The sequence below is a fragment of the Halomonas sp. SpR1 genome (assembly GCF_031010175.1).
Taxonomy (GTDB): domain Bacteria; phylum Pseudomonadota; class Gammaproteobacteria; order Pseudomonadales; family Halomonadaceae; genus Vreelandella.
The window spans coordinates 55,836-112,956 of sequence record NZ_JAUAMB010000016.1 but is presented as its reverse complement, the minus strand read 5'-3'; the positions used below and the strand labels follow the sequence as shown (position 1 = coordinate 112,956).

Here is a 57,121-nt window from a genome sequence, read left to right as displayed (position 1 = left end):
GAAGAAAGACCGAAGAAGAGCCTTGGAGGGCTGACACCGTCAGCCTATGCCGAGCAACTGGTGGTAAAACACGATAAAGTTACTTCTGACTCTAAACCCAGGTGCTACTGAAGATGGGGTGACGTCGCCTGCATCATCACGATGGCGTTGCTCACCAGCGAGGGAATGATGACCAGCGGCATGGCGGATTTGAGGCCCAGCCCAAGCGCGAGGATGGGTAGCGCGGATGTTGAGAAGCCCAGACCGGTCGCCCCTTTGACGAAGGCAGCCACAAGATAGGCACAGGCGATGATCAGAATCATCTCGAAATTCACGGTGCATTCATGCTGGAGGTGGGCTCGCGTGGTAATTCGATAGTATGCTTCGCTCACACTAGGCTAGCAAGGTGACGATTGGCTATCCAGCCGGCACATGTCACGTTCTGGTTCAGCATCGAAAGCATCGGCATGTAGGCTTGGTATCCTCGTCAGCCATGCTCGCCCAAAGGAAGCCCCATGGAATTGAAATTGGCGGGGCTCGCTGACGTGGAAGTTCAGGTTCCTCACTTCGGCTACGCCGACCGTATCCAGGAGATCCACTCGATCGTTTTGATGGTCGAGAGACTGGTGGTGTGAACTTTGAAAATCGATGGGAAATTCAGGAGTGATCCTCATGAATCGAAAGGCAGGCAAGATCAGTGATGATGCGCGGTTCGATGAGGCGAGATGATTCGAGGTAAATCGAAATGGCGCCCAAGGCAAGACCCTAAAAACGACATTAGCAAATGATTTATATGTGGAACAGCAAGACAAGCATGGAATGCTATGCTGCAATGCTTTGTTATGTAAATTTTTCACTGCAGCCCGTTATTTTTATTAAACCGTCTAATTTTAATTCGTATATTTTTCATAGGTGAAGATGTATTGAACTGGATCATACGTCCCAACGTCCATTTCTCGTACCACGTTCGTTCATACAATTCATCGTTGCTTAAACTTGAAACTAACGCGATTAGCTCACTTATCGTTGAGTCCAGTTCATTGAGTAAGTCTTTGTATTTCCAGTTGCTGTACTGTTCTTGAAAACTGACAGCCAGCAGACCAAGTTGATTCCATTTATAACCCGTTTCAGGGAAGTCCACTGGTGAGCCTCGGGATTTCAAACCATACCACTTTAATACTAATTTCCCCCAACCAATAAGATAAGCGACGGTGTCACAGATGCTAATTTGTGTTCCTTTTACGTTTCCTGCAACTTCACATTTGCGTGACAGTGATTCAGGAACAACTCGATAGTCAGCCATCAGCTTAGGAAATATCGAGTTTATAGCTGAAAGCAGCTCATCTTTTGATTGTGGGACTGATGACATCGTTGTTTCCGTTTCCATAACGAGACTGTAGAAAAACCCGGTTTAGAGCTCACTTCACCGCCAGTCGTCCTAATTCATTTACCCAGCCAGTCACCTGGTTGGGTAATACTAATATCAGCATTCAGCCACTTGAGCTCCCAACCAAAGCTTGTTGAAGACGGTCTTTTGCTCTTAAAAAGCAACTTATCCCGCTCTAAGCCCTTCATGTCGCGGCTAAGTGACCGTAATTCGCTAACTTCTCAATATTGTGCACCAAGCAGTAGAGTTGCCACTGACCTTGCACCTTTTGCTTACCCCGAAGGCTGAAGCGGTTCAGTCTTTTCGTCGTGCCAATATTGCCGAATACCGGCTCTACGATTGACATGCAATGGCTGTAGATTTCTTTGCCTTCGGGCTATCCAGTCGGTGTAATTGGGTAAGCGTTTATTCTCGATAATAAAAGACACTTGTCAGCCAGCTCCCTTGCAATGGACAGACAAGTCGAGTTTGTTCTCGATCAGGTAGTGCACAGCGTGTTCAAAGGTGCCTGGTTGGGACTGATCTAGGTAGCTGATCACCACCATAGCGTTCTAATCGTGGTTATAGGGTTTGAAGCGCGGCATGCTGATCACTCCGAGTATGTTTTCTCGAACCTACCAAACTTAGCAGTCAGTGAGGTTATTCTACAGCCTCAGCATCAAGCACACAGGAGCCGAAAATGGCGCACGGAGTGCGCTGCTTTTGGCTTCCAGTGATGCGCCTGGTTAGATCTGCTCACGACAACTTTCCTCGGTCAGGTGCAAAAAGCGGGTGAAAGTATCTTTAGGGCGCTCGATTCCGCAAGAAGACAGAATCATGCCCACGTTGCCGCGATGGTATGCGCCATGAGCGAGTATATGAAACAGCATTTCTTCGCGCGTCATGGTGCCTCTATCTCCATCGGTGAACGTGAAGGAAATCGACTCTCTGAACTTCTCCTCACCTAGCTCTGACACATATTGCTGGTACCAACTATCAGACTCAAAGATATTTTTACGAAGCTGATCAATAGTTGGTGTCTCCGGCGTGTTCGTACCTTGAAATTGATGTTCTTTAGCACATAAGTGGGCAGCAAAAATGCGATCTACAACGTAGGTATGATTCATCAAGCGAACCGCATGTTCCCTTTCCTCCGGATATTGTTCCTCATCTATCTGTGCTACGGTATCTAGCATCTCTGCGTTGGCCCAAGCTTTATAATGGAACTTGCTTTTCATTGGAACCCCCTATTGAGTTTCATAGCAATCCTAACGCCGCGAATCACCGGCAGGAAAAAGCAGAGCGAGCAATGAGCGGCGACTTTGCCTTTCCAGGTGCATTTTCCTTGTTAGAATTTTTATCACCACTAAAACTTACCTTTTATTTTTCTTACGAAAGATTCAACACGTTTTTTTGATGCTCTTTCGCTCTTATACAGTGACAACATATCGAACTTGCAGCGTTTTGTACATGCACCTAGCAGAGCGGTTTTTAGCACACGTTTTACTGGCTGCCGAAGCACTAACTTGTCAACCCACCAAGGTGAACCAAGAGTGGTAATAACTTTTACTTCTTTCAAGTTATCTAAAAGTGGAGTAATAGCCCCTAAATCAGATGCATGATTATATGCATGCCCCGGCGCCCATACTCGATCAAACCACCCTTTTAGAATTGCTGGAAAACCAAACCACCATGTAGGGAACACCAACACCAATGATTGGGCCTGCTTTAATTGCTCAATTTCATTTGCAAGTAGATCGTCATTAAAATTATCTCGATAATAACTTTTCCTTTCCTGCTGAGTTAGCGCAGGCTCAAAGTTCTTTTTATACAGATCAAGAAGAGTAATTTGATAACCATTTAAGGCTAAATGCTCAACTGTCTGGGCCGCTAAGTAATGGCACAAACTATCCTCTAAAGGGTGTGATACCACAACCAAACACCTCACGAAAACCTCCTTAAATTCTAGCGAGGCTGTAGAAAAACCCGATTTCGAGCCGTCTCTACCACCTCTCGTCCTAATTTGCTTGCACAGCCAGTCATCTGGGTGAGTAATCTTAATATCGGCATTTAGCCACTTGAGCACCCAGCCAAAGCTTGTTGAAGACGGTCTGTTGCTCTTAAAAAGCAACTTATCCCGCTCTAAGCCCTTCATGACGCGACCAAATGACCATAATTCGCTAACTTCTCAATATTGTGCACCAAGCAGTAGAGCTGCCACTGACCTTGCACCTTTTGCTTACCCCGAAGGCTGAAGCGGTTCAGTCTTTTCGTCGTACCAATGTTGCCGAATACCGGCTCTACGATTGACATGCAATGGCTGTAGATTCCCTTGCCCTTCGGGCTATCCACTCGGTGTTTCATCTAATCGGTGTAATTGGGTAAGCATTTGTTCTCGATAACAAAAGACACTTGTCGCCCTGCGCCGTTGCGATGATCGGCCGAGCTCAGGTTCCGCATGTATCGGTATTTCTTTGGGCAGAGCCGACATTGCAGCAAGCGCCCTTCAAAGTGTACCCGGATCTTGCCATTGTCAGTTTCTCGTTGCCCGCGATAGGACAGTTTTTTCGCCAGTTGGGCAAATACACGTTAGCTCTACCGGATCAAACTGGAACGCGCTGGCGGGCGTCGTCTCTCGCCAGCCTTTATCTGGTAAGTTCTGGTGACGCTTGCCGTATTTGTTTTTCTGCTCGGCGAATTTCGGATCTCGGCTGCGGAACTGATTATCAGGGATATAGCCATTGATCTGCTGTTCGTGCAGGTACTTCATATTGGGTTTACTCGTCTCATCCATGAGACTCGCTCTTCGGGCCAGCCTGCGGCTGTTCAAATTTATTCCCGATAAATTTGTCATTTGCGAAGCCGGTATCCGCGGTAACGACGGTGCCTTTCTGGTAGATGTTTTCCGCAATTCCTAGCTTCTTAAAACGGGCTTCGACCGTTTCCAGTACGTGCTGCAAAGTGTGGTGTTCCTGGCCTTCGACAAAGGCCTGCGCAGCAATGATGATTTGGTGTTTTTTATCCACCGTGGCTACGCCGTTATAGCCCTGGATCGTGCCCTTGCTGGTGGTCATTTTGGCACTTTCGCTATCGGTCAGATTGCTCTTCACTTCCTTGATTCGCTTCCCCCGGCCCATCCTTGGGCTGTGCATCTTTAGGAAACGATCCACTTTGTTCATGGCGGCATCTAGCGAGAGAATCGTCTTGGCCCGTCGGATATCTCGATCCAGATCGGCTTCCGTTTCGGCTTCATCACGCGCGTAGTGCTCCAGTAGGTGATGCCGAATCAGACCTCTCAACTTGTCCCGTTTCTCGCCCAATTCTTTGAACGTGCCAGACCACTCTTTGGAGGCGTCGGAGGACATCTTGCAGCCATCAATCGCAAAGAGCTCGTTACCCAACAAGCCTTGTTCGTGGCACACCAGCAGCACTTGTTCGAATAGTGCTTCAATCTCATCGGAATGGCGACTGACGAAGCTTGCCAGGGTGGTGAAGTGGGGAACGGTATCGCAGGAAAGGGCTTTGAAAATGATATTGGTCTCGCAGCTCCACTGCATCTCGCGACTGGAGGTGATGCCTTTTGAGTAAGCAAACAGGATAATCTTAAGCAGGATGGACGGATCATAGGACAGCCGACCGGTCGCATCGTTGCGGTACTTGGGATGGAAAACGGATAAGTCGAGCTTGTGCTCGATCAGGTAGTGCACGGCGTGTTCAAAGGTACCTGGTTGGAGCTGATCCTGGTAGTTGATCACCACCATGGCGTTCTGATCGTAGTTATAAGTCTTGAAGCGGGGCATGCTGACCACTCCTCGTCTGTTTTTTTCGATCCTACCAAAACTTAGCCGTCAGCGGGGTTTTTCTACAGGCTCAACGCTTGAATAAGCTGCCAATTTGGAGCGGCAGCGTAAATTTGGTCGGTTTCATTCATTTGTTATGATCATATCCTTTATACTTCTATAAAGCCCGTCGGTATAAAAAATCCCGCTGGTCCAAGAATGGAACCGTCACGAAGCAAGCTGATAGCGCTGTAGAATGGCGGGATATCCTTGATAGGCTGTGCGATTGATCTCTTCTCAGCTTCATTGGTTCTAACAGAGCGACACACAGATTCAAATACTTTTCGCTCTAATCCGATAAATACACCTCGACCATGATCCAATCTAAATGGATCAGGTGGATAAGTACTTATAGAACCATCTTGTTTTAAACTGAAAGGTAAATCTCCTGGAGAGGTCTTCCAGTAGCCACCTACAAACTCCATCTGCCCAACAGAATCCAAGGCTAGCCTCCACGTAACTGCTTGAATTCTCAGTTGATCAGAAATTACAGAGTTCATGATCAACGCAGCAGCAACCAGAGGCTGATTCAGCTTTTCAAAAATATCGGCAAAGTGAATCTTTTGGATTTTTCTATAAACTTGACTCGCAGTAAAATCATCAAGTTTGAGATCGCCTGGGCTTTGTGGGTCTTCTGCAAAAACACCCGACTTAACTGAACTGGAGTTTTCTTCTTTTGCAAATCTTGTTCCAACAATATAACCTTTAACACTGCGAAGTATATTATCTTTATCTCTGACTTCAACTCTTGAAAATTGCTTACGCCACGTTTCAAAATCTTTATTTTTAAAATTTATAGATTTGTAGCGACCCTTTGCTTCAGCAAGATATACAGAGTACATATTTTCTGCACACAGGTAATCAGGTGCATCTCCATTTTCAACTCGTAGTACTTTGAAGCCTTCAAACTCATCAACTGGATCTTTATCAAGCACTTTATCCATATGTGCAAAGTACGTGATGTTTAGATGTTCGCAAAGGAACCACCTGCAAAAAGCTTGGCCTAGCTCAGTGGATGCATGTCTTTTTTTTGCAGTAGAATCACCTATTCCGCCACATAGTATACGAAAGTCCCCTGTTTCAGCTAGGAACCGCAAATACTCAAATTGTGATGGATCAGGATATGGAGGTCTTCTTCCATAAGAGTCTAAGTAGTAGTGATGGTAAAGCCGGGCTAAATCAACTAGGCACTTCTCGGCTGCAATATCTTGGTTTGGATCTAAACGCAACGAAACCGGCACGGATTCAAACTTATTCAGCGCAATATTAATATAACGATTCATCCAAAACCCTTATTTTTTGTGGCATAACGCCTAACTAACCGGTGAGGCTTGCTGGCATGTTGTTTTGCGTGTTTTTGCAAAACGCGTGACCGCAAACCGAATCCGCGTTTAGTTTATTGTTATACTTCATCACGAGTAAGCATCGAAATGACATCATTTACAGCTTCTTCAGCCAACAAAGCTTTAGATGCATTATGTGAATTTAATAAAACCTCTTCAGAACTTCCGATTATCCATCTTTCTGCGCAGTATGAAATACACTCATTCACGTCTAAAATTTCCTCATCTGCTACAATTCGTTTAGAAAGCCTAGAGTTATCACCGCTTAATCGCAGGCAAATAGATGAAGACAATGGTATTAAAAAGTAGCGCTTGTATATCGTTCTACCTTGGTCGACGAAGAATAATTCATCTTCGGCTTTCGCAAATGCTTTATCCGATGAGATAAATGGTATCGACCGAGAAATCATGACATCCCAATCGCAACAATCTATTAATTCGGCAAACTCAGGAGATGATCTTAAGAATGTATTGAGAATATGATCCTTGTCAGTGCCTATATGATTAATAGCCTGCTCTACAAAGGCTTCTTCGCTAGACATATCAAATAGAGCTTCATTTTGATAAAGCTTTAGCTTCTCATCATCCAGGACAACTTCCTGATAGATATCCTTTAACGAGACTTCTTGCGACACCTGCTCAATAAGCTTGAAATAAGAAGGAGTTCTGTTCCTAAGGTAACCTAAGTAACGTGCAAGGTTACGCTTATCCAATGCAGAGAAGTCCTCTCCCTCTAGCTTTTTTACTAATTCAGGATAATTCCCATCGACACCTGATAAAGTGGGATTTTCAATGTATGTAGGTTGTTTTCCCTCAGGTGGTTTTTCTAGAGTATATAAATCTTTCTCTTTACCAAAAGATTTAGGTATCGTTTTTTGTACACGACCGGAAATTTTATCTAGAAAGTGAATTCGATTATCAGAATCAACAAACTGATATTGATAAGATTCGGGCAAATAATGATGTTGCTTTGGTCTAGTCATTCCGGCTTCCTTACTCCAGACTAAATCTGATGTATAACGCTTGGCACACGTGCCGATTTGGAGCCGCAGCGCGGCGGAAAAGCGGTCACCGTGCTGCCACTTGTTATGCCTAAATATTTGGCAAGGCTCTTAGTCATTGATTTTTGTCGGTGAGTTAATACTTGAAAACCGGCTATGGAATTCATTCCACCTTTGAATGTCAACGTCCTTAACGAATGCTACCAAACCAGCTAGGTGGTTGTAGAACCCGAGAGGGGTGTCAAACTTTTCATAATTAGAAACAGCCGTAATTCCATACTTTTTAATTGCATATAAATGCCTATCTATGCGTTTGTATGTTTCTTTCGATAACCTTGGCAAATCACCATCAACCAGAAGTCCAAGAACTGTTTTCTTCGAACCAGGACCGGCGACTCTTGTTTTTTTCCTATTTTCTATAAACTTGTTTTTTCGAATAATTCCAATTACTGAGCGATGAATATCACCAATAGATAACTCTTTAGGAAAATTTTCAATAGAAGAAAATGTCAAATCATCAGCATATCGTGTGTAAATCAAGCCATGATTATCCGCAAATTCTGTCAATTCTATATCAAGTTTATACGCTGCTAAGTTGCTGAGCATTGGACTCGTAGGTGCACCCTGCGGTAACACTCCCATAGGGGATGGGCTTGGAAGTGCACCAAAACCTCGAACATCTACAACCTTCTGATATAAGGTGTAATTTTTCCCAAAGCTTGAGCGGTTGGGCATGTTCAGCAAATGCATTAAGTGCTTTGGAAGTCGAAGGGTGGTACAAACCCTAGCCATCTCAAAAGCTAGTAAAGGTCGATACCCCATACCTGAAAATATACTATAAACATCTGATTCGTCGATTGAATGAAAAAAGTCAGCCAAGTCGTATTGAAACATCCATCGGGCACCACAATGCTTTGAAGCACAATTCCGAACACCTCCTTTAGGGTGAAAGGCAAATGACGCAGAGTGAGGATCAAATTTCTGTAAAATCTCAGAATTAATGAATTGTTGTGTCCGTAGCAACTCTCCAGTAACTGAGTGTATGTGACGCCTCCCGCCTGAGCGCTTTTTAATAGCAAACATGCGGTAGTTAGCACTTTCTCTGCGGCGCTCCACCGTCATGCGTAGGACTGAATAATCTACACCTACAATCTTTGATAGGTGGCCAAGAGTAAAAATTACAGGAATACCAGATCGTTGAAGGCTCTGAGCATAAGCTTTCAAGTGAGTAACAGATGGCTCATCGAGAGATGATTGTGCTGCTTTAGATAGATGGTGTACTGACCAAGCTTCCATTCACCTCTCCTTTGAGCCCAGGGGGCCATCAGTGTCATGGCTTTCCCGAGACACCGAAGGTGATTGAGGCATGACACTGAAGGGCGGCGCAGCCGCCTTAGCGTCAGATCTTTCCAGAGATGCCTCTCCGACATCCCCATCCGCAAAAGCCAAAGCTTTTGCAGAATCTGTCGATGATAAAGATGAGAGCACCTTACCAGTCGACGGCTGAATGTTTGCTTGGCCAGCACACCACGAGCTTGGAATATACAGGCTATAGTCCCATTTTGGTAGATCTAGAGGTTCATTCGTTTGTTTGAGTATATCTATACCCGCTTTTGTTAATCGAAGGTTAGGTGTTAAGTAGCCTAATCTTCCTGCATGCTCAATAAGCTTATCAGCATAATGATGATCGACATTAAGCCTGATTGCTATACTCGAAACTCTTCTCACTCCTCTCTTCACAAGAGATAGAAGGCTTAACAATTCATTTGATATAGGCGCGCTTGTTGAAGTGGTATATTTTTCTACAGCATTACCATTCAGTAAATCTATCAGCCAACTGGGTAAGACACGGCCAGTCAACAATCCTTGCCATTTGTTATTACTAAACCATAGAATGCCGGGAGTGTTATTAGGAACACTGTGATAAAAAATCAAATTAGATAAAACTTCACCGTAACCTAAGCGAGCCCATTTACCTACTTTTGTTTGATTCCTACAAAGTTCTACTATCTGTTTGTAATTCTTTCCCCAGCGCTCTTCTAACCATCTCTCGTTGTAGACAAATTCACTAATAAATTCGATTTTTGATGATTTTCGAAATTTTCTTTTTCCATGATCCGAACCACGAATGCAGTCGACAATTCGTTTCTCTGAAGCGTTCGGCCTAGCGAAGCAAATAATGGTTATTTTAATCCAGCCAAAGCTCCACCAACTTAAAAATGTTGGATTCTCTAGTATCGCATTTATAAAACTCGATACTCGATCACCACTACCTATAGAATCATCAATAAGAACGAGGTTTCTTATTTTGTTTGATTTTAAATCCGAAATGGCTGGATGATCTAGAAGGTATTTCTTGTTAGACCGAACTAGATTCGAGATCAGTGAATAAACTAAATCCTCACTGCCCTGAGAGGTTGCAGGCCTTAACGTAGGTGCGCCAGAAGAATCCCAATAGCTTTCTTCATCTGAATCTAATTTTCTAATTGAATATAGAGCATATTTTTTATTGGGTGGCAGCTGTTCTATAGACCTACGAAGCCAGTGCGAATACTCGTCACGTGAAACAAAATTCAATCGACTCAAAAGTGTTTTAGCAATTACTTTCTGTCCATCACTAAATTGAGCTAGCCATTCTTTAATTTCTAAAGATTGTTCAATAGAAGTGATTGAGAGCTGTTGGTATTTAGGTTTCAACATATTCATGACTAATAATAAAAATAGAGTATCTGTAACATGCCTGAATCGGCATAACGCTTTGCTTTGGGGCAGCCGAAACAGAGCGAAGCGGCGTGTAGGCTGTCCCAGCCGCGTAGCGGCGACAACAGCAACTTGTTAAATTGCACGGAAATTATTTTACGCGCCATGACTCAAGCTCCTTTTCGTTTCGTACTATTTTTTTGTGATGACTACAAAGCGATTCAATTTGAGATTGCGTGTAACCAGTTTTTGATGACAAGTAAGCTGTGGGTAAATAGCTCTTTTTCTTTTCGGACAGTCCACTTTGCAGAATATTGTAGACTCGGTTGGAGCGATAATTAGTAACGGCTAAATTAATGAGCCAGCCTACTAGAAGAATTAGCAAACCAGACACTAATGCGCCAAGAAAGCTATTTTTACTCAGTAAATCCCACAAATTTCCAGCCCTCTCCATGACTAGTGCAATTTAACGCCCAAAGCAGCGGTGCGAAGCATCCGCTGGCTTTGTTTGTTAAATTTCATTCTATTTCTTGATGTATGAACTTAATGTCGTAAAAATTACCGGAATTTCTATACTTTTCAACTGCCTCATCACTTGAGTAGAGCATTAAACAACAAGGAGGATTAGACCTCGCTTCGGTTTGAGGCCACTTTTTGAACTTTGTGTTTCTTGATTCGCTGATAAAACTCAATTCTCTTCTGACGCCTAGTATTTCTTTTAATATACCCTTCCTCATTCCGGTATTTTTACACTCAACACCTAGCCAGATTTTTTCTGGTAGTGGGTAAGAATCTAAGTTCGGTTCGACCATAAGGATATCCAGCTCATGATAGTCACCATACTGAGGTGTTGTTGACCGAAAATACTTCGAGGTCCTTAAGTAACTCTGAGATATAAAGCACACGTCAGTCCAAATTTCAGCCACCAACTCATCATCGCGATACGCCTCTATGCAGGGGTAAGCCCTATTTATTGGCCCTGTACCACGCTTCAGGTAGATTTTCTCGCCAACGCTTAACTCTAGTCGCAAACCTTCCTTATTCTTCAAAGAGCTACAAACTGACGCTAATACATATGCTTCGTAAAGCTTTCCAGCTTTCTCATCGTCTTTTATGACTTGATAATCCAATTCTTCAGATGCTCCAACATTTTCTTGAAGCATGTTAACTATCTCATTTTTAAGGGAAGCTAGGTCCATTGCTTGGCCCTCTTGGTGTGTTTTCTGGAGTTTGAGAGAGTTTGTAATTAAAGCTCTCTATTCTGGATATTAAGGCTGAATAGTCTTTGCCTTTGCGAATGTTTTCAGACTGTTTGCTGTAACGCTTAGATTCTTCTTGGGAAAATAACACTTCAATGTCTTTGATTGGTTTTCCCGACTTGGTATTGATAGAGTAATTGAGGAGGTCGAGTATAGAGTCACCAATTTTAGTATTTCGCTCTTTCAGCATCCTCAATAAGCACTCAGTATATCTTTCAACAGACTCTTTGCCGTCTAGGTTGCGGGTAAATTCCATGTCAATAACTTGATCTACTTGACTTAGCCCGGCGGCAGAAACCTCCTGACGAAGAAATAGATATAGTTCATCAAATTCATCTTTAGTCAAAATCTACTCCTGTAAATTTAACAGGTATTAGACGGCGCGTCCTATGATTGGATGGACGCGCCAGCATGTTTACTTAGTAAATGTAGCCTACCTTTTTGTGCATAACCACATGATTTTAAATTAAATTAATATTAATTAGGCTGGATTTGCAGAATTCGCATGCTCACACGTTTTACCAAGCTCAATAATACTGTATGCATATCCACCATCAGGGGATAGAAACCAAATGGATATGCAAAGCGGGCCTCCGAAACTAATGAATCGTGTCAAAGCTGTTATGCGGGTAAAGCGCTATAGCCCACGTACTGAAAAAACATACGATTACTGGATACGTTACTTCATTCGTTATCATGGGTTGCGTCACCCTGCCAGTATGGGCCCTTCTGAAGTCCAGGCTTTTCTGGAGCACCTTGCCGTAGAGCGATATGTGGCTGCGGCTACACAAAACCAGGCGCTAAATGCTTTAGTATTTCTGTATCGCCATATCCTTGATATGCCATTGGGTGATATTGGCGCCTTTCGCGAGCTAAACGCCCGCGTCGATTGCCTGTCGTGCTGTCTTACGAAGAGGTTGTGCGCGTGTTAAATCGAGTGTGTGGGCCTATGAATTTGATGGCCACCCTGGCCTGAGGGAGGAATTTGCCGGTGTGCGCAGCCCTTTAGGCTAATGAGCTAAAACGAAACCACGCTACCGCCATGGCACACCTGGGTTACGTTAGAACGTTCCAGTTGCAACCGTGTTTGACGCATTAATCATACCTTATTCATAAATTTTGATTAGGTCACGTATCGATGAAAAAAAGTGTTTCCTCTCTGAGGGCAACGGCTCGTTAGTTGCATGGATCTGGCATCGCTTCGCGATGCTCCCGCGGGTGCCTCATTTGCTCGTTCCTCGCAGATTCGTTACCACGCGCTACAAAATGTGGCTATGCATGGATTAGCGCCAACCAAAGGCACTGCCTCGCTCGTTACCGCGCGCTACGAAAAGCAGCTACTCCTCACTCTCTGCTTACTGCTGGCCTTCCTTCGCAAATCCGATTAGCCTGCTAATTCACTATTAAGGGTTTGGCATGCAAGAGACGACTTTTCGGCAGCGCTTGGCAGGCGTGCTGATTTTGCTTGGTTTGATCGCGCAAATTATTGGTTTTACCGGCTGGTTGAGCACTGCCCCTGCGGTGAGCTATTTGCTGTGGGCGGCAGTTGTGTTGCTGTGGCGGGATATTCCTCGTCGTTCGCGCATTCAGGCGGCCGTACTGATTGCGTTGGGGGCGGGCATGCTTCTGGTGGCGCGGTTTGTGTATGGTGCGGATGTCGATTGGTCTGCCATGTTGCAGGGCAATTCGTTTGTGGCGGCGATGCTGGTGAGCGTTAGCTTTATCTCGCTGATCGGTAAGCAAGGCAATAAGGGCGCAACCGGAAGCCGAGTGACTGGGGCGGGCGGTATTTTGCGCACCTGGCTGGGCGTTCACTTTCTGGGCACGATTTTAAATCTCTCTACCGTGTTTATGGTCGGCGATAAGCTGGCCCGGCGTGGGCCACTCACCACTCCGCAGTTGCTGGCTCTTAACCGGGGGCTGAGTAGCGCGGCGCTATGGTCTCCGTTTTTTGCCTCCATGGGTGTAGTGATAGCGCTAGTGCCCGACGTTGAGTATGCGCAGATTGCCGTGGTGGGCTTTCCCATGGCGATGCTGTCAGGGCTGTTAACCACCCTGGAGCTTAGGCGTCGGTTTGATCTCAGCGAGGTCGATGGCTACTCACTGGCACCGCGTAGTCTGTTTATGCCGGTGGGTATGGCGGCGTTGGTGATGCTGTTTCACTTTGTGCTTACCCCTACCCTGACCATTGTCAGTATTATTACCTTTCTGCTGCCTAGCGTTGCGCTGCTAAGTAACCTCCCCCATGGGCCCAAATTTACTCTACGGCGCATTCGTCAGCACACCACCACGCGGCTACCCGCCATGCCCGGGGAGATTTCGCTGTTTTTGGCGGCGGGGTTATTAACCATTGGCCTTTCGACGCTGGTCACGGCTGCGGCTGGCAGCGACTGGACGCTGTTCACACGCTTTGGGGCGCCGCAGGCGATGCTTAGCTTTGCGGCGATCACGCTTAGTGCACTGGCAGGCCTGCACCCGATTATTGGCGTCTCGGTGCTGGCGTCGATCCTCAATTTGCAGGGCGGCGAACAGACCGTGTTTGCGTTTGTGGCGTTAACCTCGTGGGCGGTGGGCACCAGCGTGGGCCCGCTTTCGGGGATTAATCTTTCACTGCAGGGGCGCTACGGGGTGAGCGGTTACCGGATGATGAAAAATAACCTGCTCTACGCGGCGGTGATGAGCCTGCTTTCGCTGGGGGCGATCGCAGGCGTCAGCTTACTGGTTACCTAATCGATCAGGTCTCAATGATTTTACTGGGGAAGCGGTAGAAGTAACGGTGGCCACACTGGTGGCAGGGTTCCAGCCTGGCAACGGTGGGCAGCATTACCTGGGCATCGCAGTGGGTGCAGGCCATTAGGCCGGGTGCGGCCATTTCGCCTTCGCAGTAGTCGGCACGGGCGGCTTCTAGATCTTCCTCGAAGCGTTCGCGCTCGACTACGCTGCGGTCAGCAATCGACAGCAGCGACTCCGCCACGCGGCGGGAAAGGCCGTCGATATCGATGCCCAACCAGCTGGCCACCTGCTTGCCGGTGTCGGCCATGTAGTAGCGCATATCTTTCAGGTCACGCTCGACCCAGGCGCGCAGCAAGGCCAGCTCGTCCTTGGTGTACTCTTCCAGCTCCGCTTCAAACTCCACCGCGTCGTCCAGATCCTTCTGCAAGTTTTCCCAGGTTAGCTCGTTAGCGCCCCCCTGCATCCGCTCTAGCAAGCGTTCGTAGCCTTCGCGTAGGCGATTGTCATTCTGTTGATCACTCATGGTGCCTCTCCTTTTGTCGACGCGTGCAGTTACCTATCATCGGCTTACCGTTCAAGGATACACCTGCATAGGATACAATCGACCTCACTTATCTGACAGTGGTCATCTAACATTCACTTTGCGCCCCTTTTGGGCGAATACGCCAAGGCATTAATAAACCGATGGACGCACACTACAGCCCTCGTGAAATCGAACGCGACGCCCAGCAATACTGGGACAAACATCAGTGCTTCAAAGCCGTAGAGGATGCCAACAAGGAGAAGTTCTACTGCCTCTCCATGTTCCCCTACCCCAGCGGCAAGCTGCACATGGGCCACGTGCGTAACTACACTATCGGCGACGTTGTGTCCCGGTTCCAGCGCATGCAGGGTAAAAATGTCATGCAGCCCATGGGCTGGGATGCGTTTGGTATGCCCGCAGAAAACGCCGCCATCCAGAACCAGGTGCCGCCCGCCAAGTGGACCTACCAAAACATCGACTACATGCGCAATCAGTTGAAGGCGCTGGGCTTTGCCTACGACTGGAACCGTGAGTTCGCCACCTGCGATACCAGCTACTACCGCTGGGAGCAGTGGTTCTTCACCAAGCTAGTGGAAAAAGGCTTGGTGTATAAGAAGATGTCGACGGTCAATTGGGATCCGGTCGATCAGACGGTACTCGCCAATGAGCAGGTTATCGAGGGCCGTGGCTGGCGTTCCGGCGCCTTGGTTGAGCGTAAAGAGATCCCGCTGTGGTTCTTGAAGATTACCGACTATGCCGATGAGCTGCTGGCCGACCTGGATAAAGTCGAGTGGCCCGAGCAGGTCAAAACCATGCAGCGCAACTGGATTGGTAAATCCCGCGGCGTCGAGATGACCTTTGATGTTAAAGACGCTGATGGCCAAGCCAATGAGCCGCTAGCGGTCTATACCACCCGCCCGGATACGCTGTTAGGCGTGACCTATGTAGCCGTTGCCGCTGGCCACCCATTGGCCAAGCAGGCAGCCGAGCAGAATAGCGAGCTGGCAGCCTTCTGCGATGAGTGTGCCAAAGGTGGTACCACTGAAGCCGAAATGGCCACCAAAGAGAAGAAAGGCATGCTCACCGGGCATAGGGCAGTTCACCCGCTGACCGGCGATGAAGTGCCCGTTTACGTGGCTAACTTCGTGTTAATGGAGTTTGGTACCGGTGCGGTGATGGCGGTGCCCGGCCACGACCAGCGCGATTGGGAGTTTGCCACCAAGTACGGTATCCCCATTAAAGCGGTAATTGCCGACGAGAGCGGCCAGCCCGCGGATATTTCCGAAGCGGCTTACGCCGAGTACGGCACGGTGGTGAATTCCGGTGAGTTCGACGGGCTCGGCTTTGAGCAAGCGTTCGATGCCATTGCCGCGAAGCTGGCCGAACTTGGCCGCGGCGAAGTTAAAACCAACTTCCGCCTACGCGACTGGGGCGTCGCCCGCCAGCGCTACTGGGGCGCGCCGATTCCGGTGAAATACGGCCCGGAAGGTCAAACCGTGCCACTCACCGACGACGAGCTGCCGGTATCGCTGCCCATGGAAGTGACTGTGGATGCGTCTGGCTCGCCGCTGAAAAAGATGCCGGCATTCTCTGATCTGGGCGATGGCTGGACTCGGGAAACCGACACCTTCGACACCTTTATGGAGTCCTCCTGGTACTACGCACGCTTCTGCTGTGCCGATAACACTGAGGCGATGCTGGATGAGCGCGCCAACTACTGGCTGCCGGTGGATCTCTACATTGGTGGCATCGAACACGCCATTTTGCACCTGTTGTATGCGCGTTTCTTCCACAAGCTAATGCGTGACTTTGGCTTGGTGGATTCCGACGAACCGTTCCAGCAGCTGTTGACCCAAGGCATGGTGATCGCCGAAACCTTCTACCGCCCTACCGATAACGGCGGCAAGCAGTGGTTTAACCCTGCTGACGTGGAAGTGAAGCGCGACGAGAAAGGCCGCCCCCTTAGCGCCGTTCTGATGAGCGATGGCGAGCCGGTGGAGATGGGCGGCATCGAGAAGATGTCCAAGTCGAAAAACAACGGCGTTGACCCGCAGTCGATGATCGACAAGTTCGGTGCTGATACCGTGCGCCTGTTTATGATGTTTGCCGCACCGCCTGAGCAGTCCCTGGAGTGGTCGGATTCCGGCGTTGAAGGCGCCCACCGCTTCCTCAAGCGTCTATGGCGTCAGGTCAATGAGCACTTGGCCGCGGGCACTCCCGGCACGTTGGATACCAGCGCACTTAACGACGACCAAAAAGCGCTGCGTCGCAAAACCCACGAGACGATCAAGAAAGCCAGCGACGACATTGGCCGCCGCACCACCTTCAATACCGCCATTGCCGCGGTGATGGAGCTATCCAACGCCATTGGCAAGTTCGAAGACACTTCCGAGCTTGGCCTGGCGGTGAGTCGTGAAGCACTGGAAGCCTGCGTGCTGCTGCTCTCGCCGATCACCCCGCACCTGTGCCATAGTCTCTGGGAAGCGCTGGGGCACTCCGACCCCGCTATCGAAGCGACCTGGCCGAAGGTGGATGAATCCGCCCTTACCCGCGACACTATTGAGCTGGTGGTACAGGTCAACGGCAAGCTGCGCGCGCGCCTTGAAGTACCCGCTAGCGCTGATAAAGCGTCCATTGAGGAACTGGCGATGGCGCATGAAAATGTCCAGCGTTTCCTTGAGGGGAACACCGTACGTAAAGTGATCGTGGTGCCCGGCAAACTGGTCAACATCGTGGTGAGCGGATGAACCGACGCAGCTTTCTAACCACTAGCTTAAGTGCAGGCATCGCCGTTTCGGCGGCGGTGCTGCTCAGCGGCTGTGGGTTTCGGCTTCGTGGCACTGAGTCGCTGCCTACGCTGCCCCCCATAGCCTTAGAAGGCGACACCAACAGTGCCGTCGCCCAGCAGGTGGCTTCGCGCCTTCAGCAGTTAGGAACCCGGGTAGCCTCTGATGCGCCCTGGCGGGTCACCTTGGGCACGCCTGTCTTAGCCGAGCGCCGATTAGGCGGCGATGGCAGGGCAAGCCGCGAACACGAGCTGACGCTTAGTGCCAGGCTTTCTGTTCAAGAGCGGGCGTCCAACGCTTATCACATCAATAGCGAGACGCTGTCGACTGATACCCGTATTCGCGTCAGCGATGACGACCTTCTTAACCGCGAAACGCTGATGATGGAAGCAGAACAAACACTTGCCCGCCAGCTATCACTGCAAATCATTGAGCGCCTGACTTACGTTGAGGGCATGCAGTGAAGGTATTTGCTGATCAGTTGCCCGCTGCGTTGGCAAAGAAGCTGCCCCGGGTTGTCATCGTAGCGGGAGATGAGCCCTTACAGCATCGCGACGCCTGCGATGCTGTAAGGGCTGCCGCACGTCAGGCGGGCGTTGAAGAGCGTGAAGTGCTCGATGTGGAGCCCAATTTCGCCTGGGGCCGCTTGATGGAGATGTCGAGCAATCTCTCGCTGTTTGCGACCAGCAAGCTGCTGGAGTTGCGCCTAGGCAATCACAAGTTAGGCCAGGAAGGCAGCAAAGCGTTAGCGCAATACGCTGAAACCCTGGATAACAGCGATGACGTTCTACTTATTGGCATGGGCAAGCTAGACGCCAAGCAGCAGAAAAGCGCCTGGTTTAAAACCCTGGATAAGCACGGCCTGTTTGTACCGGTATGGCCAGTGGATGCCTCTCGCTTAGGCTATTGGTTGCGGGATCGCGCTTCACTCCACGGGCTACAAATTGATCTGGAAGCAGCACGCCTATTGGGTGAGCGCACCGAAGGCAATCTGCTGGCCGCAGACCAGGAGCTGCAAAAACTGGCGCTGATTCACCCCCAGGGCACACGCCTGAACGTCGAGAGCATCGCCCAGGGCGTGGAAGACAGCACCCGCTTTGATGTCTTCAATTTAGCCGATGCCTGCTTGAAAGGCGAACCCAACCGCGCCTCGCGCATTGTCAATGGTCTGCGCAGTGAAGGCGTTGAGGCGCCTATTGTGCTGTGGGCGCTTAGCCGGGAGCTACGCACTCTGCTCTCATTACACCAGCACCTGGATCAGGGGCAAAGTTTTGAGCACGCCTGCAAAACCCAAAAACCGATGATCTTCGATAAACGCCGCCCGGCTTACCAGAAAGCGATTGGCCGCCTGCCCATGAAACGGCTGCATAAATTGCTGTTAATGGCGCAACGCCTCGATTTAGCCGTTAAAGGCGCAGCAGCAGTGCCGCTGTGGCCTGGCCTGCACGATTTGGCGATGACCATGGCCGGTGGACGCGGATTGTTATCCGAAACCGCCTGGACTTACCGCGTTAATGCCCATGGCTAGCCAACAGGGTTAAGTGCAAATAATGTGTACTTTGCATCGTTAGGCTTAAAAATCACTTCAATAGTTTCTATACTGCTGATTCAAGCCATAAAAAAAGCTTGACCCATCCCGACTAGTCTATAAGGAAGAAGACGATGAAAACATTGCGTGCTTACCTCTCTACCCTGCTGATTGCGGCGCTCGTTATTACCAGTTTACCCGTTGCTGCTGCCCCCGCTGCGCCTCAAGCCATGGATTTGGTCTCCACCCAATCTGTTTTGGAAGCTGACCGTGCTGGCTCAGATCGCGAGCGTATCAACGAGATTCTGGCCCGCGCCGATGTGCAAGATCAGTTGCTGAAGCAGGGTGTTGATCTGGATGAAGTCGAAGCTCGTGTTGCCGCCCTAAGCGATGCTGAAGCGCAGCAGATGGCGGAACAGCTTGAACAACTGCCGGCCGGTGCTGGCGTTGTAGGCGCTCTATTCGCCGTTTTCATTATTTTGCTGGTCACCGATATCCTCGGCCTAACCGACGTCTACCCGTTTACTCGTTAATCAATAGGCAGCACATGACCTACCTGCTTACTAACGCCCGCTTTGCGGGCGTTTTTATTATGCTGCTACTCCTTAGTGGCTGTGCCCGAAACCCGGTATTACTGCAAAGCACCTATCAAGCGCTACCGCCCCATACAGAAATCGCCAGCGTGCCGTTTTATGCCCAAACGGAATATCAGTGCGGCCCTGCCACGCTGGCGATGGTGCTCAACCATCAGGGTGTCGACACTGGCGTTGACGAGCTAATTCCTCAGGTATTTCTGCCCGGGCGCGATGGCAGCGTACAGCCAGAAATGCTCGCTACGGTGCGGCGGCATAAGCAGCTCGCGTATCCTATACGCGGCACCATGGATGCCTTGTTAAACCATTTGGCGGCGGGCGACCCGGTGGTGGTCATGCAGAATTTGTCATTGCCAATTTACCCAATGTGGCACTACGCCGTTGCCATTGGCTACGACTTACCCAATGAAACGCTTATTCTGCGCAGCGGAGAAATTGAGCGGCATACGCTGTCGTTTAGCCGCTTCGATGCCACCTGGGCCCGCACCGAGCGCTGGGGGTTTGTAGTGGCTGAACCAGGTACGCTGCCTGAGGGCATTACCGCCCGTAATGCCCTAGAAGCGATTAGCGCCTATGAAGAGACCCACGGGCCACGTGCAACGCTTTCAAGCTGGCAAGCGTTTGTGGCGCGTCATCCTGCTAACGCAATTGGGCAGTTTGCGTTGGGCAACGCACTTTATGCTGACCAGCAGCCCGACAACGCCCGACAAGCTTTTAAGCGAGCAACCGAACTTGATGAAGAAATGGGTGCCGCATGGCTAAATCTGGGTCTTTTACTGCTGCAAAACGAGTCCCCAGATGCGGCTCGCGAAGCGTTAACGCAGGCCGCCTCCCTTGAGGGTAACTGGCAGGAAAAAGCACGCTTAGCCTTAGACTCTCTAAATAACGATTAAATATCAAATACTAACAATATTATTAATAATAACGAGCACAAGTATGATCCTGCAATTAGTAAAGTTGTGGGATGGCATATATGGCAACCGAGTGCTTAAGTTGCATAAGGATGATGTCTTGAAGCTGTTCATTGGATTACCTAACCATTAACGGGAGAGGTGCCATGCAGAACTGGCCTTTGCTACGGAAGCACTCTTTTGATGACCACACTTTCTTTACCAACGAACTTGCGCCTACTCGGCAGTATGCAAAGAGGGGCATCGTTACTGCCAGCTCGTTGATTATCTCAGGATGATGCCTCTCTTTTTTCGTCAGCCTGGCGGGCGCTTTGCATCCATTTTTGCTGTCATACTCTGCGCAATGTCCGTGGTATTGGGTAGCTACGTTTACAGTGCGTGTCAAAAAGCCAGTGCCGACTACACCACGTTGATCAGCGACATTGTGCTGGCTCAGCAAGCGACACCTCAATTACGGGCCGCGCTAGAGGAAGGCAGCCGCCGGCCTGATAGCGAGCATATCGAATATATCGATTATTTTATTGCCCTTTCCAAACAACATTTAGATAACATCCAGGGCAGTATTGAACGCCATCGTTATCTCATTGAGGATGTCGAGTATCTCAATAGCTATTTCAATAAGCTTAATAACCACCTTGTTGAGTTAACCCAACAAACACGCCAGGCCCAGCGGCGTCCAGAGCTGATCGAAGCGCTCCAGCGCACGGCCATGGAGATCGGTGCCTCTCAAGTATGGTTGTATAATCAACTTTTGGAAGACGTTCACACCATTGCCAATCAACAGCGTTTGATCATGCAGCGCCTGTCGATCGCTGTGAGTGTGCTACTGGTGCTGATGGTGAGTGCGGCGACCACACTTTGTTTGGCGGTTATTTACCTGCGCCGTCAGCGCACAGTCATGCATCAGCAACTTCTGACCGATGAGCTGACCGGGCTATATAACCGACGCCATTTGGTCAATGTCGCTTTAGCCACGATCACCCAGGCACGGCGTGATCAGGCACCGCTCAGCTTAATGCTGTTGGATATCGACCACTTCAAACAAGTCAACGACACTTATGGGCACCCTACCGGCGATGAGGTTTTGCGCCAGATTAGTCAACAGCTTCGCTTGCTGTGCCGTCCATCGGACACATTAGCAAGAATTGGTGGCGAGGAGTTTTGTTTATTGATGCCTAACACGGCTACCCATGATGCGCTACAGGCAGCAGAACGGCTGCGCCGAGAAATTGAAGTTAAGACCATGAGTGGTATAGACCTTCACGCCAACCCAACCATTAGCATCGGCGTGACGACGTGCCAAAGCGGCTCGCTGACGTTTGAACAGCTTTATTCGTTTGCTGACAAAGCGCTCTACCAAGCCAAGGCACTGGGGCGCAACCGTGTTGAAAGCCTATTGCCCCCTAATGACCCCTCACCTTATAACGACCCACAAACTTACGCCCAGACGCTTATTCACGAGTCCAGCGACTCTTAAACTTCGGCGGAACAAGGAAGCCCCGATTAGAAAACCCGGTTTAAACCGTTCTGCGCAGCCACTCGATATGCTTCTGCCATGGTGGGGTAGTTAAAGGTGGTATTCACAAAGTACTTGAGCGTATTGGCCTCGCCTTCTTGCTGCATGATTGCTTGCCCGATATGCAAAATTTCTGAGGCCTGGTCACCAAAGCAGTGAATCCCTAATATTTCCAGGGTGTCCTGATGGAAAAGAATTTTCAGCATACCCACGGTATCACCGGTAATCTGCGCCCTGGCGGTATCTTTAAAGAAGGCTTTACCTACCTCGTAAGGCACTTTTGCTTCCGTGAGCTCTCTCTCATTGGGGCCAAACGAGCTAATCTCGGGGATGGTATAAATCCCGGTGGGCACATCACTGACAAAGCGATACTCTTTATCGAGCAGTTCATTGCACGAATTCAGGCCTTGATCGTAAGCAGCGCTCGCCAGACTCGGCCAGCCGATCACATCGCCCGCTGCGTAGATGTGTGGAACTTCGGTACGATAATGCTCATCGACGCTTAACTGCCCGCGCCCATTGGCGGTTAAACCTATGTTCTCAAGGCCTAAACTGTCGGTATTGCCAGTGCGCCCATTGGCCCACAAAAAAGCATCTGCGCGAATTTTCTTGCCTGACTGAAGGCGCACAACAACGCCTGAGTCATCACCCTCCACGCTCTCATATTCTTCATTATGACGCACTAACACACCGTGCTTGCGCAAATGGTAAGAGAGCGCATCGCTAATCTCATCGTCTAGAAACGACAGCAGGCTGTCACGGTTATTAATTAGATCAACTTTGACACCCAAGCCCGAAAAGATCGAGGCGTATTCACAGCCAATCACCCCAGCACCGAAAATCACTAGAGTACGCGGGGTGTGCAACAGGCTCAATATGGTGTCAGAGCAGTAAATACGCGGATGGCGGAAGTTTATATCCGCGGGACGATAAGGGCGCGAACCGGTGGCTATCACAACTTTTTTAGCCACTAGTTCTTCCATACCTTCCTGACTGTCACGCACTACTAAGGTGTGCTCATCCTTAAATCGGGCGACGCCGTGGAACAGGTCGATACGGTTACGCGCATAGAAGGTGGTGCGCATTTCGACCTGCTTATCGATGGTGCCGCGTGAGCGCTCCATTACTTTGGGAAAAGAGAACCAGCGTGGCTCACCAATATCGCGGAACATACGGTTGGTATTGAAGGCCATGATCTGTTTGACCTGATGGCGCAACGCTTTGGAAGGAATGGTACCCCAGTGGGTACAGTTGCCACCGACCTGCGCCTGCTTCTCTATGATCGCGACGCGCTTGCCATGCTTGGCAGCATTGATAGCAGCGCTTTCCCCCGCAGGCCCCGTACCGATCACCACCACATCGTAATTGTGAACCGCCATACTCACTGCGTCCCCTGTTCCCTGTTCCCTGTTAAATACACACCCTTCCACACGCATGATTTACGCATAAATTTGCTGCGAATGGGCGGCTACCTACACCTACATGCCTTTATAGCTACGCCATATTTACCGGCGTGTAGCATCGTAGCCCAAATCGGCACCGCGGCTCTCATCGCTACGGCGGCGCACGCCACCACGCTTCCGGTTCTCTTCTTCACAAACCTCATCTTTGCCGCCGCAAATATCGCAGCCATCTTTCATGCCGATTTGATTCAAACCACCGCATGAACCGGCAATCGGTTTGCGACCCATAATGACGCCCACGGCCATCGCACCCATAATCAGCGCCATGAAACCGAATACCAGTAGCCAAATAGTCATATCAACCTCCCAGCTTTACATCGCTTCGCTTTAAATTATTAGCCTTACCTGACGACAACAGCTGTCGTGATAAGTGCCTCACGGTCTCTCCTCATTACCACCATTATACCTTAGCCGAGCCTTACTTATCAGCGCTGTGATGGGTCATTAACACTGCCTATCATCGCGCCCACTTCTTCGCACAGGCTTACAAAAAACGGGGCCAGCCAAAAGGCCAGCCCCGCTTAACGCTGCGCTCGAGTTACATCGAGTAATTAGCCACCGAAATCATCCAACAGGATATTTTCCGGCTCAACGCCCATATCCAGCAGTAGCTTGATAACAGAAGCGTTCATCATCGGCGGCCCACACATGTAGTACTCGCAATCTTCAGGCGCGGGGTGATCCTTCAGATAGTTTTCGTACAGCACGTTATGGATAAAGCCTGTCGGCCCTTCCCAGTTATCTTCCGGCTGGGGATCAGACAGCGCCAGGTGCCACTCAAAGTTGGGGAACTCTTCGGCTAGCTGGTCGTACTCTTCGTTGTAGAAAGTTTCACGCCAGGAGCGTGCACCGTACCAGAAGGTAATCTTGCGATCAGACTTCAAGCGCTTCAGCTGATCGAAGATATGACTACGCATCGGCGCCATACCCGCACCACCGCCGATGAAGATCATCTCGGCGTCAGTATCTTTAGCAAAAAATTCACCGAACGGCCCCATCACGGTGACCTTATCGCCTTCTTTCAGGCTAAAGACGTAAGTCGACATCAAGCCCGGGGGGTGGTCAGTGCCGGGAGGCGGTGTCGCAATACGGATATTGAACTTGAGGATACCCTTCTCATCCGGGTAGTTCGCCATGGAGTAAGCGCGAATCACTTCCTCGTTATTTTTGTGGGAAATTTTGAACATATCAAATTTTTCCCAATCACCCCGGTACTCCTCATCAATATCAAAATCAGAGAACTTGACATCGTAAGGCGGCGCGACAAGCTGGACGTAGCCACCGGCGCGGAAGGCCACTTCCTCACCCTCTGGCAGCTTGAGATTCAGCTCTTTGATAAAGGTGGCAACATTGGGGTTAGCAATAACTTCGCATTCCCACTTCTTCACCCCAAAGACTTCTTCAGGCACTTCTATTTTCATGTCCTGCTTGACAGGTACCTGACAAGAGAGGCGCCAGCCCTCTTTCTTCTCACGCATGGTGAAGTGCGACTCTTCAGTGGGCAGAATAGAACCACCGCCCTCTTCTACCCGGCACTTACACTGGGCACAAGAGCCACCGCCACCACAGGCGGAAGAGAGAAAAATACCGTTAGCAGCAAGGGTATTGAGCAGCTTACCACCGGCCTGCGTGCTTAAGGTATGCTCAGGGTCGCCGTTGACCTCGATGGTCACGTCCCCGCTACTCACAAGCTTACTACGCGCTGCCAGGATGATCGCCGTTAAGCTAATAACGATGACCGTGAACATGACAACACCGAGCAAGATGACTGTTGTATCAACCATGTCGGTTTCCTATTGCTGGAGGTTTTCTATTTCCCAGCGGTGTTTGGCACCGCTGGGAAAAACCGGCTGCGCTTAAAGCTGAATGCCCGAGAAGGACATAAAGCCCAACGACATCAGCCCCACGGTGATGAAAGTAATGCCCAGGCCTTGTAGGCCACCCGGCACATCGCTGTACTTCAGCTTTTCACGAATACCTGCCAGAGCTGCAATGGCCAGCGCCCAACCGGTGCCCGCGCCAAAGCCATAGACCACGGCTTCGCCAAAGTTATAGCTACGCTCAACCATAAACAGTACGCCACCAAGGATGGCGCAGTTAACGGTAATCAACGGCAGGAACACCCCTAGCGCGTTGTAGAGCGTCGGCACGTACTTATCAAGGAACATCTCCATGATCTGTACCAGCGCAGCAATAACACCGATATAAGAGAGCAACCCAAGGAATGAGAGGTCAATATTCTCAGCACCGCTGATACCGGTCCAGGTCAATGCGCCTTCCTGTAGCAAGAAGGTATAGACAAGGTTGTTAACCGGCACGGTGACAGTCAGTACCACAATAACCGCAATACCCAGGCCAATCGCTGAGGAGACTTTTTTGGACACCGCCAAGAAAGTACACATCCCCAGGAAGAAGGCCAGCGCCATGTTTTCAACAAACACCGAGGCAACAAAAAGACTCAGATAATGTTCCATGTTACACGGCCTCCTTGGGCTTGGTGTTTTCCTTCATTTTGAACTCATTATCTTCTACCTGCTCAGGGTTTACGGAACGCAGCACCCAGATCAGCAGACCAATAATGAAGAACGCCGAAGGTGGCAGTAACAGCAGGCCATTGGGAACGTACCAACCACCGTTTTGGATAGTCTGGAAGATGGTAATCCCAAATACGCTGCCCGAGCCCAGCAGCTCGCGCACAAAGCCCACTACCATCAGTACAAAACCGTAGCCCAGACCGTTGCCGATACCATCTAAAAACGAAATGCCCGGCGTATTGGACATCGCAAAGCCTTCCGCACGCCCCATGACGATACAGTTGGTAATGATCAGGCCAACGAATACCGAGAGCTGCTTGGACATCTCATAGGCATACGCTTTGAGGATCTGATCGACCACGATAACCAGCGAGGCAATAATCGTCATCTGCACAATGATACGGATCGAAGAAGGAATATGATTCCTGATCAAAGATACGAACAGATTCGATAACGAACTAACAAAGATAACCGCCAGCGCCATAACGAGCGATACGCTCATACTGGTGGTTACCGCCAGTGCCGAACAGATCCCCAGAATTTGTAGCGCAATGGGGTTATTTTGGAAAATCGGCGCCGTTAAAACGCCTTTTGCATTTACGTCCGCCATGATCAGGCCCCCTCAACGTCTTCGAAGTTGGTATCGGTCTCTTCGGCGTCTTCCGGCTCAGTACCGCTACGGAATTTAGCCAAATAGGGACCGAATGCTTCTTCGCTTAGCCAGAACTGCAGCATATTCGTCACGCCGTTACTGGTTAGCGTCGCGCCAGATAGCGCATCTACTTCGTATTCGTTACTGGCGCCACCTTTGGTCAGGTGAATTTCCGGTGAGAGGTCGCCCTCTTCATCGTAAATTTTCTTACCTTCCCACTGAGCTTGCCAGCGCGGGTTGTTAACTTCAGCGCCTAGACCAGGTGTTTCGCTGTGCTCGTAGTAGGTGATACTAACGATCGTATTGCCGTCACCTTCTACAGCCAGGAAGCCACGCATCAGGCCCCAAAGTCCTTGACCACGAATCGGTAGCACGATCTGTTCCGGGTCGTCTTCATCGCCAATCAGGTAAACTGTGGCGTAGTTTTCAACCCGCGAGAGACCTGCAATGTCCTGATCGCCTGAAAGCGTGCGACCCGAGGCGGGGTCACGAGCGGCCTCAAAACTATCGTAAGTATCAGGATCAAACTCGTCAGAGTATTCACCCGTATCCAGGTCAACGACCCGAGCGGTGATCTCTTCGCTAAATACCTTTTCAACGTCCATGCCTGGTTCGTAAAGCTTGGCAACGTTCAAGATATTAGTTTTACGATCGAGCTCCTGGTTAAGCTGCTGCATGGGTCGCAAAGCGACCGCTGCTGTCGAGACAATGACGGAGCACACAATACAGAGTGAGAACGCCACTATCAGGATTTTCTTGATGGAGTTGTTACCTTGTGCCATTAGGCAGTCTCCTCGGCCGGTACGCCGGTGCGCTTCACGCGACGCTTGATATTGGCCTGAACGAAGAAATGGTCAATCAGCGGTGCAAACAGGTTAGCGAACAGAATCGCCAGCATGATGCCTTCCGGGAAAGCCGGGTTCACAACGCGAATCAAGACGGTCATCACACCGATTAACGCCCCAAACAGCAGTCGGCCCTGGTTGGTCATTGAGGCTGACACAGGGTCAGTCGCCATGAATACCATACCAAAAGCGAAACCACCGATTACCAAGTGCCAGTACCACGGCATGGCAAACATGGGATTTGAATCAGAGCCGATCAGGTTAAACAGCGTACTGGTCACCACCATGCCCAGGAACACCCCCAGCATGATTCGCCAGGAGGCAATTCCCGTCCACAGCAGCACTGCAGCGCCGATAAAGATCGCCAGCGTCGAGACCTCGCCCACAGAGCCTGGCATAAAGCCCAGGAAGGCATCCCACCAGCTGAAGGCGTCGGTCAGTGCAGACATACCGTCCTGGAACGCCATAGAGAGAGGCGTGGCACCGGTGTAACCATCGGCAGCAACCCATACTGAATCACCGGAAATTTGCGCCGGATAAGCGAAGTAAAGAAATGCACGGCCAGTCAGCGCGGGGTTCAAGAAGTTCTTACCCGTGCCACCAAATATCTCTTTACCGATCACCACACCGAAGGTGATACCCAGCGCCACTTGCCAAAGCGGAATAGTGGCCGGAAGAATCAGCGCAAACAGCACCGAGGTAACGAAGAAACCTTCGTTGACTTCGTGGCCACGCTTGATTGCAAACAGAACTTCCCAGAAGCCACCGATAACAAAGGTGACCAGATAGATGGGCAGGAAGTAAGTAGCGCCGAGGACAAAGTTAGCCCAAAAACTGCTTGGGTCATGCCCACCTGCCAACGTCATCATAATTGCTTCGCGCCAGCCAGCCATAGAAGCGTAGCCTGCGTCAATGGCGGTGTTTGCCTGCCAGCCTGCATTCCACATACCGAACAACATGGCTGGGAAGGTACATAGCCAAACGGTAATCATGATGCGTTTCAGATCGATACCGTCACGCACGTGAGCAGTGGTCTTGGCCACGCTCGGCGGTGTATAAAAAATCGTATCCACCGCTTCAAACAGCGGATAGAACTTTTCGTACTTTCCGCCTTTGTGGAAATGCGGCTCGATATTTTGGAGTGTTTGTTGAATACCCATCATCAGGCCTCTTTCTCGATCATGGTGAGATTGTCACGCAGGATGGGGCCATATTCGTATTTGCCGGGGCAAACGTACGTACACAGCGCCAGATCCTCTTCGTCCAGCTCCAAACACCCAAGCTGCATGGCAACCTCAATGTCGCCCACGATCAGCGAACGCAATAGCTGAGTCGGCATGATATCCAGCGGCATCACCGTTTCATATGCGCCTACCGGCACCATAGCACGCTCGGAGCCATTGGTTGAGGTAGTCGGCGCATAGTTGCTCAGGCCTTTGATCTTGGAGATGTAGATACCCAAGACTGAGTGGCGATTAGCCCCCGGAGAGAGCCAACCCATAAACGTGCGCTTATTGCCTTCTTCCAGCAAACTTAGTTGATTGCTGAAGCGCCCAAGGTAAGTCAACGTACCTTCAGCGGCAAAACCAGAAAATACGGAACCAGAGATAACACGGGTGTCATCGGGTTTGATGACTTCACCTGCCAGGAGTTCATCCGTGCTGGCGCCGATGCGTGTACGCACCAGGCGCGGATTTTCAGCACGCGGGCCGCCAATAGCAACCACCCGGCTCATATCCAGCTTCCCTTCTACAAACAACTTACCGAACGCGATAACGTCCTGGTAGCCGATATGCCACACTTTTTTATGCAGTGCGACCGGTGAAAGGTAGTGAATATGAGTACCGACAAGTCCGGCTGGATGAGGGCCTGCAAAGCTTTCGGCTTTTACGCCGTCCACATCGCCACCCGGAATTGAGGCCTTTTCGCCTGTACATAAGAAGACGTTGCCCTCGGTTAGGCGCGCTAACACCTTGAGGCCATCCTCGAATGCCTGCGCCTGTTCATTAATGATCAGTGCAGGGTCAGGGCTAAGTGGATGAGTATCCACGGCGGTTACAAAAATATCGGCCGGAGTGCTGTCAATGGCCGGTGTGCGCGAGAAAGGACGGGTGCGTAAAGCAGTCCAGAGTCCTGACTCTACCAGTTGGTCGACCACGACCTGACGTTCAAGCTGCGCTAAGGCATTACGATCGTGAGCAGCGAATTCGACCGCTTCCTCAGTTTCATCGACTTTGATTACGACAGATAGTAAACGACGTTTTTCGCCACGGTTTATTGCAAGCACTTCACCGGCAGCGGGCGCTGTATAGCGCACACCATCAATTTTCTTATCGGTGAAGAGCAATTGGCCCAGTTTGACCTTATCCCCTTCCTGAACTTCCATGGTTGGCTTCATGCCAACATAGTCGGTACCCAGGATTGCCACGTGGCGCACAGACCGCGCATCTTCAATACGCTGCTCGGGCGCTCCCGTGATGGGGAGATCCAGGCCTTTTTTGACTTCGATCATAGTCTCGCCCAGTTGTTGGATCGGATATACGAAGGTATGGGGTTCGAATGCTTATTTTCTGCTCAGCGAATTGTTATGTTCTGCTCAGATTGTTACCAGTCCGGCCCAAGCTGCACTTGAACCACCCCGAAAAATCCCTCGCATTATAAAGATAAGCGCGTCCAATGACCACATCCCTGATGACCATCAAAAGTGCTATAGACATTAATAAAAGGCTTGAAAACGGAAAAGAAAACGCCACCCGGAGGTGGCGCTGAACGTTTGCTTGCTGCTAAAGGCTTGTAGGCGGGGCTTTCAATACGCTATTAACTAGCGAGAATTAGCGTGGCAGCTTTAAGAACCGCACGTTGGACATCTGCTGCAGAATACGTACGACCTGGCAGCTATAACCAAACTCGTTGTCATACCACACATAAATGACCGCATGATGACCGTTGGCAATAGTAGCTTTGGCATCAACAATACCCGCATGGCGGTTACCCACGAAATCCGACGACACCACTTCTGCAGAGTCTACAAAATCAATTTGCTTCTGATAGGCAGAATCAATCGACATCCGGCGCAGGTAATCATTTAGCGCTACGGTATCAGTCGTTTTATCCAGGGTCAGGTTGAGAATGGCCATGGAGACGTTGGGGATCGGCACGCGAATAGCGTTACCAGTCAGCTTACCTTCAAGCTCAGGCAGCGCTTTTGATACTGCCTTGGCTGCGCCCGTCTCGGTCAAGACCATATTCAGCGCCGCGCTGCGACCACGACGATCGCCCTTATGGTAGTTATCGATCAGGTTCTGGTCATTGGTATAAGCATGCACGGTTTCTACGTGACCATTGACCACCCCGTACTCATCGTTAAGCACTTTCAGCACCGGCACGATCGCGTTGGTGGTACACGAGGCGGCGGACACAATAAGATCATTGTCACCGATAGACTCGTGATTGATACCATAAACGATATTCTTGATATCGCCTTTGCCCGGCGCCGTCAGCAGCGCTTTGGCAGCACCTTTACACTTCAGGTGCTGACCCAGGCCCTCTTCATCACGCCAGATACCAGTGTTATCAACAATCACTGCGTTATCGATAGCGTACTCGGTGTAATCAATTTCGCTGGGCGAATCGGCGTAAATCACCTGAATAACGTTGCCGTTGACCGTGAGCGTGCGGGCCTCTGCATCAACCATAATGGTGCCATCGAAGGGCCCGTGTACGGAATCACGACGCAGCAGGCTGGCACGCTTTTCCAGGTCTTTGGCCACATCGCCGCGGCCGCGAACCACAATAGCGCGCAAGCGCAGCAGGTTGCCGCCCCCCGCTTTCTCCACCATCACTCGGGCCAGCAAACGGCCAATGCGGCCAAAACCGTAGAGCACCACATCTTGCGGCTCCCCAGTACTGGCACCCGGCTGATAGCCATCAATAATTTCGTGCAGCTCTTTACGCAGGAAGGCGTCGACATCACCACCGCCCTGATTCTTGAACATTACCGCCAGCTTACCCACATCCACATGGGCGGGGCCAAGGTTCAAAGCGACCATTCCCTTGACGATAGGGTAGGTATCCTCAACGGAGAGCTCAGTCCCTTCTATTTTGCGCACGAAGCGGTGGTCTTTCAGAATGCGAATGACCGACCGTTTAATAAGCGAACGTCCGAACATGGTGGCAACGACGTTATTCTGACGATAGAGCTGCCCTACTAATGGGATCATCTGCTCCGCCAAGGCTTCGTTGCCTTGCCATTCTTGAAAAACGTTTTCGAGCGCTTGCTGACTCACGTGCGGCCTCATCAGGTAGTGGGAACGGAGAGTGCATTATCCGGGGCAAGCGCAGTGGTCGCAATGAATGGATAGTCGCACAACATGTAGGGGTATTACAGAAATGTCCATTTCACTACAAAACGCCTTCCGGCACAGATTAACCCGCTACCTTAAGTCGCGGCACTCTGACTGAAACCGGTGATCGTGTATGATCTCTCTTCCGTTTCAGCGCAAAACGATATCTTGCTTATGCCGACATTCTCTCTGCTCGAACCGCCCCAGCCCCAAGGGACTCGCGATACGCTCTATTGGACATCGCCGACGGGTAGCGCGACTGCGCTGGCACTCTCACGCGTTGCTGTTCACGCCCCACTATTGGTGATCACTCCCAATACCGCCAGCGCGCAGCGTCTTGAACAAGATCTCTATTTTTATAGTGACGTACCGGTACTGCCCTTCCCCGACTGGGAAACGCTGCCCTACGATAGCTTTTCGCCCCATCAGGATATTGTCTCAGCCCGGCTACGCACCCTGCGCCAACTGCAAGACGGTGTACGCGGCATTGTGCTGGTGCCGATCAACACACTGATGCAGCGCCTGCCTCCGGTTGAGTACATTGCCGGGAGGGTAATGACGCTCAAAACCGGTGAACGTTTAAATCGCGAAGCGTTTCGTGAGTCGCTCTCCCGGGCGGGCTATCGCGCCGTTGAAACGGTTTACGAACCCGGCGAATACGCCATGCGCGGCGCGCTAATTGACCTGTTTGCCATGGGCATGGACGAACCGATCCGCATCGACCTGTTTGATGATGAAATCGATACCCTGCGCCACTTCGACCCTGGCAGCCAGCGCTCGACTGACAAACTGGAATCGCTAGAACTGCTCCCCGCTCACGAATACTCGTTAAGCCGCAGCGCTATCGCCTGCTTTCGCGAGCAGTTTGAGACCCTGTTTGACGTCGACCCGCGCCAATGCCCGCTTTACAACGACGCGCTAAAAGGCATTCCGTCACCGGGGCTTGAGCATTACCTGCCGCTGTTTTTCGAGCAGACCGCTTCGCTATTTGACCACCTAACCGACGACACCCGGGTAGCGTTACTGCCTGGGGTTTTTGAGGCGGCTGAGCAGCACTGGCAGTCGATCGACGCACGCTATGTCAATTTGGGCGTTGACCCAACCCGCCCGCTGCTGCCTCCGCACCGGGCGTTTTTTCCGGTCAACGATGTGTTCTCGGCGATTAAAGCCCGCCCGCGCATTGAACTCACCGAGGATAGCGAGCAGCGCCACGCACAGCAGCCTGAAGCTGCGCCGCTGCCTACGCTCTCTATCAATGCGCGAGCCAAGCAGCCATTGGCGGAAATATCGGCCTTTTTAAGCTCCCACGCCCAAACCCGAGTGTTGTTTGTGGCGGAGTCGCGGGGTCGTCGAGAAGCGCTGGAAGAGATCCTTTCGCCCCTCAAGCTCCCCCTCCCGCATACTGACAGTTTCCACGATTTTCTCGTTAGCGATCACACCTATGCGATTACCGAAGGCTTGGTCGACAGTGGCTTATGGCTAAACAATCCCAGCATTGCGGTCATTAGTGAAACCGAGCTGTTTGGTGACGTGGTGCGCCAAAGCCGTCGTCGCGAGAAAGCCACTGATGATAATGAATTAGCGGTACGCCACCTGTCGGAGCTTCGCGAAGGCGCTCCAGTGGTCCACCAGGCCCACGGTGTTGGCCGCTATTTGGGATTGGAAACGCTGGAGGCCGGCGGCCAGGCGAATGAATTCCTGGCGCTTTCCTATGCGGATGGCGCCAAGCTTTATGTACCCGTCGACAGCCTGCATATGATCTCCCGCTACAGCGGTGCCGGTGACGAATTAGCCCCGCTGCATAAACTCGGCTCGGATCAGTGGGAAAAAGCCCGCCGTAAAGCGGCCGAAAAAATCCGCGATACCGCCGCAGAGCTGCTGGACGTTTACGCTCGCCGGGAAGCCCAGCAGGGAGTGGTCTACGAGGCCCCTGGCGAAGAGTATGTTCGCTTTGCAAGCAACTTCCCGTTTGAGGAGACCGCCGACCAGCACGCGGCGATTGAAGCGGTCATCAGTGACATGACCTCTCCGCAGCCCATGGATCGCGTGGTGTGTGGTGACGTCGGCTTTGGTAAAACCGAAGTCGCCATGCGCGCGGCGTTTCTGGCCGTGCAGTCTGGCCGCCAAGTGGTGGTGCTGGTACCCACCACCCTGCTGGCGCGCCAACACTTCGAGAACTTCCGCGACCGTTTTGCCGACACCGCCGTCAATATTGGCCTGATCTCCCGCTTTACCAGCGGCAAAGAGGTCACTCAGACGCTGGAGAGCATCAAGAGCGGCCAAACCGATATCGTCATTGGCACCCATAAGCTGCTCTCAAAAAGCGTTGAGCTGCCCAAAATGGGCCTACTGATCATCGATGAGGAGCACCGCTTTGGTGTAGCGCAAAAAGAGAAGCTCAAAACGCTACGCGCTGAAGTCGATATTTTAACGCTGACCGCCACCCCGATACCGCGCACACTCAATATGGCCATGAGCGGTATTCGCGATCTGTCGATTATCGCCACACCGCCCGCTCGACGCCTGTCAGTTAAAACCTTTGTCCAGCAGCACGACACCAGCATCATTAAAGAAGCCCTGCTGCGTGAGATACTGCGCGGTGGGCAGGTGTATGTGCTACACAACGAAGTCAAAACCATTGAAAACAGCGCCGAAAAGATCCGCGAGCTAATCCCCGAAGCACGGGTAGCCGTCGCCCACGGCCAGCTCCCCGAGCGCAGCTTGGAGCGGATCATGTCGGACTTCTACCACCGGCGCTTTAACGTGTTGGTATGTTCGACCATTATTGAAACCGGCATTGATGTGCCCAGCGCCAATACCATCATTATCGAACGCGCGGACAAGTTTGGCCTGGCTCAACTGCACCAACTGCGGGGCCGGGTTGGGCGCAGCCACCACCAGGCTTACGCTTACCTGTTAACGCCACCGCCCAAAGCGATGACCCGTGATGCCATCAAGCGACTGGAAGCGATCAGCGCGTCGGATGATCTAGGTGCAGGCTTTACCCTGGCCAGCCACGATATGGAGATCCGTGGCGCAGGTGAACTGCTGGGGGATGAGCAGAGCGGCCAGATGGAAACCATCGGCTATACCCTCTATATGGAGATGCTGGATCGAGCCGTGAAGGCTATTCGGGCGGGTAAAACACCCAATATCGACGCTCCCTTCAATACCGGCGTGGAAATTAGCCTCAATCTGCCTGCGCTGATCCCGAGTGATTATATTCACGATGTGCAGCAACGTCTGGTGATGTACAAGCGGATAGCCAACACTCAGAGCGATAGCGAGCTTAAAGAGTTACAGGTTGAGCTTATTGACCGCTTTGGCTTGCTGCCCAACCCGTTGAAAAACCTGATTCGCCAGACCAAGCTTCGCCATCGTGCTGAGCAGCTTGGCATCAGCAAGATCGAGGCTGGGGAAAACCGCGGTAGAGTCCTGTTTAATAGCAGTACCCAGGTGGATCCGTTAACCCTGGTGAACCTGATTCAGACGTCTCCAAAGCACTACCGTTTGGATGGATCTGACACCTTACGGTTTGAATTACCAATGGAAAGTGTCGACAAGCGCTTCCAGCAGCTCGAAAACCTGCTTAGCACCCTTAATCAAAAAGTAGCGGCGGCGTGACGCTTGGGGCAAACTTGCCAGTAGCCATGCCCGGTTGGTAAATAACCGTTGGTTGGCAGCCGTAAACCAGCAACCGTGGCCACACAACGCGCAGCAGCGGTGAATTAACACATTAGGAACGACCATGAACATTCGCGATACCTTTTCCCTCTGGGGCCCCACCAGTCTGGCCGTGCTACTCACTGCCAGCCTGTTAAGCCCCGCTTATGCGCAACCGGCTGACGAGCAAGCCGACAGCCAGCCTCAAGAGCAGGTGCAAGAACAGCAGACACAGGAACAATCAGCCGAGGCGTCACAAGAGCAGGCACAGGAAATCAGCATCGACGCCGTAGACAGCGCCGCCCAGGTTGCTGATCAGGACGAGCTGCCCCGTGGCCACTTCCGCCTACCTGAAACAGGTGATGTGATTGGGGAGCGCTATACCGTCGTTGTTGAAGATCCCAAGCAGACGCTGATTGATATCGCCCGCCGTCACAACATTGGCTATGAAGAGATCCGCATGGCTAATCCGGGCGTCAGCCTATGGGTACCGGGGGCAGGCACCGAGGTAGTGATCCCCGCCCAGTACATCTTGCCGCCTGCACCGCGGGAAGGTGTTGTGGTTAATCTTTCTGAACTGCGCCTCTACTACTACCCCGCCGATAAACCCGGCATTGTCGAAACCTACCCGGTCAGCGTGGGGCGTGAAGAGTTCGCCACCCCTGTGGGCATCACTCGCACAACGGTCAAGGTTAAAGATCCAGCCTGGGCACCACCGGCCTCCATGCGTCGCGAAGCAGCAGAGCGTGGCGAGCCAGCCCCCTCAGTAGTTCCGCCCGGCCCCAATAACCCTCTTGGCGAGCACGCCATTCTGCTGGCCATGCCGAGCTATCTGATTCATGGCACTAACCGCCCCGATGGCGTGGGCATGCGCGTCAGCCGCGGCTGTATTCGTATGTACCCGGAAGACATTAAGTCGCTTTACGAGCGCTTACCCAGCGGCACCCAGGTCAACCTGATGGACGCGCCGTTCAAAGCGGGCTATGCAGCCGACGGCACGCTGTTTGTGCAGTCGTTCCCGCAGCTGGAAGAGAATGTAGAGGGCTTTGAGCCACTACTTAATGCCCTGGAGCGCGTCACCGAGCTGACTGACAGTGACGTTGAAATAGATGCTGAGCGGATTCAGCGTGCCGTAGAAGCCCCCGACGGCCAATTTATCGCCCTCTTTGGCCCACAGGCCCCCGAGCCAGAACCAGAACCCGTGGAGCTGATTGACGAACTTAAGCTCAGAGCCGCCACTGACGGCGATAAAGACGCTTAACGGCAGAAGCAAGTAAGAAGTCCGTAGTAACAAAAAACCCCGCCGAGGCGGGGTTTTTTGCGCAGCTAGTAAAATAATCTAATGGTTAGACGCTTTAACTTACAACGCCCTGCTTTCGATATCTTAGCTAACTACATTTTCTACACTTTCTTCCAGCAGCTGCTGAGAGAGTCTGGTGACTCCCTCAGCAGCCCAAGCAGAATTACTTCTGCATGGAGCGCTGGAACATACGGTTCATTTCTTCACGGTTCTGCTCAGACATCTGCAGAGCAGCCTGCGCATCGCGCTGGGCTTGGTTTGCAGTGTTCATAGCTTGTGAAGCCATGCTGCGAGCTTCTGCAGCGTCAGCCTGTGCAGATTCTGCAGTCATGCGAACTTCTTCCAGCGCGCTGGTAGAAGCACAACCAGCAAGAATTGCCAGTGAAGCGGCAGCAGCAGTCATCTTCAGAGTAGTTTTCAGAGTCATAATGTTCTCCTTGAGTCGTCCTTGGGTACTACGTTAAGGGTATGACAAACGTAAGGCTAGTCACTTACATTAGAATAAGTTCTTAGCTTAAATTTGTCTACCTGCGGTGCAGGTTCTTTTCAGTGACTTGTGCTGCAAAGCACGCAAGTCAAACGCTGTTTTATAATAGACCACAGCGGTTGTCTATAGCCACTTGTTTAAAACCTCGAACTTCCATCAACGGCGTTAGCTTAACGGATCACTACACGAGTGCCAACACCCACTAGCGCTACCAAGCGATCAATTTGCTCGTTGGTAACGGCGACACACCCTTGGGTCCAGTGGTAGCGGCCATGAATGTCGGGGTCTGCGCTACCCAAGCCGTGGATCCCAATCGCCCCACCCAGCGCGGTGTTTTGCGGCGGGTGACCATAACGTCGATAGTAGTCGAAGTAATCATCATAGTCTGTTTGGGAATAAATCCCTTTCTCCAGTGCCATTCTAGCGTGCACCGGCGTTGGGTAATCAATACCAATAAACGTACGCCATTGGCTTTCGTAATTAAAACGGTTGATATGAAACTCGCCCATGGGGGTCACGTTATCGCCACGAACCCGCTGAGTTTTAGCCCCAGCACGACCAAGTGATACAGGGGCAAAACGCTCCACCAGCGCATTTCCACGATACACGCTGAGAGAGGCCTCCTTATCGTCCACCAGCACCCACACCTCATTACTATGGCGCGGCACATGAGCGCGGCGAAGCATTGTTTCCACTAGGTCAGTGGGGGTGGGCTCGGTAACAATTGGCGCAGTGACAGCAGCGCTGGCAACGGCTGGAAAGCTCAGCGCCATGGCTAAAAATCGACGGCGATTAACTAAAAACATGGCAGCTCTCGAAACAAGTTAGCCTGTGGTTGACCGACTAGGCACATCTGGTGGCTGTTATACCTTATTCCCACATCTGCCGTTAGTAATTTCGTCATATACGCCGCTAACGCATCCCAAAAGCCATGACCCATAATCCACTGATAAAAACTCATCAAACGCCCTGCAACTCTTCCATACTGGCCATTATATGGCGTATTTCAGAATTATGCCCTTGAGCCAGAGCGTTGAAAAACTCCTCTTCAGGCTCAATTTTTGCCCGCGAAGCGCGATGTTCGTAAAGTGCTTGAAGACGTTGGTGAGCCGATGTTGCTGTTTTCATTGCGTCGTCTATTGAGCCAGCCACCGTTTGCTCTGCCATACGCTCCAATTCAGGTGGATGGGGGAAATCGCTCGAATCATCGAACCATAACTCCAATACCTCTGAATGATCAGAGCCATCATGAAAGAGATCTTCAAGGCCCGTTTTCATTTTCAATTCGCGACTGGCCAAGTAATTAAACGCCATTTGCAGGCGCTCATGATCAGCTTTATCAGCAGCTTGGCTGTACTGTTCCGCCATCCGCGCATGAAAACCCGCCGCCCATTCGATTAAATCTTTCACTTGGTTATAGCGCATCATGATCTCCTTTCTTGACTAATTGAGCGACGCCTAGATAAACATCTTACCACTCCAGGCTGGTCTCGCGCAGCGCGCCTATTTCAGCCTTGGCGGCCTGGAGTTTATCTAGCACTTGCTGACGTAAACCCGTCGGATTACCCACCGCAATCATAGCGGGGTTATGAACCATGCGCCGCGCCGCACCATCATCGCTATGCAGGCGCTCAAGCTGAACCATCAGCCAGTTCAACCAGCTCTCCGGCTGAGCGGCTAAATCGCGCAGACGCTGCAGCTCGGCTAACGCAGGGCCATCCTGGGCCAGTAACACTGTCCAACGGTGCTCTGGCAAGCGGGCATGTTCGGTAACTTCACGCAGCAGCGACTCTAACGCCAGCTCAAACAGCGCTAAAGCACTCTCTTCCAACGCCATCTGCCGCGCGGGGGCGTGCTCATCCTCCCCGGCAGGCGAAGTTGCCAGCAGCTCCGCTTGGTAGAGTAGCTGATTGGTGCGTGCCCGTGCATTCACTTGCGTTTGTCCTCCACATGCCACTTACCGCCCTCAAACATGGCCTTCCAACCAGTGGCCTTGCCCTCTTCATCGGTCATCACGTACTGCTCTTTACTCTTTCGCGAGTAACGAATTTGCGCTGGGCGGCCATCTGGGTCTTCGCTGGGCGCTTTGAGAATAAAGTGATACTTCTCAGGCAGCTCATCGGCATGGGCCTTCAGCTCTTTCACTAGCGGCGGTCGCGTTTCGCGATTTTTGGGAAACTTGCTGGCGGCTAAAAACAGTCCGCTCGCGCCGTCACGCAGCACGTAGTGGTCGTCAACTTTTTGACAGGCCAGTTCCGGCATCGGGATCGGATCCATTTTCGGCGGTGCCACTTCACCGCTCTTCAACAGTTTGCGAGTGTTTTTACATTCGCTATTGGTGCAGCCAAAATACTTGCCGAAGCGGCCAGATTTCAGCTGCATTTCAGAGCCACATTTGTCGCATTCGATAATCGGGCCGTCGTAACCCTTGATCTTGAATTTACCGCTCTCCACTTCATAGCCGTCGCAATCGGGGCTGTTACCGCAGATGTGCAACTTACGCGTTTCGTCGAGCAGGTAATTGTCCATCGCCGTGCCGCATTTAGGGCAGCGACGCTTGGCACGCAGCGCATCGGTTTCGGCCTCTTCACCTGCATCTTCAGCCACCGCATCTTCACCTGGAATCAGGTCAATGGTGGTTTTGCAGCGCTCTTTCGGCGGTAAATTATAGCCACTGCAGCCCAGGAAAACCCCGGTAGACGCCGTACGAATCTGCATATGACGACCGCAGCTCGGACAGTCGATATCCGTGGGCACCGGCTGATTAGGGCGCATGCCATCTTCGCTCTCCGCCTTCACCAGCTCTTCACGAAACTCACTATAGAAGGCATCTAGCAGCGCCTGCCAGTTACGTTCGCCTTCGGCAACTTCATCCAGGCTATCCTCCATGCGGGCGGTGAACGAGAAGTCCATCAAATCTGGGAAGGACTCTTTCAACCGCTCGGTGACGATATCGCCCAGTTTTTCAGCGTAGAAGCGGCGGTTCTCGAGTTTCACATAGCCGCGATCCTGGATCGTCGAGATGATCGAGGCGTAAGTAGAAGGCCGACCAATGCCCTGCTTCTCAAGCTCTTTGACCAGGCTTGCTTCGGTGTAGCGCGGCGCGGGTTTGGTAAAGTGCTGCTGAGGGTCGAGTGCTTCCAACGCCATGGGCGTGCCCTTAGGCAAGTCGGGCAGGCTCTGGTCTTCATTTTTCCCACTGGGCTTCATCACCCGGGTATAACCATCAAACTTCAGCACGCGACCTTTAGCACGCAGCTCATAGCCATCGACTTCCACACTTAGTGTGCTGGACAAGTACTCTGCGGGGGTCATTTGGCAAGCCACAAACTGACGCCAGATCAGTTCATAAAGACGCTCCGCATCGCGCTCCATACCGGCCAGGTCGGATGCCTTTCGCTCAACGCTGGAGGGGCGAATCGCTTCGTGGGCCTCTTGGGCGCTCTCTTTGCTGCTATAGCGATTAGGCGCTTCTGGCAGGTAGCGCTCGCCAAACTCTTCGCCGATATAACTGCGTACACCCTCCACAGCATCTTTCGACAAGTTGGTGGAGTCGGTACGCATATAGGTAATGTAGCCGGCCTCGTAGAGACGCTGGGCCATGGTCATGGTTTTTTTGACTGAAAAGCCTAACCGGCCGCTCGCCGCTTGCTGCAGCGTTGAGGTAATAAAGGGCGCCGTGGGTTTTGAGCTAGTGGGCTTGTCTTCACGGGAGGTAATCGCCAGCTTGGCTTTTCTAAGCTGTTCGATACGTGCCAGGGTGTCTTTTTCGGAGGTGGGCTTAAAGGCTTTGCCATCCTGACGAACCAGAGCAAAACGCACCAACTCGCCCTCGGGTGAGGCCAAATCCGCGTGGACATCCCAAAACTCTTCAGGGATAAAGGCGCGAATTTCCCGCTCGCGTTCGACAATCAGGCGTACCGCGACTGACTGCACGCGACCAGCCGACAACCCGCGCGCCACTTTCGCCCACAACAGAGGTGAGAGCATAAAGCCCACCACACGATCCAGGAAACGCCTGGCTTGCTGGGCTTCCACCCGGGGGATATTGAGCGCCCCAGGTGCCTTGAAGGCATCCTGAATAGCATTTTTGGTGATTTCGTTAAACACCACTCGCTTATAGCGGCTGTCGTCTCCACCAATGGTCTCGCGCAGGTGCCAGGCGATGGCTTCCCCTTCGCGATCCAAATCCGTTGCGAGATAGACAGCGTCAGCTTTCTCAGCCAGCTTTTTTAGCTCGGCAACGACTTTCTCTTTTCCAGGCAGCACCTCATAGCGGGCTTCCCAGCCGTTATTAGGGTCGATCCCCATCCGCCGAATCAATTGATCCTGGTTTTTACGTTTTTTATACGCTTCTTTCTCTTCCGCCGACATCTTGCGTGTCGCTGCGGCCTGGCGTGCGCGCTCCTTGGGGTCGGAGGCTGCCTTACCTGAGCCGCTGGTCGGCAGGTCACGAATGTGACCCACGCTCGACTTCACGATGAAATCGTTGCCGAGATATTTGTTAATCGTCTTCGCTTTCGCTGGCGACTCGACGATGACCAGTGACTTGCCCATAGTGCTCCACTTTCTTAATGCACGGGCTGTCTAGCGCGTGCTCTGAATTCGGTGCCGTATCGCCGGGACGAAACCGCCCATTAAACAAGATACGGATGAAAAAATGCGCCTACCCTACCCCAGCCCTTAGCGAAGCGCCAGTAACAACCAAGTCGCAGCGAGCATCCGGAGTTTTTAGACGTAGTTTGTCAACATAGTTTTTCAACACAGTTTGTCGACGTAGTATCTCGAAGTAGTATCTCGAAGTAGTATCTCGACTTAGCTTCTCGACTTAGTATCTCAAAACGGTTTTAGACAAAGAGTAGCTAGACACTAGACTGCCACCGGCATTCCAGCAACCCAAAAGGTACTGAAACAAACAAAGCGCCCCCACCAAATAGGCAGGGGCGCGATGATCTAAGGCACTGTTTTAGCGCTTAGGCGGCGTCTTTTTACGCCCAGCAGGTTTAGCCTTCGTCTCACTGGCCGACTCGCTATCCGCAGCCGCTGACTCCTTTGTAGACGTTGGCTCCTTAGACGTCGGCTCCTTAACTACGGACTGCTCCTCAACCGCTGGTGCAGGCTTAGCTGACTGGGCGGAGGAAGGCTTAGCCGTAGTGGCTTTTGGCTTATCAGCACTCGTTGGCTTCTGAGCGGCAGCAGGCTTGGCTGTCGCAGCCGACTTGCTCTCTGCTGGCTTGCTCTCTGCCGTCTTGCTCGCTGCTGGCTTGCTCTCGTCCGGCTTACTCTCTACCGACTTGAGGGGTCTTGCCTTATCAAACAGCGCTTTAATCTGAGCAAACCGATCAGCGGCATGCTCAGAAAGCTCGCCGCTGGCGGCAAACACATGCTCAAGGTGGCTAATATAGCCATCGATATCGGCGTTGCTGCTACCCGCCAGCAGAGTAGGCAGCGAATTTAACGCTTGCTCCCTATCCAGCTTCAAGATAAAGAACTGCTCGCGCACCAGGTTTTTAAAATCGCTCAGTTCGATACCCGGTTCCAGCTCTGCACGAGAGGCACGCAGCCGCTTAAAGTTACGCTCATCCGTGGCTGGGGCACCACCGAGTACGTAGATAAGCGAGCGCATAACCGCTTCATGGGCACTTCCCTGGGCAATTTTCTCGCGTAGCGCTTCCTGACGCTGTTCAATGAAGCGACGATGCTCGGGCTCAGCCCCAGGGCGGCGGCGATGCACATGGGCATCGCCATACAGGCCAACGGCAGCCTGCAGCAGCGGTTGACCGTAGATGTCCATAAACAGTTTTTCGGTGTTGCTATCGCGTAAATCGCGCATGGCGTTGAGACCGGCGACCAGTTGGTCAGACCCCATGGTTTCAAGCGCTTTAAACAGGTTGTCTTGCGGCACAGGGTGACGATTTTTGCGCACGGCTTCCGCCATCACCGGCAGCGGTACTGAAAGCGGGTTGCGGTCGGAGAGCAGCTTGTAGCCTAAACGGATCGGGTGCATACGACGAATAAAGCGGGCTGCTTCCGGCGTCATAATGGCTTTTAGCCAGGGCTGCATAAAGAGCCGATACAACCCCAAATTGATCTCGGATATTCGCGCCACGGTGGCAAAACGCCGATCATCCTCTGGCTTGTGCATGACCGCACGATCCAGCTCGGCAAAGTTGCGCGGCATAAATTCGAGCAAATAGTCACGCTCGAACAGCTCGGCATCTTCGCCCTTTTCGGCCGGTGATATGGACGTTTCGTACAAGCCTGGCGGCAGTACGTCAATGTAATCCATATTGGCAGTGAATTCGGTATGCTCTTTACGCGACACACTGCCCGAAACAAAAATACCCAAGTGGCCGGTGGTATCGTGCTGGCAATAGACGATGGTTTGCTCGTTCGCAATGATGTCATCTTCGTTTTCATACAAGTCACGAATCCAACCCAGGGCTTGAGGGGGCGGGGTAATATCGTCGCCACGCGAACAGAACACGACCACTGGTGAGCGCACATTACGCAAATCGATTCGACGCCCATCACGGGTCACCAACTGCGCGGTAGAGAGTCGATTGCCGATAAACAGGTTATCGACAATATACTGAATCTCTTCACCGCCCAATACGACGTGACCACCCCACCAGCGTTCAAAATCGAGGTAACGGCCAGCTTCGGTATCGATGTTGTCGTAAAGGTGATACTGCTTTTTCCAGTAGGTGTTAGCTGGATTGAGGCGCTCAAAGTTCTGCACTAACCAAGCGCCGTCAAACAAGCCATCGCCGATGTCGCTGGTGAGCGCCGTAATCCAGCTGCCTCCCGCCATACCACCGGTATAGCGCATCGGGGCTTTGCCATGTTCGCCAGCCCAGTAAGAGAGCGGTGCACCGGCAATCAGAATAGGGCCGAATACATCCGGCTCCAAGGCGGCCGCCATCATGATTTGCCAGCCCGCCTGACAATTGCCCACCACCATCGGTTTTTCAGTGGTTTCAGGGTGCAGCTCAATCACATGACGCAGAAAAGCGACTTCCGACTCGACCACGTCCTCAACGGTTTGTCCCGGTTCTGGAAATGGCAAAAAGCCAATAAAATAGCAGGGATGCCCCGCTTTAAGCGCCACGCCCAACTCACTGTCCGGCTTAAACCCACCAATCCCTGGCCCGTGGCCTGCACGGGGGTCTACCACCACAAAGGGGCGTTTTTGAAGATCAATCTCCGTCCCTTCGTGGGGCAGCACGCGCAACAGCTCGTAGTTGGTTGGCCGGGGTAGCGTACGACCATCCATCAGTACTTCAGTATCGAACCCCAACACATTCGGCTTGGTTTGCTCCATATGCTCTAGGTACTGATTACCGCGTTCGCGCATTACATCCAGATAGAGAACACTGCGCTCCATGCTATCGCGCCAGTACCCGAAGGCAGCACGGCCAAAGCCGAACGGGTCGAAAAAAGCTGAGATCGCCTCGCTACCGGGCACCGTGGTGGCGTCATTATGCTGTTTCGACCACGCGCTTGTAAAAGCGCTAACTGGGAACAAAGAGGTGGTCAGAGGATTGGCAAGAAAGTTCATAGGGTCTCCCGTTGGGTTGGTGCACAAGCACCAGACCCGAAAGCAATAATGCTGCAATGCAATATAGTCTAGTCCACTACGTGCGCGACGTCGATCTTTAGCCTTGATAATTACGACTTACAAGACTAATGAAGCACTGTTTAGGCAGCGTCAAAGATTCAGTGTTAGCATGCCTTGCCCTGGCGATTGAGCCTGGTGTTGATATTAATCCTTAGCCGTTCAAGGGTGCTCACTACGAGGTAGCTATGTCATCCCCCAATCTGCTCAATCGTCTTACATTTCGTCAACTCCAGGTCTTCCAGGCGGTGCACCGGCAGCGCTCATACTCCCGTGCAGCTGAGCAATTGGGGCTGACCCAGCCCGCGGTGAGCGCGCAAATACGCCAGCTTGAGCTGGCACTGGGTCAGCCACTGTTTAACTACGCGGGCAAAACGCTCCACACGCTTCCTGCCGCTGACACCCTCGCCCACTCAGCACGAGAAATTTTTGGTCAACTTTCGCGGCTGGAAATGAACCTATCAGATATTAACGGCAAAATTAGCGGAGAACTTAATATCGCAGCGGTCTCTTCAGCCCAATATGTAGTGCCTTATTTACTTGCCCGTTTCCGTGCTCACTATCCTGAGGTGCACGTTCGCTTAAAGGTGTGCAACCGCCGTCAGGCACTCGAGCGACTCACGGAACAACAGGATGATCTCGTCATTATGGCGATGGTTCCTGAAGACGATCGCTTGGTGGTGATGCCGATTATTGATAACGAACTGATCGCCGTTGTCTGGCCCGAGCATCCGCTGCTTTCGATGCCACAACCCTCATTAGCAGACTTTGCTCGCCACTATGTACTGATGCGTGAACCCGGCTCTGGTGTACGCAACGCCTTTGAGCAGATGGCAGCCAATCAGCAGGTTGCCCTTCCCCACTGCATCGAGCTGGGCACCAACGAGGCAATTAAAGGCGGTGTCATGGCCCACTTGGGAGTTGCCGTACTGCCACGTTTGGCGGTTCAGCTGGAGCTTGAGCAAGGGTTACTTTTTGAGCTGGGACTGCCCGACTTCCCCATCCACCGCTCTTGGTGCACGGTCTATACTCGGGAGCGCTTACCCACACCGGTCGCTGAGCTGTTTTTAAGTTTTGTCCGAGAGCACTTACCCGATTACCGCCGCCACTTCCAGGCGCCCTCCACCCCCTTGCCCAGCCATGGTGTAGCCTGTTTGCCGATACTTTCATCTTGAAAGCAAGTAACGGCTTACGGTGTCTTGTAGACACCGAGATATGTTACATTAGTAGTAACTAGCGCGATTAAATATCGAGCGTACTTCGTATTAATTAGGTAACAATTGGCAGGTTTTGGAAGGGTCGACGCCCTTTCATGCCTTCGGCCTACCGCACAGAAGAGAGGCTCTGTCCCTATGAGCAATAACCCCTCGCAGCGCGTGTCCAGCGGTGAAAAATACCGTAACGAACGTGGCATGTCGGTGATCAAGGATGGCATGAAGCAGCGCAAAGCGCAGGCAGAGCCTTCTTCTGTTGAGCTTGAGCGCAAACCCAAGTGGTTGCGGGCACAAATCCCAGGGGGCGAGCGTTTTGAAGCGGTCAAGAAAAACGTCGCCACCCATCGGTTAAGCACCGTTTGTGCCGAATCCCACTGCCCCAATATGGGCGAGTGCTGGAGCAACGGCACAGCCACGATCATGCTAATGGGCTCGGTATGCACCCGCGCCTGCCGGTTCTGCGCGGTGGACACCGGCAACCCCCAGGGTTGGCTGGATCACGAAGAGCCAGAAAATACGGCTAAATCCGTAGAGCTAATGGGGCTGCGTTATATCGTACTGACCTCAGTAGACCGTGACGACCTCGACGATGGTGGTGCAACCCACTACGCCAACTGCATTCGTGCGATAAAAGCGCGCACGCCAGATGTGGTAGTGGAAGCCTTAACGCCCGACTTCGATGGCGAACTGACAGCTATCGAACGCGTCGTCGATTCTGGCCTGCAAGTATTTGCCCAGAATGTGGAAACCGTAGAACGGCTGACAGGACGCGTGCGTGACCGTCGGGCAGGTTACCGTAAAACCCTCGATGTACTTGCCCATGCCAAGCGCTATCGTCCTGACATCATTACCAAAACCAGCCTGATGCTGGGCTTGGGTGAAACGGACGAAGAGATTTTGCAAACCTTTGACGATCTTCGCGAGATCGGCGTAGACATCGTCACCCTCGGTCAGTACCTTCGCCCAACCAAAAACCACCTATCGGTGGAGCGCTGGGTAACGCCTGAAGAGTTTGATCGCTACCGCGTGATTGGCTTGGAAAAAGGCTTTATGGAAGTGCCTTCTGGCCCGCTGGTACGCTCGAGCTACCGCGCCGACCGGGTGTTTGAGAAAAATAACCTGGGGCTCGCCTCACCTGCCGCGATTCCCGGCCAGGAGCAGGAAACAAACCCCAACATAATTCCTGCACTCAACGTAGGGTAGGCCTAAACCTAGCGCCATCAGGAAATTCCCAAGATGGCGCTTCGTCACCCATTGCCAAGTATCCCTCCCGCTCAGGCTACCAGCCTAACCACCTTGGAGGGAGAAGGTGACGCACTTTTAAAGCGGCGAACGCTCAACACTGACCACTTCGCGGTCTAATCTTCTGGCCAGCGCTTCAGCCAACTGCTCACCCACCCGGTGCTCACCTGGCAAAGCGACCAGATCAGCCAGCTTCACCATGGGCATCCCTGCATACCCACAGGGATTAATGCGTAAAAAAGGCGTTAAGTCACCGTCTACATTTAACGCCACGCCATGAAAGCTGGCTCCGCGCCGAATACGCAAACCAAGTGAAGCAATCTTCGCCTCCCCCGCCTCGGTCATCACATACACCCCGGGGGCATCCGGCCTTGCGCGGGCGCTCACACCATAGTCGCTTAAAACATCAATCACGGCATTTTCCAATGCAGTGACTAGATCCCGCACGCCAATTTTACCGCGCCGCACATCCAGCAGTGGATACAGTACGACCTGACCTGGGCCGTGATAGGTGACCTGCCCCCCCCGATCAACGTGCACTACCGGAATATCGCCGGGCAGTAGCAAATGTTCGGGTTTACCAGCTTGGCCCTGGGTAAACACCGGGTCATGCTCAACCAGCCAGAACTGATCCGGCGTTTGCGCATTCCGCGTATCAGTCAATGCGCGCATGGCTTCCCACACCGGCAGGTAAGCTTGGTGTCCCAAGTCGTGCAACTCAATCGGTGCGGCGCTATCCACAGTCACACCACCATATGCACACGGCCGGTGGCCTTAAGATCCTCAAACAGCTCTTTAATATGCTGCTCTCCGGTTGCCCTAATCACCACTCGCACCGATTGAAAGCGGCCATTGCGACTGTCGACTACCTGCATCGCAGTTGCATCGAAGTCGGGGTCGTGGCGCACAATCACTTGGCACACGCAGGCGGGGAAATCCTCGGCGGCATCACCGACAACTTTTAATGAGTAATCACAGGGAAAAGTGATTTTCGGCGGCTCCTGAGCCGCCGGTTGGCGCAAATCACGCAGCCCCTGGGGAGCATCTTTTTTCATAACCAGCCTATTTCGTAAAGACACCGTTCATTACGGATACACGATAAAACCATTCAACGTACAGCTCGTTGAGCTGATTAATCGGTAAAACTACTAATCAAATTACTAAAGAAGCGCTGCACTTGATCGAACAGGCGCTTGAACAGGCCACCCTCTTCGATGTTTTCCAGTGCTACTAGGCGACGCTCGCCGACCACTTCGTCACCCAAGTGCACTTCCAGTGTACCCACCTCGTCGCCAACGGCGATCGGTGCCTGTAAGTCTGGGTTGAGGTTGAGGCGCGCACGTAACTCTTCGTTGCGGTTGCGCGGCAAGGTCATAAACACTTCTTCATCAACACCGACGCGCAGCTCGTTGATATCACCACCCCAAACCCGTGGCGTTGCCAGCACGGCACCACGCTCATAAAGCTTCATGGTTTCGAAAAAGCGGAAACCGTAGCTGAGCAGCTTTTGGGTTTCCTGGGCGCGCGCTTCGTCAGAATTGGTGCCCATTACCACTGAAATCAAGCGCATATCGTCACGCTTGGCCGATGACACGAGGCAGAACCCCGCTTCTGTCGTCCAGCCGGTTTTCAGGCCATCTACAGACGGGTCACGCCATAGCAGACGGTTACGGTTGGGTTGATCAATACCACCATAAGAGAAGGTACGCTGAGAGTAGATGGCGTAGTGATCTGGGTAATCATTAATGATGTGCCGCGATAACCGCGCCATATCATGGGCAGTTGAGTAGTGATTATCACCCGGCAAACCGGTAGCGTTCTGGAAGTTGGTATTATCCATGCCCAAACGAGTGGCATGCTGATTCATCAGATCGGCAAACGGTGTTTCACCACCGGCTAAATGCTCCGCCATTGCCACGCTGGCATCGTTACCCGAAACGATAATAATACCGTGGAGCAGGTTATCTACCGATACTTGATCGCCCACCTCGATAAACATTTTCGAGCCACCGGTGCGCCATGCATTCTCGCTAATATTAACCATATCAGTGAGGTTAATGGTGCCGCGATCCAGCTCACGCTCCACCAAATAGGCGGTCATCAACTTGGTCAAACTCGCCGGTGGCAGACGCTCATCGGAGTTATGCTCCGCCAATATGCGGCCACTGTTAGCATCCATGAGTATCCACGAGCTTGCCGCTAACTGGGGAGCGGCAGGGATAATGGTTTGCGGTTGTGGAATGACCGGCTGCGGAGTTGACTGGGCACCGGCAGGCACCGCAACTGTTACCACAACAGCAAAGAGGCACAGGCGGGCAGAGCGACCAATGGATGTAAACACGTTCATAACGTCAGTCTCACTTACTTGAAAGCTTGATTGCAAAGCTTATTTGTAAAATACGGCGGCGCGTAAAACGCGCCACAAGAAATAAATTAGAGGGGGTGAATTATCGCACAACAAAGACCTGGGGGAACCCTGCTTGACGTAGTGTTTCTCGCGCCTGAAGCTCCTGCCCTGGGTCAATGGGCCCGACCTGGACACGATAGACGTCGGCATCACTCATTATACGCACTGCATGGGGCTGCTCACCTTGCAAACGCTGCTGTAACTGCTGAGCACCTTCAGGATTACCCAGCGCCGCGATCTGCAAATACACCGCGCCGTCTGCTCCACTTTCACTGGGCGCCCGCGTTGCTTGCACCTGTGGTGAAGGAGCCGGTGCTGCTGGCTGAACCGACACAGAAGAGGCGTTTGAAGCCACCCGCGGCGCCTCAGATACGCGTGACTGAGGCGATGCGCTGCTGCCCCTGCCGTGCTCGGCTAGCCACTGTTCTGGGTTGATCGCTTCCACTTTTACGGAACCGGTACCATTATCGAGGAAGCCTAGGCGGGCGGCAGCAGCATAGGAGAGATCGATCTCCCGGTCACTATGGAAGGGGCCACGATCGTTCACCCGAACAATCACCGACCGCCCGTTATCCAGGCTGGTGACCCGAGCAAAGGTGGGTAAAGGCAACGAACGGTGCGCCGCCGACATTTTATACATGTCGTAGATTTCACCATTTGACGTCGCGTAACCATGAAATTTTTCACCATACCATGAGGCCGTTCCGCGCTTCTCGTAACCCGTTGCATCTGGCAGCACATGGTAGGTTTTACCCCAGACTTCATAGTTAGGACGGTTACCTGCACGAGAAGGCTGCTCAATGCGCGGCTCTGCATCAGGCACCTTGGTAACATCCGGTGGCTCAAGGGGATAGGCATCACCACTCATGGCATAGCGGCCGCCGCTATTGCTGGCCGCCGATGACGTCGAAGCTGCCGCTGGCTTACTGGAGCCAGGGGCATCTACTCGTTGGGTTTCATTACTGGCACAGCCGGTGACTAGGGCTAACAAAGCGATCATGCTCCCTGCCCGCCGGGTTATCGTCAGTTTACTCTTCATGCCTCATCCTCATGCAGCTCAGCAATCGCTTCCGCCAACTCGGTGACGGCCATGGCGTAGAGGTGACTGTGGTTGTAGCGGGTAATGACGTAAAAATTATACTCACCTAACCGGTAGCGGGTTTCCCCACCGGCGAACTCAAGCGCCAGGGGCATGACCAACAAATTATCATCGAGAGGCTCTTCAGCCTCAACACCATGGGCAGCCAATTGCGCAACACTCATCGCGGGAGGCGACGTTTGGTTAAATGAGAGCTCCTGCAGTAGCTCTATGGGCAGTACCTCAAACCCACTGGCCTGGTGATAAATATCGCCCCCTGGCTGCCAGTTATGCTCAGCAAAGTAATTGGCAACACTGCCAATCGCATCGACCGGGTTTTCCCACAGATCCCGCCGCCCGTCGCCATCGAAATCAACGGCATACGCTTGGTAACTGGTGGGAATAAACTGTGGATAGCCCATGGCTCCCGCGTAGGAGCCGCGCAGCTCGGTAGGGTCAACCTTCTGTTCGTAGGCGATTCGTAAAAAAGCCGCTAGCTCACCGCGAAAAAAAGCCCCCCTTGTCGGGTGGTGAAACGCCAGCGTGGCAAGCGAGTCCAGCACCCGGTGCTGGCCTTTATGCCGACCATAGTAGGTTTCAACTCCAATAATGGCAGTAATAACCTCTGCAGGTACACCGTAAGTGTTTTCGGCTCGGGCGAGAGCATCGGCATGCGCGTCAATAAATTCCGCCCCCTCTTCAATACGCTGCTGGGTCAGGAAAATGGCGCGATACTCATACCACTTTAGGCGGCGCTCTGCGGCCCCTTCCATCGCATCTAATACACTCTGCGTGTATTTTGCCTGCCCTAGTACCTCTTCCAGCCAAGTCTGCGGCAACCCTTGCTCGACCAGCTCTCCCATCAGCGCTTGGCTATCAGCATTCTGCTGGGGTGCAAAATGCTGTGAAGCAGCGAATTGAGATCCTTGTGAAGGCTGATCAGCAAACGTGGTCGTCGCCCAGCACACCAGCGCGGCCAACACATAGCTGCTCGTCTTCCTTTGAACCTTGTTCATTGGTTCTCCACTGTTGGGCTATTCATTCCAGAAACATCCATGCCTGAGTTTTCCATTGACGAGCAACAAGCGCTTGAGCGTGGCAACGTTGCTAACGTGACAGCAGCCGACGATGAGCATGTATCGACATGAGAATACCGAAACCCGCTAGCAAGGTCACGCTTGAGGTGCCGCCATAACTAACCAGCGGCAGCGGCACCCCTACTACGGGCAAAATGCCGCTCACCATGCCCATATTGACAAATACGTAGATGAAAAATGTTAAAATGATGCTGCCGGCCACCAAGCGACCAAAGGTATCCTGCGCTGAGCTTGCCATCCACAAACCACGGCTCACAATCAATAGATAAAGGAACAACAACACCAGCATACCGACCAAACCAAACTCTTCACCCAAGACAGCAATAATGAAATCGGTATGGCGTTCAGGCAAAAACTCTAGCTGGGACTGGGTACCCTGGAGCCACCCCTTGCCCCATAACCCCCCACTGCCGATGGCTGTGGTCGACTGAATAATATTCCAGCCTGACCCTAGGGGATCGCTTTCAGGGTTTAGAAACGTCAATACCCGCTGGCGCTGGTAGTTATGCATATTCATCCAGAGCAGCGGCACAGCCGCAGCCCCCAGCGCGGTAATGAATCCGATCAAACGCCACGACAAACCCGCCAGCAAAACCACGATCAGAGCAGCGCTGGATACCAGCAGCGAGGTGCCTAAATCTGGCTGGATTGCGGTTAACACCACTGGAACGCCAATAATGACCCCGCACACCACAATATCGCGCAGGCGCGGCGGTAGTTCGCAACGATTTAGATAGGCAGCGACCATTAACGGAGCTGCCAGCTTCATCATTTCCGATGGTTGAAAACGTATCACCCCGGGTATCTCTAGCCAGCGTTTGGCCCCCATACCCACATCGCCTACCACGTCAACAGCAACCAGCATGGCAACACCGACGCCATACGCCAGCGGCGCCCAGCGTAAAAAAGTCGACGGTGAAAATTGGGCAATAATCACCATCCCTACCAACGCGATACCAAAGCGCATGCCCTGGCCGATAACCGCATCGAGGGATTGACCGGAAGCACTATAAAGAACGATTAGACCGCTCCCCATTAACACCAGCAGCAAGCCTAACAGCCATGGGTCAAGATGGATCCGCTCCCAAATACTTTTGCGCCGGGCGATACCACTTTCGGGTGGACGTACAGGATGACCTCGCATTGATCGCGTTATGTAATGCCAAGGCATGGTTTAGTTGCCCTCCACATTGGCATCATCTTCTTCCAGCACTTCGCGCACTTCCTCAACGCCGGGGGCGTCATCTTTGAGCAACCATGCATCCGTCATGGCGCGCGCCAAGTGGGCCGCATGGGTACTACCGCCGCCTGCATTCTCGACAATGACAGAGACGGCAATCTGAGGATCATCCAGCGGGGCAAAGGCCATAAACAGCGCGTGGTCACGTAGCCGCTCGGCCAGCTGGTCGGCGTTGTAACGCTGATCCTGACCGAGTGAAAAAACTTGCGCCGTACCTGATTTACCGCCCATACGGTATTCAAGGCCGACACCGGTTCTGCGAGCAGTACCTTCACGGCCACTCATCACTTTTTCCATGCCACTGAATACCCTGTCCCACCAGTTGTCATTGGACAGCTGTATATCATCCAGGGTATCTGGCAGATCTCGGGGGACGGGAGTGTCACCAATCTGACGCGCCAGCCTCGGCTTCACCCAGTGGCCACGATTGGCCAGCGTTGCCGTGGCGCTGGCAAGCTGAAGAGGCGTCACCTGCCAATAGCCTTGACCAATCCCCACCGAAAGGGTTTCGCCGGGGTACCAGGGCTGGTTGAAGCGGCCACGCTTCCAGTCTCGCGAGGGCATCAAAGCGGTGCTTTCTCCTTGTACGTCATGAGCCACGCGCTGGCCAAAGCCAAAATTACTCATTTGTTCATGCAAATTATCGATGCCCAGGTCATGGGCCAGCGTGTAGTAATAGGTATTATTGGATACGGCAAGGGAGCGCTCCAGGTCGACACGACCATGCCCCCAACGCAGCCAGTTGCGGTAGCGACGGGAATCGTTAGGTAATTGGTAGTAACCAGGGTCATTGATAGTGCTGTCTGGGGTGATGACCCCTTCGACCAAGCCCGCCAGGGCTAGAAAAGGTTTGATCGTGGAGCCTGGCGGATAGTGGCCACGTATAGCGCGATTAAACAGCGGCAGGTCAAGGTCTTCCTGCAAACCTCGATAAGAGGCAACGTCAATTCCGGTGACAAACTGGTTACTATCAAACCCTGGGGTCGATACCATCGCCAGGATCTCGCCGGTTGCCGGCACGATAGCCACAATAGAGCCGCGACGGCCATCCAGCAGCTCATAGGCCAGCATCTGCATCGACTTGTCCAAGGTTAGCGTTAGATTCGCCCCCGGCACCGGATCGGTGCGGCCAAGTTCGCGCAACACCCGTCCACGGGCGTTCGTTTCAACTTTACGTAGGCCTGCCTGACCGTGCAGCTCGTCTTCGTAAAAACGCTCAATACCGGTTTTACCAATAAAGTGGGTGCCCGCGTAGCGGCCCGCATCCAGCGTTTCCATCTCTTCCGCGTTAATACGGCCAACATAGCCTAAAGCGTGCGCCATTATTTCTGCATCGGGATAGTAACGTAGCGGCTGGGCCTCTATCTCAACGCCAGGAAGGCGGTGTCGGTTAACCGCCAGACGCGCGATTTGCTCTTCGCTTAGGTCACTGGTAAGTAGTGCAGGCTGAAAGGGACGCTGGCGTTGGCGTGAACGCACATTGAATGCCTCAATCTCCTCCTCTGGCAGCTCGAGCAGATCCACCAGCAGCGCCAGGGTTTCGTCCAGGTTATCGACACGCTCGCGTACCAGTGTGAGGTTGTAGGTAGGACGGTTTTCAGCCAGAAGCACGCCATTTCGGTCATAGATCAAACCGCGGTTCGGCGGCAGCGGTTCGACCCGCACCCGGTTATTTTCGGAGCGCGTGCTGTACATATCATGCTGGACGATCTGTAAATAAACCAAGCGACTCGTTAGCAAGCCGGCAAGTGTAAAAACCACTAGCACCGCGAGTAGCGCTCTAACACGAAAAATACGCAGTTCTTGCTCGGAGTTTTTTAGCGTGTTGGGGCGCTTGAGCATGGCAACGATGACTCTCAAATCAAACAATCAAATCAAACAAAAGGCGTAGCAGGCCATAACAGTGATCGCCCGCCATGTCAGTCAGCCGTTAGCGGTGATAAGGGTGACCTATCAATAATGTCCAGGCGCGGTAGAGCTGCTCGGCCAGCATTATCCTCACCAGCGGATGGGGCAGCGTCAGCGGGGAGATCGACCACTTTTTATCAGCCATCGCCGATAGCGAGGGCTCAAGACCATCGGGCCCACCCACAAGCAGCACAATATCGCGCCCGGCCATGCGCCAGGCGTCGGCTTCTTGTGCCAGCTGTTCGGTGGTCCATGGCTTACCTTTGACTTCCAGGGCTACCACGTATTCGTCGCCACGCAGCTTATCGCGAATACGCTGCGCCTCTTGGGCGCGCGCTTTCGCGATATCTGCGTTTTTGCCACGCTGGCCGAGGGCAATTTCTTCTATCTCGAGATTAAAATCTCTCGGCAGCCGTTTGCGGTAAGTGTCGACGCCCTCTTCTACCCACCCGGGCATTTTGCTTCCCACCGCTAACAGCCGGATCCTCATGACATGCCGGCTCGCTCATGAAAGCGCTCAAGGGACTCACCAATCGCACCCGAGTCGCTCGGCAGATCGGCCCACAGCCGCTCCAGATCATACAGGGTGCGTGCTTCGGGCATCATCACATGGACAACCACATCCCCCAGGTCGACCAGCACCCAGTCTGCGTCATCACCACCCTCAACGCCCAGCGGCCCAAGCCCTGCGGCCTTGGCTTTTTCCACGACATTTTGCGCCAGCGCAGCCACATGGCGTGTGGAGGTTCCACTGGCAATCAGCATGAGGTCGGTAACCTCGGTTAATTTGGCAACATCCAACTGCGTAATGTCACGTGCTTTTAGTTCTTCCAGCGCGTCAACCGCTAGAGTTTTCAATGTATCGATGTGCATGACTCCTAAAGACAACCTTAAGGGGTTAATCGGTCAATAAAGCCGGCCATTGTAACGGCTTCTTTGGTGACTGCCAGCGCTATTCGCGCTGACGATAAAGACCGCCTTGCTCAATGGCCCGTTCAACGGGGTCTGGTAGCAAATAGCGCACGCTTCTCCCCGCTTCTAAACACTCACGAATGTAGGTCGCTGAGATCGCCATGAGCGATGGCAATTCCAGCGGCAAATAACTGCCATAGGGCTGCTGCATCAATGCCTCTACGCTATCGACTCTGCGATGCTCGACCAGTTCCCTTAATAATGCCGGTAGCGGATCGCTATAGCCCGGCCTGGCAATCACTACCAGGTGGGCAAGCTCGAACAAGCGCTCCGGCTGGTGCCACTGGGCGAGTCGTAAGAAGGCATCGAAACCAATCGCCATCACCAATCGTGCCTGATCACCAACTTCGGCACGCAGCTCGGCCAGGGTATCGGCACTATAAGAGGGCCCTTCACGCCGCAGCTCGCGGTCATCGGCAACCAGCCCGGGGGTATCGCCAATGCCCGCATTGAGTAGTGCCAACCTCTGTTTCGCAGAGACCTGGGGGCGGCCGCGAAGCGGCGGCTGTTGAGCGGGTATCATGTGCAGCCGATCAAGCGACAGCGCCTCATATAGCTCTACGGCACTGCGCAAATGCCCCAGATGAATAGGGTCAAAGGTGCCGCCTAACATGCCGATGCGTAGCGCCGTTTGACTCATGCAAGATCCCTATCCACAGCTAAACCATTCATACCAACAGCACCCTGTTCACAACAACACCCTATTCACGCACCTGACCGTCACCGAATACCACGTATTTCTGCGTGGTTAGACCCTCTAACCCCACAGGCCCTCGGGCGTGAAGTTTGTCGGTAGAAATGCCAATCTCGGCGCCTAGCCCATACTCAAAACCATCGGCAAAGCGGGTCGAAGCATTAACAATCACCGAGCTGGAATCGACTTCCGCCATAAAGCGACGAGCCAGCGAGTAATCCTGAGTAACAATCGCATCCGTATGGTGAGAGCCGTACTGCTCAATGTGAGCAATCGCTTCATCGATA

The 57,121-nt window shown here is 52.3% G+C and carries 54 protein-coding genes (1 of these 54 running past the window's edge); 12 read left to right on the top strand and 42 right to left on the bottom strand.

The genetic code is table 11. The annotated features are described in order from the left end of the window. Positions 1 to 104: 104 nt before the first annotated feature. The 15 genes from QT231_RS13170 to QT231_RS13100 all read right to left on the bottom strand — a co-directional run bounded on the left by QT231_RS13170 (position 105) and on the right by QT231_RS13100 (position 11,833). Positions 105 to 314, bottom strand: coding sequence for a hypothetical protein (locus QT231_RS13170; protein ID WP_308337313.1), 210 nt, complete (start codon positions 312 to 314; stop codon positions 105 to 107). Positions 315 to 832: 518 nt separating this feature from the next. Beyond that, complete coding sequence (locus tag QT231_RS13165; protein WP_308337312.1) at positions 833 to 1,348, bottom strand: ClbS/DfsB family four-helix bundle protein; 516 nt, start codon at positions 1,346 to 1,348, stop codon at positions 833 to 835. Positions 1,349 to 1,550: 202 nt separating this feature from the next. Then, positions 1,551 to 1,712, bottom strand: a complete 162-nt coding sequence (locus tag QT231_RS13160; protein ID WP_308337311.1) for a transposase — start codon at positions 1,710 to 1,712, stop codon at positions 1,551 to 1,553. A 379-nt stretch (positions 1,713 to 2,091) separates the two neighbouring features. Further along, complete coding sequence (locus QT231_RS13155) at positions 2,092 to 2,583, bottom strand: DinB family protein (RefSeq protein WP_308337310.1); 492 nt, start codon at positions 2,581 to 2,583, stop codon at positions 2,092 to 2,094. Between the two features lie 128 nt (positions 2,584 to 2,711). Next, on the bottom strand, positions 2,712 to 3,278 hold the full coding sequence (locus QT231_RS13150; protein ID WP_308337309.1) for an NAD(P)H-dependent oxidoreductase: 567 nt from the start codon (positions 3,276 to 3,278) through the stop codon (positions 2,712 to 2,714). A 218-nt stretch (positions 3,279 to 3,496) separates the two neighbouring features. Then, positions 3,497 to 3,658, bottom strand: coding sequence for a transposase (locus QT231_RS13145; RefSeq protein ID WP_308337308.1), 162 nt, complete (start codon positions 3,656 to 3,658; stop codon positions 3,497 to 3,499). A 220-nt stretch (positions 3,659 to 3,878) separates the two neighbouring features. Next, positions 3,879 to 4,139, bottom strand: a complete 261-nt coding sequence (locus QT231_RS13140; protein ID WP_308337307.1) for a hypothetical protein — start codon at positions 4,137 to 4,139, stop codon at positions 3,879 to 3,881. Continuing rightward, positions 4,132 to 5,145 (bottom strand): transposase, encoded by a 1,014-nt coding sequence (locus tag QT231_RS13135; protein WP_308337306.1) that lies wholly within the window; start codon positions 5,143 to 5,145, stop codon positions 4,132 to 4,134. Before QT231_RS13135 ends, QT231_RS13140 begins: the two co-directional genes overlap by 8 nt. A 149-nt stretch (positions 5,146 to 5,294) precedes the next feature. Then, on the bottom strand, positions 5,295 to 6,467 hold the full coding sequence (locus QT231_RS13130; protein WP_308337305.1) for a hypothetical protein: 1,173 nt from the start codon (positions 6,465 to 6,467) through the stop codon (positions 5,295 to 5,297). A gap of 119 nt (positions 6,468 to 6,586) precedes the next feature. Next, positions 6,587 to 7,510: a DUF4238 domain-containing protein gene (locus QT231_RS13125; protein ID WP_308337304.1), complete on the bottom strand. Its 924-nt coding sequence runs from the start codon at positions 7,508 to 7,510 to the stop codon at positions 6,587 to 6,589. A 129-nt stretch (positions 7,511 to 7,639) separates the two neighbouring features. Further along, positions 7,640 to 8,824 carry a reverse transcriptase family protein gene (locus tag QT231_RS13120; protein ID WP_308337303.1) on the bottom strand — a complete coding sequence of 395 codons (1,185 nt, stop codon included), beginning with the start codon at positions 8,822 to 8,824 and terminating at the stop codon, positions 7,640 to 7,642. Beyond that, on the bottom strand, positions 8,825 to 10,228 hold the full coding sequence (locus tag QT231_RS13115; protein WP_308337302.1) for a hypothetical protein: 1,404 nt from the start codon (positions 10,226 to 10,228) through the stop codon (positions 8,825 to 8,827). It lies immediately after the preceding gene. A gap of 8 nt (positions 10,229 to 10,236) precedes the next feature. Beyond that, positions 10,237 to 10,395, bottom strand: coding sequence for a hypothetical protein (locus QT231_RS13110; RefSeq protein WP_308337301.1), 159 nt, complete (start codon positions 10,393 to 10,395; stop codon positions 10,237 to 10,239). A gap of 351 nt (positions 10,396 to 10,746) precedes the next feature. Beyond that, positions 10,747 to 11,427, bottom strand: a complete 681-nt coding sequence (locus QT231_RS13105; RefSeq protein WP_308337300.1) for a hypothetical protein — start codon at positions 11,425 to 11,427, stop codon at positions 10,747 to 10,749. After that, on the bottom strand, positions 11,408 to 11,833 hold the full coding sequence (locus QT231_RS13100) for a hypothetical protein (protein ID WP_308337299.1): 426 nt from the start codon (positions 11,831 to 11,833) through the stop codon (positions 11,408 to 11,410). The genes QT231_RS13105 and QT231_RS13100 overlap by 20 nt, the downstream gene beginning before the upstream one ends. Before the next feature lie 226 nt (positions 11,834 to 12,059). Between QT231_RS13100 and QT231_RS24310 the strand changes: the two genes are divergently transcribed. After that, positions 12,060 to 12,419 (top strand): phage integrase N-terminal SAM-like domain-containing protein, encoded by a 360-nt coding sequence (locus QT231_RS24310; RefSeq protein WP_374694391.1) that lies wholly within the window; start codon positions 12,060 to 12,062, stop codon positions 12,417 to 12,419. Positions 12,420 to 12,903: 484 nt separating this feature from the next. Beyond that, positions 12,904 to 14,217, top strand: coding sequence for a hypothetical protein (locus tag QT231_RS13095; RefSeq protein ID WP_308337298.1), 1,314 nt, complete (start codon positions 12,904 to 12,906; stop codon positions 14,215 to 14,217). Between the two features lie 4 nt (positions 14,218 to 14,221). Here QT231_RS13095 and QT231_RS13090 read toward each other — a convergent pair whose 3' ends face one another. Then, the gene (locus QT231_RS13090; protein WP_308337297.1) at positions 14,222 to 14,743 is read right to left on the bottom strand and encodes a zinc ribbon-containing protein; all 522 of its coding nucleotides are present in this window, start codon (positions 14,741 to 14,743) and stop codon (positions 14,222 to 14,224) included. A gap of 161 nt (positions 14,744 to 14,904) precedes the next feature. Between QT231_RS13090 and leuS the strand changes: the two genes are divergently transcribed. From leuS to QT231_RS13060, 6 genes are all read left to right on the top strand, one after another. Beyond that, complete coding sequence (gene leuS / locus QT231_RS13085) at positions 14,905 to 17,490, top strand: leucine--tRNA ligase (RefSeq protein ID WP_308337296.1); 2,586 nt, start codon at positions 14,905 to 14,907, stop codon at positions 17,488 to 17,490. Beyond that, on the top strand, positions 17,487 to 17,993 hold the full coding sequence (locus QT231_RS13080) for a hypothetical protein (RefSeq protein WP_308337295.1): 507 nt from the start codon (positions 17,487 to 17,489) through the stop codon (positions 17,991 to 17,993). Before leuS ends, QT231_RS13080 begins: the two co-directional genes overlap by 4 nt. Then, the gene (holA, locus tag QT231_RS13075) at positions 17,990 to 19,057 is read left to right on the top strand and encodes a DNA polymerase III subunit delta (protein ID WP_308337294.1); all 1,068 of its coding nucleotides are present in this window, start codon (positions 17,990 to 17,992) and stop codon (positions 19,055 to 19,057) included. Before QT231_RS13080 ends, holA begins: the two co-directional genes overlap by 4 nt. A 134-nt stretch (positions 19,058 to 19,191) precedes the next feature. After that, complete coding sequence (locus QT231_RS13070) at positions 19,192 to 19,590, top strand: PA2779 family protein (RefSeq protein ID WP_308337293.1); 399 nt, start codon at positions 19,192 to 19,194, stop codon at positions 19,588 to 19,590. A gap of 14 nt (positions 19,591 to 19,604) precedes the next feature. After that, positions 19,605 to 20,543, top strand: a complete 939-nt coding sequence (locus tag QT231_RS13065; RefSeq protein ID WP_308337292.1) for a PA2778 family cysteine peptidase — start codon at positions 19,605 to 19,607, stop codon at positions 20,541 to 20,543. A 292-nt stretch (positions 20,544 to 20,835) separates the two neighbouring features. Continuing rightward, complete coding sequence (locus tag QT231_RS13060) at positions 20,836 to 22,038, top strand: GGDEF domain-containing protein (protein WP_308337291.1); 1,203 nt, start codon at positions 20,836 to 20,838, stop codon at positions 22,036 to 22,038. Positions 22,039 to 22,064: 26 nt separating this feature from the next. Here QT231_RS13060 and sthA read toward each other — a convergent pair whose 3' ends face one another. From sthA to QT231_RS13015, 9 genes are all read right to left on the bottom strand, one after another. Continuing rightward, positions 22,065 to 23,456 (bottom strand): Si-specific NAD(P)(+) transhydrogenase, encoded by a 1,392-nt coding sequence (gene sthA / locus QT231_RS13055; RefSeq protein ID WP_308337290.1) that lies wholly within the window; start codon positions 23,454 to 23,456, stop codon positions 22,065 to 22,067. A gap of 126 nt (positions 23,457 to 23,582) precedes the next feature. Continuing rightward, positions 23,583 to 23,837 carry a (Na+)-NQR maturation NqrM gene (gene nqrM / locus QT231_RS13050; RefSeq protein WP_022523176.1) on the bottom strand — a complete coding sequence of 85 codons (255 nt, stop codon included), beginning with the start codon at positions 23,835 to 23,837 and terminating at the stop codon, positions 23,583 to 23,585. 254 nt (positions 23,838 to 24,091) lie between these two features. Then, complete coding sequence (gene nqrF / locus QT231_RS13045) at positions 24,092 to 25,324, bottom strand: NADH:ubiquinone reductase (Na(+)-transporting) subunit F (RefSeq protein WP_308337289.1); 1,233 nt, start codon at positions 25,322 to 25,324, stop codon at positions 24,092 to 24,094. Between the two features lie 72 nt (positions 25,325 to 25,396). Continuing rightward, on the bottom strand, positions 25,397 to 26,014 hold the full coding sequence (gene nqrE / locus QT231_RS13040; RefSeq protein WP_064233451.1) for an NADH:ubiquinone reductase (Na(+)-transporting) subunit E: 618 nt from the start codon (positions 26,012 to 26,014) through the stop codon (positions 25,397 to 25,399). Between the two features lies 1 nt (position 26,015). Further along, positions 26,016 to 26,684 (bottom strand): NADH:ubiquinone reductase (Na(+)-transporting) subunit D, encoded by a 669-nt coding sequence (locus QT231_RS13035; RefSeq protein WP_308337287.1) that lies wholly within the window; start codon positions 26,682 to 26,684, stop codon positions 26,016 to 26,018. A 2-nt stretch (positions 26,685 to 26,686) separates the two neighbouring features. Then, positions 26,687 to 27,508, bottom strand: coding sequence for a Na(+)-translocating NADH-quinone reductase subunit C (locus tag QT231_RS13030; RefSeq protein ID WP_308337286.1), 822 nt, complete (start codon positions 27,506 to 27,508; stop codon positions 26,687 to 26,689). Further along, positions 27,508 to 28,734, bottom strand: a complete 1,227-nt coding sequence (locus QT231_RS13025) for an NADH:ubiquinone reductase (Na(+)-transporting) subunit B (RefSeq protein WP_308337285.1) — start codon at positions 28,732 to 28,734, stop codon at positions 27,508 to 27,510. The genes QT231_RS13030 and QT231_RS13025 overlap by 1 nt, the downstream gene beginning before the upstream one ends. Then, on the bottom strand, positions 28,734 to 30,083 hold the full coding sequence (locus QT231_RS13020) for a Na(+)-translocating NADH-quinone reductase subunit A (RefSeq protein ID WP_308337284.1): 1,350 nt from the start codon (positions 30,081 to 30,083) through the stop codon (positions 28,734 to 28,736). The genes QT231_RS13025 and QT231_RS13020 overlap by 1 nt, the downstream gene beginning before the upstream one ends. A 319-nt stretch (positions 30,084 to 30,402) precedes the next feature. Then, entirely contained in the window at positions 30,403 to 31,857 is a 1,455-nt protein-coding gene (locus tag QT231_RS13015; RefSeq protein ID WP_308337283.1) for a glyceraldehyde-3-phosphate dehydrogenase, read from the bottom strand. 231 nt (positions 31,858 to 32,088) lie between these two features. On the opposite strand from QT231_RS13015, the gene mfd reads away from it, so the two are divergent. Continuing rightward, positions 32,089 to 35,538: a transcription-repair coupling factor gene (gene mfd / locus QT231_RS13010; RefSeq protein WP_308337282.1), complete on the top strand. Its 3,450-nt coding sequence runs from the start codon at positions 32,089 to 32,091 to the stop codon at positions 35,536 to 35,538. Between the two features lie 124 nt (positions 35,539 to 35,662). Continuing rightward, positions 35,663 to 36,838 (top strand): L,D-transpeptidase family protein, encoded by a 1,176-nt coding sequence (locus tag QT231_RS13005; RefSeq protein WP_308337281.1) that lies wholly within the window; start codon positions 35,663 to 35,665, stop codon positions 36,836 to 36,838. Between the two features lie 202 nt (positions 36,839 to 37,040). Here QT231_RS13005 and QT231_RS13000 read toward each other — a convergent pair whose 3' ends face one another. The 6 genes from QT231_RS13000 to QT231_RS12975 all read right to left on the bottom strand — a co-directional run bounded on the left by QT231_RS13000 (position 37,041) and on the right by QT231_RS12975 (position 44,925). Beyond that, complete coding sequence (locus QT231_RS13000) at positions 37,041 to 37,304, bottom strand: Lpp/OprI family alanine-zipper lipoprotein (protein WP_022523170.1); 264 nt, start codon at positions 37,302 to 37,304, stop codon at positions 37,041 to 37,043. 230 nt (positions 37,305 to 37,534) lie between these two features. Further along, entirely contained in the window at positions 37,535 to 38,170 is a 636-nt protein-coding gene (locus tag QT231_RS12995; RefSeq protein ID WP_308337280.1) for a L,D-transpeptidase, read from the bottom strand. 154 nt (positions 38,171 to 38,324) lie between these two features. Further along, positions 38,325 to 38,789, bottom strand: coding sequence for a 2-hydroxyacyl-CoA dehydratase (locus QT231_RS12990; RefSeq protein ID WP_308337315.1), 465 nt, complete (start codon positions 38,787 to 38,789; stop codon positions 38,325 to 38,327). A gap of 46 nt (positions 38,790 to 38,835) precedes the next feature. Then, positions 38,836 to 39,297, bottom strand: coding sequence for a DUF6586 family protein (locus tag QT231_RS12985; RefSeq protein WP_308337279.1), 462 nt, complete (start codon positions 39,295 to 39,297; stop codon positions 38,836 to 38,838). Continuing rightward, positions 39,294 to 41,921 carry a type I DNA topoisomerase gene (topA, locus tag QT231_RS12980; RefSeq protein WP_308337278.1) on the bottom strand — a complete coding sequence of 876 codons (2,628 nt, stop codon included), beginning with the start codon at positions 41,919 to 41,921 and terminating at the stop codon, positions 39,294 to 39,296. The genes QT231_RS12985 and topA overlap by 4 nt, the downstream gene beginning before the upstream one ends. Positions 41,922 to 42,330: 409 nt before the next feature. Continuing rightward, the gene (locus QT231_RS12975; RefSeq protein WP_308337277.1) at positions 42,331 to 44,925 is read right to left on the bottom strand and encodes a DUF3141 domain-containing protein; all 2,595 of its coding nucleotides are present in this window, start codon (positions 44,923 to 44,925) and stop codon (positions 42,331 to 42,333) included. Positions 44,926 to 45,170: 245 nt separating this feature from the next. Here QT231_RS12975 and QT231_RS12970 point away from each other — a divergent pair, with 245 nt between their 5' ends. Together QT231_RS12970 and lipA are read left to right on the top strand one after the other, a co-directional pair. Beyond that, positions 45,171 to 46,157, top strand: a complete 987-nt coding sequence (locus tag QT231_RS12970; protein WP_308337276.1) for a LysR family transcriptional regulator — start codon at positions 45,171 to 45,173, stop codon at positions 46,155 to 46,157. A gap of 177 nt (positions 46,158 to 46,334) precedes the next feature. Further along, positions 46,335 to 47,399 carry a lipoyl synthase gene (lipA, locus tag QT231_RS12965; RefSeq protein ID WP_308337275.1) on the top strand — a complete coding sequence of 355 codons (1,065 nt, stop codon included), beginning with the start codon at positions 46,335 to 46,337 and terminating at the stop codon, positions 47,397 to 47,399. 117 nt (positions 47,400 to 47,516) lie between these two features. Here lipA and lipB read toward each other — a convergent pair whose 3' ends face one another. The 11 genes from lipB to QT231_RS12910 all read right to left on the bottom strand — a co-directional run. Then, positions 47,517 to 48,179 (bottom strand): lipoyl(octanoyl) transferase LipB, encoded by a 663-nt coding sequence (gene lipB / locus QT231_RS12960; RefSeq protein ID WP_308337274.1) that lies wholly within the window; start codon positions 48,177 to 48,179, stop codon positions 47,517 to 47,519. 2 nt (positions 48,180 to 48,181) lie between these two features. Further along, positions 48,182 to 48,493 (bottom strand): YbeD family protein, encoded by a 312-nt coding sequence (locus tag QT231_RS12955; RefSeq protein ID WP_088699921.1) that lies wholly within the window; start codon positions 48,491 to 48,493, stop codon positions 48,182 to 48,184. Positions 48,494 to 48,570: 77 nt separating this feature from the next. Further along, a complete protein-coding gene (locus tag QT231_RS12950; protein ID WP_308337273.1) occupies positions 48,571 to 49,785 on the bottom strand; it encodes a D-alanyl-D-alanine carboxypeptidase family protein in 1,215 nt (404 codons plus the stop codon). 100 nt (positions 49,786 to 49,885) lie between these two features. Beyond that, entirely contained in the window at positions 49,886 to 50,884 is a 999-nt protein-coding gene (locus QT231_RS12945; protein WP_308337272.1) for a septal ring lytic transglycosylase RlpA family protein, read from the bottom strand. After that, positions 50,881 to 51,939 (bottom strand): lytic murein transglycosylase B, encoded by a 1,059-nt coding sequence (mltB, locus tag QT231_RS12940; protein WP_308337271.1) that lies wholly within the window; start codon positions 51,937 to 51,939, stop codon positions 50,881 to 50,883. The genes QT231_RS12945 and mltB overlap by 4 nt, the downstream gene beginning before the upstream one ends. A 91-nt stretch (positions 51,940 to 52,030) precedes the next feature. Then, on the bottom strand, positions 52,031 to 53,191 hold the full coding sequence (gene rodA, locus QT231_RS12935; protein ID WP_308337270.1) for a rod shape-determining protein RodA: 1,161 nt from the start codon (positions 53,189 to 53,191) through the stop codon (positions 52,031 to 52,033). A 3-nt stretch (positions 53,192 to 53,194) separates the two neighbouring features. After that, positions 53,195 to 55,102, bottom strand: coding sequence for a penicillin-binding protein 2 (gene mrdA, locus QT231_RS12930; protein ID WP_308337268.1), 1,908 nt, complete (start codon positions 55,100 to 55,102; stop codon positions 53,195 to 53,197). A gap of 88 nt (positions 55,103 to 55,190) precedes the next feature. Next, entirely contained in the window at positions 55,191 to 55,658 is a 468-nt protein-coding gene (gene rlmH, locus QT231_RS12925; RefSeq protein ID WP_040480586.1) for a 23S rRNA (pseudouridine(1915)-N(3))-methyltransferase RlmH, read from the bottom strand. Continuing rightward, positions 55,655 to 56,041, bottom strand: a complete 387-nt coding sequence (rsfS, locus tag QT231_RS12920; RefSeq protein WP_308337267.1) for a ribosome silencing factor — start codon at positions 56,039 to 56,041, stop codon at positions 55,655 to 55,657. Before rsfS ends, rlmH begins: the two co-directional genes overlap by 4 nt. A gap of 79 nt (positions 56,042 to 56,120) precedes the next feature. Then, on the bottom strand, positions 56,121 to 56,780 hold the full coding sequence (gene nadD, locus QT231_RS12915; protein WP_308337266.1) for a nicotinate-nucleotide adenylyltransferase: 660 nt from the start codon (positions 56,778 to 56,780) through the stop codon (positions 56,121 to 56,123). 61 nt (positions 56,781 to 56,841) lie between these two features. Continuing rightward, positions 56,842 to 57,121 carry the end of a glutamate-5-semialdehyde dehydrogenase gene (locus tag QT231_RS12910; protein WP_308337265.1) on the bottom strand. The gene runs 1,028 nt beyond the window's last position, so the window shows 280 of its 1,308 coding nt (coding positions 1,029-1,308); its start codon lies beyond the right edge, outside the window; it ends in the stop codon at positions 56,842 to 56,844.

What these genes read in the sequence shown, in the direction of transcription:
- QT231_RS12955 (WP_088699921.1), bottom strand. Translation starts at nt 48,493, where the DNA reads ATGAAAAAAGATGCTCCCCAGGGGCTGCGTGATTTGCGCCAACCGGCG.
- QT231_RS13160 (WP_308337311.1), bottom strand. Translation starts at nt 1,712, where the DNA reads ATGTCAATCGTAGAGCCGGTATTCGGCAATATTGGCACGACGAAAAGA.
- QT231_RS13140 (WP_308337307.1), bottom strand. Translation starts at nt 4,139, where the DNA reads ATGGATGAGACGAGTAAACCCAATATGAAGTACCTGCACGAACAGCAG.
- mrdA (WP_308337268.1), bottom strand. Translation starts at nt 55,102, where the DNA reads ATGCTCAAGCGCCCCAACACGCTAAAAAACTCCGAGCAAGAACTGCGT.
- QT231_RS13035 (WP_308337287.1), bottom strand. Translation starts at nt 26,684, where the DNA reads ATGGCGGACGTAAATGCAAAAGGCGTTTTAACGGCGCCGATTTTCCAA.
- QT231_RS12975 (WP_308337277.1), bottom strand. Translation starts at nt 44,925, where the DNA reads ATGAACTTTCTTGCCAATCCTCTGACCACCTCTTTGTTCCCAGTTAGC.
- nqrF (WP_308337289.1), bottom strand. Translation starts at nt 25,324, where the DNA reads ATGGTTGATACAACAGTCATCTTGCTCGGTGTTGTCATGTTCACGGTC.
- sthA (WP_308337290.1), bottom strand. Translation starts at nt 23,456, where the DNA reads ATGGCGGTTCACAATTACGATGTGGTGGTGATCGGTACGGGGCCTGCG.
- QT231_RS13060 (WP_308337291.1), top strand. Translation starts at nt 20,836, where the DNA reads ATGATGCCTCTCTTTTTTCGTCAGCCTGGCGGGCGCTTTGCATCCATT.
- lipA (WP_308337275.1), top strand. Translation starts at nt 46,335, where the DNA reads ATGAGCAATAACCCCTCGCAGCGCGTGTCCAGCGGTGAAAAATACCGT.
- QT231_RS12990 (WP_308337315.1), bottom strand. Translation starts at nt 38,789, where the DNA reads ATGCGCTATAACCAAGTGAAAGATTTAATCGAATGGGCGGCGGGTTTT.
- QT231_RS13120 (WP_308337303.1), bottom strand. Translation starts at nt 8,824, where the DNA reads ATGGAAGCTTGGTCAGTACACCATCTATCTAAAGCAGCACAATCATCT.
- QT231_RS13115 (WP_308337302.1), bottom strand. Translation starts at nt 10,228, where the DNA reads ATGTTGAAACCTAAATACCAACAGCTCTCAATCACTTCTATTGAACAA.
- QT231_RS12995 (WP_308337280.1), bottom strand. Translation starts at nt 38,170, where the DNA reads ATGTTTTTAGTTAATCGCCGTCGATTTTTAGCCATGGCGCTGAGCTTT.
- rlmH (WP_040480586.1), bottom strand. Translation starts at nt 55,658, where the DNA reads ATGAGGATCCGGCTGTTAGCGGTGGGAAGCAAAATGCCCGGGTGGGTA.
- QT231_RS13030 (WP_308337286.1), bottom strand. Translation starts at nt 27,508, where the DNA reads ATGGCACAAGGTAACAACTCCATCAAGAAAATCCTGATAGTGGCGTTC.
- QT231_RS13105 (WP_308337300.1), bottom strand. Translation starts at nt 11,427, where the DNA reads ATGGACCTAGCTTCCCTTAAAAATGAGATAGTTAACATGCTTCAAGAA.
- QT231_RS13095 (WP_308337298.1), top strand. Translation starts at nt 12,904, where the DNA reads ATGCAAGAGACGACTTTTCGGCAGCGCTTGGCAGGCGTGCTGATTTTG.
- QT231_RS13090 (WP_308337297.1), bottom strand. Translation starts at nt 14,743, where the DNA reads ATGAGTGATCAACAGAATGACAATCGCCTACGCGAAGGCTACGAACGC.
- nqrM (WP_022523176.1), bottom strand. Translation starts at nt 23,837, where the DNA reads ATGACTATTTGGCTACTGGTATTCGGTTTCATGGCGCTGATTATGGGT.
- QT231_RS13165 (WP_308337312.1), bottom strand. Translation starts at nt 1,348, where the DNA reads ATGTCATCAGTCCCACAATCAAAAGATGAGCTGCTTTCAGCTATAAAC.
- QT231_RS13145 (WP_308337308.1), bottom strand. Translation starts at nt 3,658, where the DNA reads ATGTCAATCGTAGAGCCGGTATTCGGCAACATTGGTACGACGAAAAGA.
- QT231_RS13110 (WP_308337301.1), bottom strand. Translation starts at nt 10,395, where the DNA reads ATGGCGCGTAAAATAATTTCCGTGCAATTTAACAAGTTGCTGTTGTCG.
- mfd (WP_308337282.1), top strand. Translation starts at nt 32,089, where the DNA reads ATGCCGACATTCTCTCTGCTCGAACCGCCCCAGCCCCAAGGGACTCGC.
- QT231_RS12970 (WP_308337276.1), top strand. Translation starts at nt 45,171, where the DNA reads ATGTCATCCCCCAATCTGCTCAATCGTCTTACATTTCGTCAACTCCAG.
- QT231_RS13080 (WP_308337295.1), top strand. Translation starts at nt 17,487, where the DNA reads ATGAACCGACGCAGCTTTCTAACCACTAGCTTAAGTGCAGGCATCGCC.
- leuS (WP_308337296.1), top strand. Translation starts at nt 14,905, where the DNA reads ATGGACGCACACTACAGCCCTCGTGAAATCGAACGCGACGCCCAGCAA.
- QT231_RS24310 (WP_374694391.1), top strand. Translation starts at nt 12,060, where the DNA reads ATGGATATGCAAAGCGGGCCTCCGAAACTAATGAATCGTGTCAAAGCT.
- QT231_RS12950 (WP_308337273.1), bottom strand. Translation starts at nt 49,785, where the DNA reads ATGAACGTGTTTACATCCATTGGTCGCTCTGCCCGCCTGTGCCTCTTT.
- topA (WP_308337278.1), bottom strand. Translation starts at nt 41,921, where the DNA reads ATGGGCAAGTCACTGGTCATCGTCGAGTCGCCAGCGAAAGCGAAGACG.
- nqrE (WP_064233451.1), bottom strand. Translation starts at nt 26,014, where the DNA reads ATGGAACATTATCTGAGTCTTTTTGTTGCCTCGGTGTTTGTTGAAAAC.
- QT231_RS13005 (WP_308337281.1), top strand. Translation starts at nt 35,663, where the DNA reads ATGAACATTCGCGATACCTTTTCCCTCTGGGGCCCCACCAGTCTGGCC.
- QT231_RS13065 (WP_308337292.1), top strand. Translation starts at nt 19,605, where the DNA reads ATGACCTACCTGCTTACTAACGCCCGCTTTGCGGGCGTTTTTATTATG.
- mltB (WP_308337271.1), bottom strand. Translation starts at nt 51,939, where the DNA reads ATGAACAAGGTTCAAAGGAAGACGAGCAGCTATGTGTTGGCCGCGCTG.
- QT231_RS12945 (WP_308337272.1), bottom strand. Translation starts at nt 50,884, where the DNA reads ATGAAGAGTAAACTGACGATAACCCGGCGGGCAGGGAGCATGATCGCT.
- QT231_RS13155 (WP_308337310.1), bottom strand. Translation starts at nt 2,583, where the DNA reads ATGAAAAGCAAGTTCCATTATAAAGCTTGGGCCAACGCAGAGATGCTA.
- QT231_RS13135 (WP_308337306.1), bottom strand. Translation starts at nt 5,145, where the DNA reads ATGCCCCGCTTCAAGACTTATAACTACGATCAGAACGCCATGGTGGTG.
- QT231_RS13125 (WP_308337304.1), bottom strand. Translation starts at nt 7,510, where the DNA reads ATGACTAGACCAAAGCAACATCATTATTTGCCCGAATCTTATCAATAT.
- rsfS (WP_308337267.1), bottom strand. Translation starts at nt 56,041, where the DNA reads ATGCACATCGATACATTGAAAACTCTAGCGGTTGACGCGCTGGAAGAA.
- QT231_RS13070 (WP_308337293.1), top strand. Translation starts at nt 19,192, where the DNA reads ATGAAAACATTGCGTGCTTACCTCTCTACCCTGCTGATTGCGGCGCTC.
- QT231_RS13025 (WP_308337285.1), bottom strand. Translation starts at nt 28,734, where the DNA reads ATGATGGGTATTCAACAAACACTCCAAAATATCGAGCCGCATTTCCAC.
- nadD (WP_308337266.1), bottom strand. Translation starts at nt 56,780, where the DNA reads ATGAGTCAAACGGCGCTACGCATCGGCATGTTAGGCGGCACCTTTGAC.
- QT231_RS13130 (WP_308337305.1), bottom strand. Translation starts at nt 6,467, where the DNA reads ATGAATCGTTATATTAATATTGCGCTGAATAAGTTTGAATCCGTGCCG.
- rodA (WP_308337270.1), bottom strand. Translation starts at nt 53,191, where the DNA reads ATGCCTTGGCATTACATAACGCGATCAATGCGAGGTCATCCTGTACGT.
- QT231_RS13000 (WP_022523170.1), bottom strand. Translation starts at nt 37,304, where the DNA reads ATGACTCTGAAAACTACTCTGAAGATGACTGCTGCTGCCGCTTCACTG.
- QT231_RS13020 (WP_308337284.1), bottom strand. Translation starts at nt 30,083, where the DNA reads ATGATCGAAGTCAAAAAAGGCCTGGATCTCCCCATCACGGGAGCGCCC.